The organism is Streptomyces sp. WMMC940, assembly GCF_027460265.1.
Taxonomy (GTDB): Bacteria; Actinomycetota; Actinomycetes; order Streptomycetales; family Streptomycetaceae; genus Streptomyces.
On record NZ_JAPZBC010000001.1, the window covers coordinates 6,370,472 to 6,427,560 of the forward strand.

The following is a 57,089-nucleotide window of genomic DNA, read 5'->3' on the forward strand; positions in this document are numbered from 1 at the left end:
CTGACCGCGGCCGCCAGGTCCGCCCTGTCCGCGGCCACGCTCGTCGCCGGGGCCGCCCACCACCTGGCGCTTCCCGAGGTACCGCCGGGCGCCGAACGCGTCCGCCTCGGCAGCGTCGACCTCGCCGCCCGCAGGATCGCGGGGCACCGCGGCAGCCCCGTCGTCCTCGCCGACGGCGACCCGGGCTTCTTCGGCGTCGTACGCACCCTGCGCGCGCCGCAGCACGGCCTCGAGGTGGAGGTCGTCCCCGCCGTCTCCTCCGTCGCCGCCGCCTTCGCCCGGGCGGGGATGCCCTGGGACGACGCCCGGATCGTCGTCGCCCACAGCCGCACGCTGCGGCGCGCGGTCAACGTCTGCCGGGCCCGTCCCAAGGTGGCCGTCCTCACCTCACCGGGCGCCGGACCCGCCGAACTCGCACTGCTCCTCGACGGCGTCCACCGCACCTTCGTGATCTGCGAGGAGCTCGGCACCGAGCGCGAGCAGGTCACCGTGCTGACCTCCGACAAGGTCGCCGACCACAGCTGGCGCGACCCCAACGTGGTCATCGTCATCGGCGGCGCCGCCGGCGCCCAGGGCGGTGCCGGCTGGGTCGCCGGTGGGGAGCCCGGCCATTCCGCGCAGGTACGCGGCTGGGCCCTGCCGGGCGGCGAGAGCCGGCCGGCCGCCGAGAGCGAGTCGCTGCAGCTTCGCGCCGCCCAACTCGCCCGGCTCGGACCGCGCCTGGGCGACCTCGTGTGGGACATCGGCTGCGGCAGCGGGGAGCTGGCCGCCGACGCGGCCCGCTTCGGTGCCGCGGTGATCGCCGTCGACGACGACCCCGCCGCCTGCATCCGGGCCGACGCCGCCGCCCGCCGCCACGGCGTCCTCCTGCAGACCGTCCGCGGCCGGGCGCCGCACGTCCTGGAACGGCTCCCCGAACCGGACGTCGTACGGATCGGCGGGGGCGGCGTCCCCGTCGTCACCGCCTGTGCCGACCGCAGGCCCGAGCGCATCGTCACCCACGCCTCCACCCGGGACGAGGCCGAGGCGATCGGCGCGGCGCTCACGGAGGGCGGCTACGACGTCGAGTGCGCCCTCCTCCAGTCCGTCGAGCTCGATACCGGCGACTGGTCGGAACGCGAGCGGTCGGTCGTCTTCCTGCTCGCCGGCCGGCGTGGGGATCACGTTTCCTGACCGCTCGGCCGCCGTCCCCCGGCCGCCCCTGGACCGGGCGCGGAACCGTGGCGCGGTAGGCTGGCCGATCGTTGTACCGCAGCCGGTCGTTGGTCGATTCGCTCGCCAATATCCGGAAAAGGGGACGATTTTGGCCCCGGTTGTGGTACGGCGCGACCGGGGGACGCGCAACGTGGCGCAGTCCACACCGAACCGTGGCCGATCCTGCTGCCGCGGACGCGAACGCCCACGACAATGCTTGTGTCCGCGGGCTTTCGTGCCGCGTGGGGCACACGCTCGTTCTTGTAGTGACGGGCACGGGTGTGTGCCGCGATCGGGCGTCCCGGGCGAAGGTCTGAAGGAGCACAACCGATGGGCGAGGGGTACGCATGACTGACACCGGCCAGGTCCCGGGCCAGGGACTGCCGGAGAACGCAGGCATGGTGGAGCAGCCGGGCGTCCCCGCTCCCGGCGCGTACACCTACCTCGACCACTCCGGCGGTGCCCCAGAAGCCGTCACCGAGGACGACGACCTGCTCCTGATGCCGGGTGCGCAGGGAGCGTGGAGCGACCCGGCCGCGGCCCCGCCCACGGCGCCCGAGCCGGCCCCGGCGGCGGCTCACGGCACGGGCCACGTCCAGCCGGTACCGGTCGCCCAGGACACCGTGGCGGCCCTGCATCCGCAGGTTCCCGGCGCGCAGGCCGCGCCGGGGTACGCCGGGGCCGGGACGGCCGCCGTGCCCGAGCAGACGCACGCGCACACGGCGCAGGAGCAGCAGTACACGGTTCACGAACAGCGGCTCCGAACGGCCGAGCAGCAGACCACCCCCGCTCAGGGCGTGCCGCAGCAGGCCGCCGGCGCACAGGCCGCTGCCGGGCCGGTGACGGCCGAGCAGCCGGTGGCCGGGCAGGTTGTGACCGCCGGGGCCGCCACCGTCCACGGACAGCCCGCCGTCCAGGAGCAGCCGCCCGCTCCGGCGCAGCCGGCGGCCCACGACCGGCAGTCCGTGCACGGTCAGGCCGTTCCGCACGGTCAGCCCGCCCAGGACCCGCAGACCGCGGCGGAGCAGCCTTTGCACGAGGCCGGGGCCCACGAGGCCGGCGGCCGGGACTCCGGATCCCTCGATCTCGGCGGTGTGCGGATGCCGCCGCCCGCCGCGTCCGCGCAGACGCCGCCCCAGGCCCGCCGCCCCCTCCACATGGGCCCGCCGGTCCCCGAGGCGAACAGCGGTGTGGTCCGCTCACTCGCCGACCGCGGCCCCGCCGCCCATCGCGCCGGCGGCGCATCCTCCCAGCAGGGAGCCGTGACGGCACCCGTCGCGGGTCCGCCGGCCGGCGGACCGGAGTACCTTGACGTGCCGCGTGACGAGGCGGACCTGCTGCCCGGTCCGCAGCTGGGCGTGATCCCTCCGCAGGGCGCGTCCCCTTGGGCCGCCCGGCATGCGCAGCCCGGGGCCGCCGTGACCGTCCCCGCGGAGACCGCATCCGAGGCGGTCGCCCCGGTCTCCGCCGAAACGGTCCCCCCGCGGGCCGTGCCCACCTCCGCCGCCGAACCGGCGGCGCCCGAGCCGTATCCGGCGGGAGTGCCCGCCGAGGTGGCACCGGAGTCCATGGCCACCGGGCAGTTCCCGGCGGTGGAGGGTTCCCTGCCGACGGGTCCCCGACCCGCGACCTCGCCGGTGGCCGTGATCGTGCCGGCCGAGGAGGGGCAGCGGGGCGCCGAGGTACCCGTGCCTTCCCCCGAGCCCCCCTCGCCCGCCGCCGACTCCGCCACGACTCCCCCCGAGGCCGTCGTGGTCTCCGAGCCGGAGCCCGAGTCGGTGGAGGCGCCCCAGCCCGTCGCCGCGTCCGGGTCCGTACCGGCGCCCGGGGCCGGCGCGGCGGAGCCGGTCGCTGCTCCGGAACACGTCGCCGCAGCCGGTACCGGTGCGGCTCCGGAGCCGGAGTCCGTCGCCGTCGTGCCCGCGCCCCGCGAGGGGGAGGACGAGGACGAGACCGCCGCGGCCGACCGGGCGGCGCGGACCGGGCGGAGCGCCGAGGTCCTCGACGCCACGCAGCCGGCCGGGACCCCCGTACCGGCTCCCGAGGGCCGCTCCACGGGCGAGCCCGGGGGAGTCGGGCCCGTGCCCGCCGCCGAGCGGACGCCCGGGGCCGAGACCGCCGCGGACGCCGAACGGCCCGGAGTGCCGGAGGACGCCGGGAGCGCGGCCGCCGGGTCAGTACCGGCCCTGGCGGGGGAAACCGCCCCCGAAGCCGAGTCGCCGGCCGAGACGCGGGCGGAGGTCGGGCCCGAGTCGCCCGCCGAGCCCGAGCCGGGCCGGGAGCCCGGGACACAGCCCGTCGCCGACGGGGTGCGGGGTGCCGGTGAGGACGTCGAGGCGGAGGCCGAGGAGATCCAGGGCGCGGCGGCGCCCGGATACGCCGACGCCGAACGCGAAGCCGTACTCCGCGTGATGCGCGAGCGCCGGGACATCCGCAACGGCTTCCGCAGCGATCCCGTCCCGCACGACGTCCTGCTCCGGGTCCTCGAGGCCGCGCACACCGCGCCCTCCGTGGGCCACTCCCAGCCCTGGGACTTCGTCGTCATCCGTTCCGCCGAGACCCGGCGCTCGATGCACGAACTCGCCCAGCGCCAGCGCGAGGCGTACGCCAAGTCGCTGCCCAAGGGCCGGGCCAAGCAGTTCAAGGAACTGAAGATCGAGGCCATCCTCGACACACCCGTCAACATCGTCGTCACCGCCGACCCGACACGCGGCGGCCGTCACACCCTCGGCCGGCACACCCAGCCGCAGATGGCTCCGTACTCCTCCGCCCTGGCCGTCGAGAACCTCTGGCTCGCCGCCCGCGCCGAGGGACTCGGCGTCGGCTGGGTCAGCTTCTTCGACGAGCGCGAGATGGTCCGCGCGCTCGGCCTGCCCGAGCACCTGGAGGTCGTGGCCTACCTCTGCGTGGGCTACGTCGACGAGTTCCCCGAGGAGCCCGAACTGATGCAGGCGGGCTGGTCCAAGCGCCGGCCGCTGTCCTGGGTCGTCCACGAGGAGACGTACGGCCGCCGCGCCCTGCCCGGCGAGGAACCCCACGACCTGCTCCAGGAGACCGTTTCCAACATCCGCCCGCTGGACGCCAAGGCGCTCGGCGAGGCGTGGGAGCGGCAGAAGCGGATGACCAAGCCCGCGGGCGCTCTCGGCATGCTCGAGATCATCTCCGCGCAGCTGGCCGGGCTGTCCCGGATGTGCCCGCCCCCGATCCCGGAGCCCGCGGCCGTCGCGATCTTCGCCGGCGACCACGGTGTGCACGCCCAGGGAGTCACTGCCTGGCCTCAGGAAGTGACCGGACAGATGGTCGCGAACTTCCTCGGTGGGGGAGCGGTCTGCAACGCCTTCGCCAACCAGGTCGGTGCGGAGGTCTGCGTCATCGACGTCGGTGTCGCCTCCGACCTCCCGGCCACCCCCGGGCTGCTGCCGCGGAAGGTGCGCCCCGGAACGGCCGACTTCACGACCGGACCCGCACTCGGCCGCGAGGAGGTCCTCGCCGCGATCGAAGTGGGCATCGAGACCGCCCGCGACCTGGTCTCCGCGGGCAACAAGGCGCTGCTCACCGGTGAGATGGGCATCGCCAACACGACGGCGTCGGCCGCGCTGATCTCCGTCTACACCGGGGTGGACCCGGCGGAGGTCACCGGGCGCGGCACCGGCATCAACGACGAGATGCACGCCCGGAAGGTGGATGTCGTCCGCCGTGCGCTGGAACTCCACCAGCCGGACGTGGCCGATCCCGTCGGCGTCCTCGCGGCGGTCGGCGGCCTGGAGCACGCGGCCCTGGTCGGCTTCATCCTGGGCGGTGCGTCGCTGCGTACGCCGGTCGTCCTGGACGGCGTCTCCGCGGGCGCCGCGGCGCTGGTCGCCCGGGCGGTGGCGCCCGAGGCCCTCGCGGCATGCATCGCCGGACACCGCAGCGCCGAGCCCGGCCACGTAGCCGCCCTGAACAAGCTGGGCCTGCGTCCGCTGGTCGACCTGGACCTCCGCCTCGGCGAGGGTACGGGCGCACTGCTCGCGCTCCCGCTCGTCCAGAGCGCGGCCCGCGCGATGCACGAGGTGGCGACGTTCGACTCGGCCGGCGTCACGGAGAAGTAGCACGGCGACAGGGCGCGCGCCATCCGTCACGGGTGGCGCGCCCCTGCCGATGCCGCACCTGTGCGCGGGCGTTCCGCGTCCGCGCCGGCGTTGCGCCCGTGCGCCGGGCGCCGCGCGTCCGCACGGCGACCGGTGCGCGGACGCCGCGATGTGCGGGAGCGGCATGGTGCTCACCCGGGGCGCGAGCCGTCCTCCCGGCGCTCGCATTGTCGCGCCCCCCACCCCGTATCGTGTTCGCCAGGACCGTCTCACCCGTCCCCACCAGCCGCTTCACCGTCGCAGCGGCCCCGCCCCGCCGCACCGAGGAGCCGCACCGCCATGGCCGAGCCCGCCGAGCAAGCCAAGAGCCCCGCGCACCCGCAGCCCGACTCCCGCGAGGAGCACCCCGCCTACCCCGTCGGACTCCGCCTCGCGGGCCGGCGCGTCGTCGTCCTCGGCGGTGGCCAGGTCGCCCAGCGCCGTCTCCCGGCCCTCATCGCCGCCGGTGCCGACATCACCCTGGTCTCACCGTCCGCGACCCCGTCCGTCGAGGCCATGGCGCAGGCGGGGGAGATCACCTGGGCCCGCCGCCGCTACCAGGACGGGGACATCGCCGACGCCTGGTACGCGCTCGTCGCCACCAGTGATCCCGTCGCCAACGAGTCCGCCTCGGCCGAGGCGGAAAGGACCAGGACCTGGTGCGTGCGGTCCGACGACGCCGAAGCGGCGACGGCGTGGACACCGGCCACCGGACGCAGCGAGGGTGTGACGGTCGCGGTGCTCACGGGCCGGGACCCGCGCCGGTCGGCCGCCGTGCGGGACGCCATCGTCGAGGGTCTGCGCGACGGTTCCCTCGCCGCACCGCGCCGTCGTGACCGTACGCCGTTCGTCGCCCTCGTCGGCGGCGGCCCGGGCGATCCCGACCTGATCACCGTGCGCGGCCGCCGGCTGCTCGCCGAGGCCGACGTCGTCATCGCCGACCGTCTCGGCCCGCGCGACCTGCTCGACGAACTCCCGCCGCACGTCGAGGTGATCGACGCCGCGAAGATCCCGTACGGGCGTTTCATGGCGCAGGAGGCGATCAACAACGCCCTCGTCGAGCACGCCAAGGCGGGCAGGTCGGTCGTGCGGCTCAAGGGGGGCGACCCGTTCGTCTTCGGCCGCGGCATGGAGGAGGCGCAGGCCCTGGCCGAGGCCGGTATCGCCTGCACGGTCGTGCCGGGCATCTCCAGTTCGATCTCCGTTCCGGGCGCAGCCGGCATCCCGGTCACCCATCGCGGTGTGGCCCACGAGTTCACGGTGGTCAGCGGCCATGTCGCGCCGGACGATCCCCGTTCGCTCGTCGACTGGGAGTCGCTCGCCAAGCTGACCGGCACGCTGGTGATCCTCATGGGCGTCGACAAGATCGGTGCCATCGCCGAGGCCCTCGTCGCCCACGGCAAGGCGCCGGACACCCCGCTCGCGCTGGTGCAGGAGGGCACCACGGCCGCCCAGCGACGGGTGGACGCGACGCTCGCGACGGTCGCGGAGACCGTCAGGACGCAGGACGTCCGGCCACCCGCGGTCATCGTCATCGGCGATGTCGTCGCCGAGGCCCTCACAAGTAACCATCGGTAACGGAACTCCGTCCCGCCCGTTGGCACCTCTCCCCGGACAAGGCAGTATCACCCTGTGGCAGATCTCATCACCATCGACGACCCCGAGGACCCGCGCCTGCGTGACTACACGGGCCTGACCGACGTCGAACTGCGGCGCAAGCGCGAACCGGCGGAGGGCCTGTTCATCGCCGAGGGGGAGAAGGTCATCCGCCGCGCCCGGCACGCCGGTTACGAGATGCGATCGATGCTGCTGTCCGCCAAGTGGGTCGACGTCATGCGCGACGTGATCGACGAGGTCCCGGCGCCGGTGTACGCGGTCAGCCCGGACCTCGCCGAACGCGTCACCGGCTACCACGTCCACCGGGGCGCCCTCGCGTCCATGCAGCGCAGGCCCCTGCCGACGGCCGGCGAGCTCCTGCGGGACGCCCGCCGTGTCGTGATCATGGAATCGGTCAACGACCACACCAACATCGGCGCGATCTTCCGGAGTGCCGCCGCCCTCGGGATGGACGCGGTGCTGCTCTCGCCCGACTGCGCCGACCCGCTCTACCGGCGCTCGGTGAAGGTCTCGATGGGCGCGGTGTTCTCCGTTCCGTACGCCCGCCTCGACTCCTGGCCCAAAGGACTGGAGACCGTACGGGAGCCGGGCTTCAAGCTGCTCGCGCTCACCCCGGACGAGAAGGCGTCGCCGATCGACGAGGCCGCTCCGCACCGGCTGGACCGGGTCGCGCTGATGCTGGGCGCCGAGGGCGACGGGCTGTCCACGCAGGCCCTGGTGGCGGCCGACGAGTGGGTGCGCATCCCGATGGCCCACGGCGTGGACTCGCTGAACGTCGGCGCGGCCGCGGCGGTGGCGTTCTACGCGGTGGCCACGAGCCGCCCCGGGAACTGACCGGACCGGTTTCCGCGGGGCCCGCCACGCCCTACGGCGTGTCTCGAACGTCCCGTCCGACCGGGGGCTCGCCCCGCGGGCGGACGGAGCTGCCTTCGCACTAGCCCCGCAGGCTCTGCGCCACCGTGATGCCCAGCGCCACGACGAGCGTCACCACGACGAACACGAAGATCCGCTGGCGCAGCAGGCGGGGATTGGCCGGCCTGCGCCCGGTGGACGTCGCCCTGGCACCGGGCCGGGACGCGGGCCGGCCGCCCGTCTTCGCGCCGCCGCGCGACTGCGGCGGCCGCGAGCCGCCCGTACGGGGTGCCTGCCGTCGCGGCATCCGTTCCCGGGACGCGGCCGGCCCCGGGCTCCCCCCGGTGGCCGGCGGCCTGCCGTGGGTCGTCCGCTCCGTGTACCGCGCGGTCCCGCGCCCCGGCGTCAGCTCCTGCTCGGCCCGTTCCCGCTGGGCCGGGGGACGCACCTCCGACAGACCCTGCGCCTCACGAGCGGCGATCTCCTTCAGCCGCATGGACAACTGCAGGGTGCTGGGCCGTTCCTCGGGGTCCTTCGCCAGGCATGCGCGCAGCAGCGGGGCCAGCGCGTCCGGCACGCCGTGCAGTTGCGGCTCCTCGTGCACCACGCGGTACAGCATCACTTCGGAACTGCCGTGCCCGAAGGGGGAGTCGCCCGTCGCGGCGTACGCCAGCGTGGCCCCCAGCGAGAAGACGTCCGTGGCGGGGGTGACCACGGCGCCGCGCACCTGCTCGGGAGCGAGGAAGCCGGGGGAGCCGACGGCGGTGCCCACATGGGTCAGCGTGCTCGCGCCGGTGGCCCAGGCGATGCCGAAGTCGATGATCCTGGGGCCCTTGGGGGAGAGGAGGATGTTCGACGGCTTGAGGTCCCGATGGACCACCCCGGCCTCGTGGACGGCCACGAGCCCCTCGGACAGCGCCGCCCCGACGGCGGCCGTCTCGGCGGCGGACAGCAGGCCCTCCCCGGCCACCCGGTCGTGCAGGGACGGCCCGGGTACGTACTGCGTGGCGAACCAGGGACGGTCCGCCTCGAGGTCCGCGGCGACGAGCCGGGCCGTGCAGCCGCCCCGGATCCGCCGGGCGGCCGACACCTCACGGGCGAAGCGGGACCGGAACTCCTGGTCCTCGGCGAGGTCCGGGCGGATCACCTTCAGCGCGACGCGCTGACCGCGCCGGTCGGAGCCGAGGTACACGACCCCCATGCCGCCGGCGCCGAGTCGCCGGTGCAGCCTGAACGAGCCGACGACACGCGGATCCTCGCGCCGGAGCCGCATCATCGCCATGTTCATCCCCGCCGGCCGGTGGTCCTTCTGACGTGGCACAGCTTACGTACCCGTGGGCCGGTGTGCTCATAGGCCGCGCCCTCGCGGGCCGATCGATTGTCAGTGCCCGGTGGGAGAATTGAGGAGTGGTCAGGAGTCCTGGGGAAGCAGGCCGGCTGACCCTTGCGCGATCCCAATGAGGCGCGGCAGAAGGGGGATTGGATCGATGAAGGGCGACCGCGTGGAGATGGTCGTGGACGCGGGGGACACGACGAGGACGTACGAAGTGGTGGCAAGCCGGGTAGGACGGCGGGTCGAGACGGCGGTCCGGCGGGGGGTGGTCGAGGTGAGCGAAGTCACGCGTTCCGGTTTCATCGTGCGAACGGCCCGCTTCAATGGCCAACCGGGTGGCGCTGGTCGAGCAGCCCGTGCCCGCCGAAGGGCCCGGAGACCGCCGTCCCCTCCGGGAAGACCCCCAGACCTAGGTCCACTTCTCCACCCAGGGGAGTACATCGGGACGGGCGGACTCATCCTCCTGGAGGCCCGCCAATCGGTACGCGGGCATGACGTGGCGGACCTCCGGGCTCCCTAGTCTTGAGGTCAAGCGGCGGGGGCGGCACTCGTCCCCCGAGGTCACGCACCCGCCGCGCCGACTCGACGGGAGAGGAACCATGGCGGACACGGCATCGCGGACCATGATCCGCACGCAGGGGCGCAAGGCCTTCGCCGCGTTCGACGGCCGTCCCGGCGGCCGTCGCCACCCGCTGGTGGCCACGGCCATGGTCCTCCCCCTCGCGACACTGCTCGTCGTCGTCTTCGGCGGCTGGGAGGCAGTGGTCACACAGGCGTCGTCCGTGGGCGTGATGCTGGGGCGCTGAGCGGCGCCCCGGGCCCGGGAGAGCGGCCCGGGCCGGGGACATCCCACCCATAACCCCGTGGGGACGGGGGTGCGGCGGACGACAGCGCTCGGCCGGCCGGCTGGGGAGCCGGCCGGCCGAGCGCTATTGCTCGGTCCGGGACTGTGCCGCTCCGGGGCCGGGAGTCGGTCGGCGACCCCGTCGCTGTCCGGTCCGCCCGGCCCGCGGCCTCCCGAGGTCCCGTCCGTGCGTCCCGTCGTCGCCTGCCCGGCCCTTCGGCCACGACCACTCCCAGGGCTGCCGCAGGCCCGGGCGCACCTGCCCGTACCCTCGGCGCGTGGAGCAGAGCGATCGCGCGCTGGTGCGCGCCCTTGCGGAGGTCGCGCGGAAGGCGGCGCACGTGCCCGGGCCGCGGGCCGCGTGCCGGGCCTGCGGGCAGGAGGCGGACGTGCTGGCCGAACGGGCCGACGCCGTCGTCGTACGGCACGGCCCTGCGGTCGCCAAGGCCCACGCGCCGTGGACGGACCCCGACGCGCACCGCGTACGGATCGCCGTCGCCGCGCATCCGCGGCTCGCCGGGATACTCCTGCCGCCCGTCCGGGGCACCGCGCACCTCGGCGAGCGTCCCGTCACCACCTGGCCCTACGGCAGTCCGGTGGACCCCGCGGACCCGGACGCGGCCCCCTGGGAGGAGGCCGCGGCGCTGCTCGCCCGGCTCCACTCGGTGCCGCTCCACGCTCTGCCCGGCCCGCTGCCCGCGATGCGGGGCCCCGCCAAGGCCGCCGCGGCGGTGGCCCGGATGCACTCGGCAGCGCCCGCGCATCCCGCCGTGTGCGCCGTGCTGGGCGCCTGGAGCCGGCTCCCCGCCTGGGCCCGCGACGAGGCTCCCGCGCCCGTGCCTGCCCGTCTGTGCCACGGCGACCTCCATCTGGGCCAACTGGTCCGCCATCCCGCGGACGAGGGCCCCTGGCAGCTCATCGACGTCGACGACCTCGGCCTCGGCGACGCCGCCTGGGACCTCGCCCGCCCGGCGGCGTGGTTTGCGGCGGGCCTACTCGCCCCTGACGTATGGGCGCGCTTCCTGGGCGCCTACCGGGCCGCCGGCGGCCCGGCCGCCGGGCCCGACGGAGCCGATCCGTGGCCACCGCTCGACGTGCCGGCCCGCGCCCTGACCGTCCAGGCCGCGGCCCTCGCCGTGGCGAGGAGCACCGCCGAAGGGCGCGATCTCGACGACGTGGAGCGGGCGATGACCGACGCATGCGCCCGAATTGCCTTCCTCCCGCCCGAGTTGGACGACATGATCCCGTCGTAGATTGGGCACGGGATCACCCGATGAGACCGAGCGGCGAGGAGCTGACCGAACGATGCAGTGTCCCAAGTGCCATGCACCGATGCACACGTACAACCGCAACGGCGTCCAGATCGAGCAGTGCAGCGGCTGCCGGGGGATATTCCTGGACTACGGCGAACTGGAGGCGCTGACCCGTCTGGAGAGCCAGTGGGTGCAGCAGGCTCCGCCGCCCGCCCCGCAGGGCTATCCGGCGCCCGCGCAGCCGGCCTGGGGCGCCCCGCACCACGGCGGTCACCACCGTCAGCGGGGCTTCGGGCGGATGCTCTTCTCGTCCTGACGACGGCCGGCCGCTCCCGGGACCGGCTCCTCCGGGTGACCGGGACCCGGCCCCCGGCGGCGACGGTGCCGGGAACACGACGGAGCCCCCGTCCGCGCACTGCGGCCGGGGGCTCCGGGCGGTGGACGATACTGGGATTGAACCAGTGACCTCTTCCGTGTCAGGGAAGCGCTCTCCCGCTGAGCTAATCGTCCTCGGGGCCACGGCCCGGAGGCCGTGGGTAGTGCGTGTGCTGCGTGGACGATACTGGGATTGAACCAGTGACCTCTTCCGTGTCAGGGAAGCGCTCTCCCGCTGAGCTAATCGTCCTCGGGATCACGGCCCGGAGGCCGTGGGTAGTGCGTGTGCTGCGTGGACGATACTGGGATTGAACCAGTGACCTCTTCCGTGTCAGGGAAGCGCTCTCCCGCTGAGCTAATCGTCCTTGGAGGTGGAGACGGGATTTGAACCCGTGTAGACGGCTTTGCAGGCCGTTGCCTCGCCTCTCGGCCACTCCACCCCGGAGTGCGGGGGTCGGGAAGATCCCCCTCATTCGAGCGGACGACGAGATTCGAACTCGCGACCCTCACCTTGGCAAGGTGATGCTCTACCAACTGAGCCACGTCCGCCTGTCGTTTCCGGCCCGCTTCCGCGTCCCGGCGACGTGTTGAACTTTAGCGGATTCCTGGGCCAGCACAAAAACGCGTTTCCGCAGCGTGCTGAGCCGTGCTCACGCCGGGTTCGTCTCCGGGTGCGCGCCGGAGCGACCGCCGGGGGCCCGCCATAGACTCACAGCCGTGCACGACCTCGCTCCCATGGCCCGCTTCGGCGGCCTCGTCGCCACCGACCTCAGGGACGTCACCAGCGACCCCGAGGCGCTCGACTCGTCCGGCTTCTGGGCCGTCTCCGCCGATTTCGAAGGGCGTCTGACCTGCGCCCGCTTCGGTGACGTCCGCCCCGAGCCGGTGCCCGCGCCGGACCCGGCGCGCTGGTGCGGACCCGCCGCCGGGGACTGGACCTCGTCCCTGGACCGGGCCGCGTACACCGCTGGAGTGCGCCGCATCCGGGAGCACATCGCGGCCGGCGAGGTCTACCAGGCGAACCTCTGCCGGGTGCTGTCCGCGCCGCTGCGCGATCCCGCCGCCGCCGACGTCGACGCCCTGACCGCGCTCCTCGCGCGCGGCAACCCGGCCCCCTACGCCGGAACGATCAGGCTGCCCGCGCACGGTGTGGAGATCGCCACCGCCTCTCCCGAGCTCTATCTGCGCCGGGAGGGGAGCACGGTGGAGTCAGGTCCGATCAAGGGCACCGGCCGCACGGCGGCCGATCTCCTGGAGAAGGACCACGCCGAGAACGTGATGATCGTGGACCTGGTCCGCAACGACCTCGGGCGGGTGAGCGCCTCGGGGTCCGTGACCGTCCCGGCCCTGTGCGCCGTCGAGGCCCATCCCGGCCTGGTCCACCTCGTGTCCACCGTTCGCGGCGAGCTCGTGCCCGGCGCCGGATGGCGCGAGCTGCTGGACGCCACCTTCCCGCCCGGCTCGGTCACCGGAGCGCCGAAGTCCAGCGCCCTGCGGATCCTGGCCGGGCTGGAGACGGCACCGCGCGGCCCGTACTGCGGCGGCATCGGCTGGGTCGACGCGGACCGAGGGGCCGGCGAGCTGGCCGTGGGCATACGCACCTTCTGGATCGACCGTTCCCAGGGAGTCCTCCGCTTCGGAACCGGCGCCGGGATCACCTGGGGCTCCGACCCGGAGCGGGAGTGGGACGAGACCGAGCTGAAGGCGTCCCGGCTGCTCGCGGTAGCGTCGGGAACGTACGCGCAGAGTGGAAGGACGGTGTGATGAGGATCTGGGTCAACGGCGGACTGCGGGACGCCGACGACGCCCTGGTTTCCGTGTTCGACCACGGGCTGACCGTGGGCGACGGCATCTTCGAGACCGTGAAGTCGACCGACGGCCGCCCCTTCGCCCTCACCCGGCACCTCGACCGGCTCACCCGCTCGGCCCGCGGTCTCGGCCTGCCCGACCCGGACCACGACGAGGTCCGCCGCGCCTGCACGGCCGTGCTCGAGGCGAACCCCGTGCCGCTGGGCCGGCTGCGGATCACCTACACCGGCGGGCTCTCCCCGCTCGGCTCCGACCGCGGCGACAAGGGTCCCTCCCTCGTCGTCGCCCTCGCCGCGACCACGCGCAGGCCCGACACCACCGCGGTGATCACGGTGCCGTGGACGCGCAACGAGCGCGGTGCGCTGGCGGGGCTGAAGACCACCTCGTACGCCGAGAACGTCGTCGCCCTGGCCCGGGCCCACGAGCAGGGCGCGTCCGAGGCGCTGTTCGCCAACACCGTCGGGCGGCTCTGCGAGGGCACCGGCTCGAACGTCTTCGTCGTCGTCGACGGCCGGCTGATCACCCCGCCCGTCTCCTCGGGCTGCCTCGCCGGGATCACCCGCGCGCTGACCGTGGACTGGACCGGAGCGCAGGAGGCGGACCTGCCGATGGACGTGCTGGAGCACGCCGAGGAGATCTTCCTGACCTCCTCGACCCGTGACGTCCAGGCCGTCCACCGCGTCGACGGCCGCGAGCTGCCCGGCGCCCCCGGCCCCCTGACGGCCAAGGCCATGCGGATCTTCGAGGAGCACGCCGCCGCGGACCCGGATCCGCTGCCCTGAGGGACGAGTCCGTACGGGCATGGTGACGGGTGCCCTCCGGGCAGGTAGAACACCCCTGATGACCACCACCCTGCGGCCGACCGGGCCGCTCCAGCGGGGCGCGGACGGCGCCTTGGCACGCGGCTACGACGTCTGCGTCAACGGCAGGCCCGTGGGCACCGTCGAACTCGCCCGCGACCCGGACGCCGGTCCGTCGGCCGGTGTCGTGCGGGCCCTGCGCATCGACGAGGGGGACCGTGGCCGTGGCCGGGGCGCGGTCGCGGCGCTCGCGGCCGAGGAGGTGCTGCGCGGCTGGGGCTGCAACCGCGTCGTGGCCGTCGTCCCCGCGGACGCCACCGCCGCCCTGCGTCTGGCCACCGCGCTCTGGTACACGGGGACCGGCCGCACCCTGCGCAAGGAACTGCCGCCCGAACCGCCCGCGCTGCCCGACGGAATGGCGAGCCGCCCTCTCACGGACGCGGAGTTCCCGTCGTGGCGGTCGGCGGCCGTCGAGCGGTACGCGCGCACCTGGACGGAACGGGGCCTGCCCCCGGACCGCGCCCGCGCCCGGTCCGAGACCGACCACCGCGAGAAGCTCCCCGACGGGCCCGCGACCCGAGGCGCATGGCTGCGCGCGCTGGTCGTGGACGGCGCAGCCGTGGGGCACGTCTGGGTCGCGGAACACGCGCCGCGTCCGGGGGAACCGGGCGCCTACGTGTACGACGTGCACGTGGACGAGGAGCACCGCGGCCGGGGCTGCGGACGCGCTCTGATGCTGGTCGCCGAGCGGATCGCCCACGAGGCCGGCGCGCCCGGGCTCGGACTGCACGTCGCCGCCGGGAACGCGCGGGCCGCCGGCCTCTACGCGTCACTCGGCTACCGGACGGCCTTCCACCACCTGGCCAAGCCGCTGGTCTAGTGCCCGGGCGGGGTGTCCCGTCGAGGACCGGCGTCCGGTGCACGGGTTCTCCCCGGCCCTCCGGGCCGAGGGACCGCGAGGTGCCGCCCCCGGTTGTGCCGCGCGTACTGCCGGGGGCCGCGCGTCACTCCGCGAGGAGCCGGTCCGCGATCCCCTCGATGCGCTCGCGCAGCCCCTCCTGGCTCTTGCCGCCGTCGAGCCTCTCGTCGCCGATGACGTACGTCGGGGTGCCGGTGACTCCGATCGCCTTGCCCTCGGCCTGGTCGGCGTCGACGATCAGGATGTGCCGTCCGTCGACCAGGGCGGTGTCGAACTCCTCGGCGTCCAGGCCGAGTTCACGGGCGATCCGAACGAGGAAGCGCTCGCCCTCGCCGTCCAGCTCCTCGACCCGGGCGAGCACGGCCTCCACGTACTCCCAGCCCTTGCCCTGTTCGACGGCCTCCTCCGCGGCCTGCGCGGCGGCGAAGGCGTGCTTGTGCTTCTCCAGCGGGAAGTGGCGCAGGCGGAGCTCCAGCCGGTCGCCGTAGCGCGCGCGCAGGGCCCGCAGGTCGCAGAGGGCGGTACGGCAGTCGGGGCACTGCAGCTCGCACCAGACGTCCAGGACGACGGGGGCGGGGGAGGGGTCGCTCATGAGGCCAGTCTTCCAGCCGTGCCGTCCGGGTCCGGACCCGGACCTGCCCGGCACCTGAGGAGGAGGCCGCCCCGGAGATCTCCCTGAGGTGGGCCGGGGCCGTGGCCCCGCCCCCGCCACCCGGTGCAGGATGGAGGTGACCGCTTTCTCCCGGGCGACCCCGGGAGTGCCGTCCCGCTCGCCTGGAGGACCGGATGATTGCCGAGACGATTTGTGCCGCGGTGTCCGCGGCCGGACTGGGCATCGCCGCGGTCGCGGCGTACCGGAAGCGCTTCCTCACGGCTGCCCGCATCGCGGCGTACGCGCTCGTCCCCCTGGGCCTCGTCCTGACGGGCGTCGTGGAGTGGGCGGCGGGCACGGTCTTCAGCCCCACGGCCTGGGTCGGCGTGGGTGTGCTCGGCGCGGCGTTTGGGCTGTTCATGACCACGCGCGCCGTGGAGCGGCGCAGACTGGCCAGGGCGTCCGCGGAGGACGGCGCCGGACCGCGCCCGGTCGCGCCCTCGGCCTCGGCACCCGCGGTCGGCAGGGCCGGCCGCCCGACCGCCGGGTCCGGGGGAGCGGCCAAGGCCAAGGGGAAGCCGTCCGCCGCCGGGACGGACGACGACTTCAGCGACATCGAGGCCATTCTGAAGAAGCACGGCATCTGAGCCGCGAGGAGCCGGCCGGTCCCCGCGGTGCGCGGCCCCGCGTCGAACACCACCACGGGATCCGGTGAACTGCCCCGGCGTTCACGCGTGTTGGACGTTCGTCGGGGCACGTCCTGCGTCATCATCACCCCGAGATGCTGGATACTTCCCGGGGCCAGGCCCCCGCCCCCTCCGACGAGCCGCGTGGCTGTCTCTTCGCGCTCTCCCAGCCGCCCCTGATGATCTTCCTCGGGGTGATCGGCTGTCTTCTGCTCATGGCCGCGGTCCACGACCTCTTCCTGCTGTGAGCCGACGTGACCCGACTGGAACTCAGCCGGCCGCTTCCCTGCGGCGTGCCCGGTAGGCGGCGACGTGCAGGCGATTGCCGCAGGTGCGGCTGTCGCAGTAGCGGCGCGAGCGATTGCGTGACAGATCGACGAAGGCGCGGCCGCAGCCCGGCGCCTCGCAGCGCCGCAGCCGCTCCTGCTCGCCCGCCACGATCATGAACGCCAGGGCCATGCCGCAGTCGGCCGCGAGGTGCTCGGCGACCGAGGCGCCCGGCGCGAAGTAGTGGACGTGCCAGTCGTAGCCGTCGTGATCCGTCAGCTGCGGTGTGGTCCCCGCGGAGGCCACGAGCCGGTTGATGAGCTCGGCGGCGGCTCGGGCGTCCGGCGCGGCGAAGACGTCCTCGAACCTGCTCCGTACCTCGCGCACGGCCTTGAGGTCCGGTGCGCGGAGCTCGCCCACGTCACTGATGTTGTACTTCTGCACGAACGTGTAGAGCGACGGGACGTCCCCGAGCTCGTCGCCATCGGGGCTCTCGTCGCGTTCGGGCGCGGTGTTCAGCAGATCGACGACGATGTCGAGGGCGATGCGGGTGTCGTGAGGGATCAGCACGATTCGCTCCCTGGCCTGCTGCGGGCTGGGCGCCCGCCGAATTGCGCTGACTCTAGCCGGTCCGCGGAGAACGCGACGGCGCCGTCGTCGCGGTGGATTCCGCGGCGACGGCGCCGGAGCTGCCCTTATGCGGTTGTCCGTGCGGTGCCGTCTCCCCGAGTCGGACGGCGCCTGCTGCCCTCGCCCTGGATCAGCTTTCCGCCAGGATGTGCGAGAGCTCGGTATCGAGATCGAAATGGCGATGCTCCGTGCCGGGCGGGACCGCGGCGTCCGTCCGCTTGAGGAACGACTCCAGGGCCCGCGCCGGCGCCTCCAGCAGGGCCTCGCCCTCCGGAGAGCTCAGTGCGATGCAGACGACGCCCTGGCCGTGACTGCGCGACGGCCAGACTCTGACGTCGCCGGTGCCGGTGGGCCGGTGAAGCCCCTCGGCGAGAAGGTCGCGGGCGAACACCCATTCGACCGTCTCCTCGGCTCCGGTATGGAAGGTGGCGTGCACGGCATACGGATCGGCCGTGTCATACCGCAGGCCCGCGGGTACAGGCAGTGAGGACTCGCTCGATACAACGAGGCGCAGGTGCAGCTCGCAGCTGACCGTGGTGTTCATAAGCGCCAGGGCCTTTCGCTCAGTGTGCGCTCGGGGATTCGCACGTCGGCGAAATCGACATGCCACCTACGGTGCCGTTGTAAACCCCTCTGTCTGTTTTGTGATCCTTGGGGTACCCCGTTCGGAGGAGTCCCACGTACGACCGTGCGGTCATGCCGACCGGCTGATTCGTCGGGTACGTTGGGATTATGAATGCGGAGAGTGACGAGCGGACCGGGGCTGCCGCTACTGCGGCCCCAGGCTCCGCCACGGGGGATGTGACCGCGCCCGGCGAGCTCGTTCTCGGCTCGAGGGCGCCCGAGTTCGTGAAGAGACGGCGGACGCTTCATCTGAGCTGGCAGGTCGGCGTCTTCATCGTCGGCCTCGCGGTCGTCGTGGCCGGCGTGATCATGCTTCCGCTGCCCGGGCCGGGCTGGTTGGTGATCTTCGCGGGCATGGCGATCTGGGCCACGGAGTTCGTCTGGGCGCAGCTCGTCCTGCACTGGACGAAACGGAAAGTGACCGAGGCGGCACAGCGGGCGCTGGACCCCAAGGTCCGCCGGCGCAACCTCGTCCTGACCACCGTCGGCCTGGTGATCATCGGCGTGCTGTGCGCGATCTACCTCTCGGAATTCGGGTTGGCGATGCCCTGGAGGATCGAACAGTGACCGAGGCCTGACGGCGACCGCCCGGAGGCCGCTTCCGGGCCGGGGTCAGGTGGTCATGGGGCACCGCTGACATGGGGTAATCTTTGCGGTGCGCCCGGGCGATTAGCTCAGTGGGAGAGCGCTTCGTTCACACCGAAGAGGTCACTGGTTCGAACCCAGTATCGCCCACCACCCGGACCGAAGGCCCCGGAGACCGAGAGAGTCTCCGGGGCCTTCGGCGTGCCCGGCCGCGCGCCCGGCGGGATCACCCGTTCAGCGCATCCGGCCGAGGGTCTCCCGGATCCGGCGAGCGTCGCGCAGCCGCTGCTCGTACGTCGCCCCCACGGCCAGCAGCAGCAGTCCGGCCAGCGCCGGCGGCAGCCACCGCGGCAGGGCGTCCACGACCTGGACGACGTACGGCGCGAGTTCGTGCAGCGCGTCCAGGGCGAGCGTCAGCCCGCCGAGGACCAGCGGGGCCCGGAGCCGCAACCGGGCGCCGGCGAGCGTCACCCCGAGGGCGGCGAGACCCAGCAGAAGCGGTCGCGGCCAGTCGGTGTCGCCCCAGGCCGCCAGCAGGCTCGGCACCAGCGTCGCGGCGAGCCCGGGACCGTACGCGGCCCACGACGAGGCGGACGGGTCCCTGCGCCGCCGCAGTAGGCCGACGGCCAGCGCCGGGACGGTCACGGGCAGGGTGTACGCCTCGGGCACCTCCACCCCGGAGACGGCGAGGCGCACCCACGTCGCGGCGACGAACAGCACCGCGGCGACGTACCCGGCCAGGGGCCGGCGCTCGGCCCGTACCGCCGTGCCCGCGGCCACGACGCCCGCGAGCGCGAGCACCAGCGCCAGGGTCGGCGGGTGCGGCACCGCCAGTGCCACGGCGACGAGTCCGGCCGCGGCGGACGTCGTCTCCGCCGGCAGGACGACCGGGTGCCGGCCGAGCCCGGCGCCGAGCAGCGCGGCCGCCGCCGGTACGGCGAGGAGCGCGAGGCCGATGCGGTGACCGGGAAGCTCCGCCGCGGCCGCCGCCGCGGCCACGAGCCCCGTGGCGCCCACCACGGCCGCACAGGTGGCGGCGGTCCGGACGAGCCCGCGGGCCGCCGCCGCTGCGCCGCCGCCGAGTGCCACCAGCACACCCAGCGCGATGAACGTGGCGGGCCGGGTCGCCAGGCCGAGCAGCGCGGCACTCGTCGCCGACCCCAGCGCGCACACGAGCGCCGTCCCGGCGAGGGCGCGGGCGGGGTCGAGGGCGCCCGACGGGGGCTCCGGCCGTGCGGTGACGGGTTCGCCACGGGGGGTGCCGTCGGGCCGGACCGGTACCGCCTCGGGGCCCGCGGCGCCGGCCGTCTCGCCGGTGGTGCGGCCTCCGCCGCCCGCTCCGGCGACGGGGCGGGCCGGGTGCGGCATCGGTCCGGCCTCCTGCGTCGTCGGGAGGAAGGCGGCCGCGAGCGAGGGGCGGGCCGCCAGGGTGAGCGCCGCGGCCGTCACCGTCAGCTGGACGGCGAGCGTGGGTCCGAGCGGGAGGGACAGGGCGACGGGGGCGGCGACAGCGGCCGACCACGTCAGCACGAGCGCCGCGCACTCGGCGGCGGGGCGGGGCGGCGGCACGGCGGGCAGTAGCCGTGGCGCCGCCCACAGGGTCGCCGCCACCGCCGCCAGGGCCACCGGAGCGGTCCCCGCGCCCGGCAGGGCGACGTCGTGGACCGGCGGTCCGCCCCAGACGTCCTCGAGGGCGGCGGCCGGTCCCGTCAGGGCGAGCAGGGCGGCCGGCGCGGCCCACAGCGCCGAGGCGAGATGGACCAGACCGGAGGCGGCTGCGAGCCCGGTGAGCACCCCCCGCGGCAGCGGGGCGCGTACGGCCGCGAGCAGTATCCCGGCGCACAGCAGGTACGTGGGCACGGCCCAGTCGGCCGGCACCGTCGCCCGCAGCACGCCGCCGGCCGCGGCGACCGCCGCGAGACCGCCGACGGCCGCGGTCACCGCCGCTGCCGCCGGTGCGCGCCACGCGGCCACCAGCGCCAGGGCCGCGGCGGCGAGGAGCAGCATGGCCGGTTCCGCCGAGGCGGCCGGGGACCCCGCGGACAGGGACAGCCAGAGGCCGGTCAGCAGGGACCAGCCGCCCGTCGTCACGGCGCCGGTGACGGCGAGCGCCCGGACGGCCTTCCGCCGGGTGGCGAGCGCGATCACGATGTCGGTACCGGCCGTCGCCAGCGTCGCCCACGCGGTGACCCCGATGCCGCCGCCGGCGGACAGCGCCCAGAGCGGCAGTGGGAGCTGGCCCGCCACCACCGCACCCGGCAGCGGCAGGCGCAGCCGGCCGACGGCGCTCCCGTACGCGGCCCACACCGCAGCGAGCACACCGGCTGCCAGGGCCGTGTAGGCGACCGCGTCGGTCCCGGGAAGCGCGGCGCGCCGCAGCGCGTACGCGTCGAGGACGGTCAGGACGAGTCCGAGCGCCGCCACCGACTCCGCGGTCGAGACGAGCTTCCGTCGCAGCAGCAGGAGCGGCGTCCCGAGGGCCGTGACGGTCACCGCGCCCAGCACGAGCGCGCGGCCGCCGATGCCCATGTGGCCCCAGCTGACCAGGGTGAAGGCGACGGCGGCGATCGTCAGCAGGACCCCGCCCAGGGTGAGCAGGACGTTCTGCGCACTGGGCGGCGACGTCTCGGCCGCCGTCCCCGGGGAGCGGGCCGGGGCCGGTGCGGCGCCGGCGGCCCGGAGAGCCGTCAGCAGCCAGGCTCTGCGGGACAGCAACTGGGCCCTGCGGGCGTCGAGTTGGACCAGCTCACGGTCGATGAGCCGGAGCTCTTCGGCGGGCGGCGGTGCGTTCTCCATGGCGGCGAGTGTGGCGCGGGACACAGGGTGCCGGAATGGGCGTGGATACTCAGATCGCGGGTGAGTACGTGCGCACCCGGTGCCGAGCCCCGGCGGGGGCGGTCGAGGGCCGGAAAGGGAGTTTGAAGGAAACCCGCCGGTACCTGTATGGTTCAGTGCGTTCCCGGGCGATTAGCTCAGCGGGAGAGCGCTTCGTTCACACCGAAGAGGTCACTGGTTCGAACCCAGTATCGCCCACAGGCAGAGGCCGGTCCGTCATCAGGCGGACCGGCCTTGTGCGTTCCCGGGTCAGCGTGCCTGATGGATCATCACCAAAGCCATGTGAAAGGGAGTCGGGACCGTCTTCCGCCTCCCTCTTGACTCGTTCCCGACCGTTGGCTTGAATGCGCATGAAGAGGTCCAGACCAATCGGCCCCGTGGAGGGGGCCGGTCTCCGGTCCTTCCCCCGGCCGGCGCCGGAGCGGGGGAGAGCGGCTGGGGTCCGGGCGGCGGCCGGTGCCCGGCCCCACGGAACGTACGGGTGTCCCGAAGCGGCGGGGCACCCGTACCCGTGTCCGGCCCTCCGCGGCAGGAACGCCGGTCATGCCGCCCGGGCCGGAAGCTCGGGCCGCAGCGGCCACGCCGGATCCACCGACTCCTCCGAGCCGTTCCGGGCGAACCAGGCCTGCAGTCCTCGCGCCTGCGCCGCGTGCCACACCGCCTGCAGCGTGTGCAGCTCCGCCGCCGACAGCCGCTCCAGACGTGCGGCGAAACGGCGCCCGACCGCCCGGACGACGTCCAGCGCGGCGGTCGCGTCCGCCGCCGCGTCATGGGCCCCGGCCAGTTCGACGCCGTACTGCTCGCACAGATCGGTGAGCGTGCGGCGGCCCTTGCGGTAGCGGTCCAGATGCTTGTCCAGCACCCGGGGGTCCAGCACGCACATCGGGACGTTCTCGAGGTAGCGCGCCAGCGACGAGGCGCGGTGGCGGCGCAGTTCACGGTCGAGCAGGGTCAGATCGAACGGCGCGTTCATCACCACGAGGGGGCGGCCCGCCGCACACTGCTCGGCCAGCGACCGGCCTATCTCCTCCATCACCGGCGCCGGCCAGCGGCCGTTGTGCTGCAGATGCTCCTCCGTGAGGCCGTGCACCGCGGTCGCCTCGTCCGGTACCGGCACGCCCGGGTTGACCAGCCAGCCGGTGACGCGCGTGCGTCCTCCCGGCGAATCCTGGACCACGAGCGCGGCCGACACGATGCGGTCGTGCTCCACGTCCACTCCGGTTGTCTCGGTGTCAAATGCGGCCAGGGGCCCTTCGTACCAGTGCGTCATCCCCGAACTCCTCGCCCATGCCTGGCAGATGGTGATATCCCCTGCCCGAATCGGTGATACCCGGACCGTTTGCGCACTACGCGGCCGGGTGACAACACAGATGACGGGGCGCGCTGCTGACGGCCCGTCGCAAGGACAAACCAATGGCACAGCCCGGAAGGCAGACGGAGCCATGGCGCTCGCGCAGCCCGAACCGGGTGCGCTGCCCGAGCGGACCGCACCGCTGCGCGGAGCACTCGCCACCACCGCCTGCATGGAGACCCTCCAGGTGGGGTACCTCCACGCGGTCGCGGCCGCCGCCGGCTGCTCGCTGTCCCAGCCGTTCCCCGACAACGGGATCGACTGGCACGTCAGCCACAGCGCTCCCGGCCACACCGTCGACGACGAGGTCACCATCAAGGTGCAGTTGAAGGCCACGTACCAGCTCGCACCCCACCCGCGCGGACCCGCCTTCTCCTTCGCGCTCGACAACGAGCACCTGGTGAAGCTGGCCCGTACGCCCGTGTCGGTGCACAAGATCCTCGTCGTCATGATCGTGCCGCGGACCCGGGACGAGTGGCTGCGGGCCGGTCACGACCGGCTCGATCTCCGGCACTGCTGCTACTGGGCCAATCTGGCCGGCCACCCGGTGACGGGCCGGCGGCGGACCACCGTGCGGATCCCGACCTCGCGCATCTTCGACGACCGGGCGCTCTGCGAGATCATGACGCGGGTCGGGACGGGAGGGAGACCCTGATGCACCGCCCGATCGACGAATCCGCACCGCGGCCGGGCCGCTCCCCCGCGGTGCCGCACGCCCGTCCCGTGCCCCTGCCGTTCCCCGACGGCGTGCCCGCGCCCTGGTACGGCAGCGGAACCCCCGACCCCGCCCTGGTCGACCCCCTGGTACTCGGCGCGCTGCTGCACCGGCACGGATGGCGCAGACGCGGAGGGGCGGCCGGCCGGTACGCCCGCTGGACACCGCCGGGGCCCGGGGCCGGGGGCACGAGCCTGCTCGTGCCCGAGAGCCGGGAGTTCCCCGACTGCGAGGACCTGCTGGGCGAGGCGCTCACCGCGCTCGCCCGGTCCGCCGCGCCCTCGGCCCGCGAGGTGCTGGTCGGGCTGGCCGTGCCGAGCGACGAGATCCGCTGGTGGCGCGACGTGCCCCAGGGCCCGTCCGGCGCGGCGTCCTGGGCCGTGCAGGAGCAGTTGAGGTCCGCCGCCCGGCAACTGCTGCTCGCGGGGGCGCTCGCCGTGCGCGGGCGCGCCGGCTATTACGGGGCGCGCCACCGGCGGCAGGCGCAGGCGGTGCTGGAGGGCGTCCTGGTGGGCCCGGCGCCGGGCGGGCGCGGACTGACCGCGTTCGTGCCCGTGGACACCGGCAGGTCCGTCGCCGTCCGGCTGCACCACGCGCTGCACGCGGCACGCGAGGCGATCGACTACCGGCGTGCAGCCGGCGGTATGGACGCCTTCGACGCGGCGGTCGCGGCGGGGGTCAGCCGCGAGCTGACCGAGGCGCTGGTGGCGCTGGTGCGGGGGTCCGAGGGCGCGCGGATCGCGGTGGCGTGGTCCCCTTCGGCCGGAGTGCCGGAGGGCTGCGCGGCCCGGCCCGAACCGGTGGAGTTCTCGCCCGGCGACCTGCCCGCCCTGCGCGCGGCCGGCGCGCGCTATCTGCGGGACGAGCCGTCCGTTCCGGTCCGCGTCACCGGCACGGTGGTCCGGATGCGGCGCTCGGGCACGCGCGGCGAGGGGACGGTGCGGTTGCGCGTCCTCGCCGGGGCGGAGGTGCCGCATGTGCGCGCGGTTCTGGACGAGGACTCTTACCGGACCGCGGGTCACGCCCATCTCGTGGGGCTCCCGATCCGCGTCGTCGGCCGCCTCGAGAGCCGCGGCGGCTTCCGTCGCCTCAGCGACGCGACCGACGTCGTGCCGGTGCAGGTGGACGAGGCGGAGCGGGACAGGCTGATGAAGGCGCTGCACGAGAACCTGGACTTCTTCGAGGAGGCGTGCGGAGGGGACGACTGACGGGCCCGCCGCGGTGCGCCCGCGGGACTGCGGGGCGATGCCGCGCCGGCTCATGGGCGGCGGGCGGAAGGACCGCCGGTGGATCGGCGGGCCCCGGGTCCGCCCGGGCTCGCTCGCGGGACGACCTCCGGCTCCCGGGCGCGGGGGAGTCCTCGGTGAAGCCGGGCGGCGCCCGAAGACGGAGGCGGCGGCGGGCGCCCGGCCGGGAACGCCGCACACGGCGGCGCGACGCCTGCGCGTCCGGCGGCGCTGCGCGGCGGCCTGCGCGTCGGATGGTGCTGCGCGTCCGGCGGCCTGGGCGTCGAACGGCGCTGTACGTCCAGTGCCTGCGCGTCTAGCGGCGCTGCGCGTCCGGCGGCGCTGTCCGGCGGCCTGCGCGTCGAAGGGCCCGTACGTGCGACGGCAGCGCACCGCGACGGCCCGCGCGGGCGGCGCGAGCCGTTCGGGGCGTCCCGCCCATCGCACGCGCGCAGCGCGTTTCGCGGGGCCGATCCGACGCTCGGTAGCATGACGTAGTGCACGCGCGATACCTCGGCGCGTGCTCCCCCTTCAGACAGGAGAGACCGGTGTCAGACGTCCGTGTGATCATCCAACGCGATTCCGAGCGGGAAGAGCGCGTGGTGACCACGGGCACCACGGCGGCCGATCTCCTCGGCGGCGAGCGCACCGTGATCGCCGCGAGGGTCGGCGGGGAGCTGAAGGACCTCGCGTACCAGGTGAGGGACGGCGAGATCGTCGAGCCCGTCGGGATCTCTTCCGAGGACGGCCTGAACATCCTGCGCCACTCCACCGCGCACGTCATGGCGCAGGCCGTGCAGGAGCTGTTCCCCGAGGCCAAGCTCGGCATCGGCCCGCCGGTCCGGGACGGCTTCTACTACGACTTCGACGTGGAGAAGCCCTTCACCCCCGAGGATCTCAAGGCCATCGAGAAGAAGATGCAGGAGATCCAGAAGCGCGGGCAGCGCTTCTCGCGCCGCGTCGTCACCGACGAGGCCGCGCGTGAGGAGCTCGCGGACGAGCCGTACAAGCTGGAGCTCATCGGGATCAAGGGTTCCGCCTCGCACGACGACGGCGCCGACGTGGAGGTGGGCGGCGGCGAGCTGACCATCTACGACAACCTGGACGCCAAGACCGGCGAGCTGTGCTGGAAGGACCTCTGCCGGGGTCCCCACCTGCCCACCACCCGCAACATCCCGGCGTTCAAGCTGATGCGCAACGCGGCCGCGTACTGGCGCGGCAGCGAGAAGAACCCGATGCTGCAGCGCATCTACGGCACCGCCTGGCCGTCCAAGGAAGAGCTGAAGGCGCATCTGGACTTCCTCGCCGAGGCCGAGAAGCGGGACCACCGCAAGCTGGGCAACGAGCTGGACCTCTTCTCCTTCCCGGACGAGGTCGGCTCCGGGCTCGCGGTCTTCCACCCCAGGGGTGGCGTGATCCGCCGGGTCATGGAGGACTACTCGCGCAAGCGCCACGAGGAGCACGGCTACGAGTTCGTGTACTCGCCGCACGCGACCAAGGGCAAGCTGTTCGAGAAGTCGGGCCATCTGGACTGGTACGCCGAGGGCATGTACCCGCCCATGCAGCTCGACGAGGGCGTGGACTACTACCTCAAGCCCATGAACTGCCCGATGCACAACCTGATCTTCGACGCGCGCGGTCGCTCGTACCGTGAACTGCCACTGCGCCTCTTCGAGTTCGGCACCGTGTACCGCTACGAGAAGTCGGGCGTCGTGCACGGTCTGACCCGTGCCCGCGGCTTCACCCAGGACGACGCGCACATCTACTGCACCCGCGAGCAGATGGCGGAGGAGCTGGACAAGACCCTCACCTTCGTCCTGGACCTGCTGCGCGACTACGGTCTGACCGACTTCTACCTGGAGCTGTCCACCAAGGACCCGAACAAGTTCGTCGGCTCCGACGAGGTCTGGGACGAGGCCACCGAGGTGCTGCGGCAGGTGGCCGAGAAGCAGGGCCTTCCGCTCACCCCCGACCCCGGCGGCGCGGCCTTCTACGGCCCGAAGATCTCCGTCCAGGCGAAGGACGCGATCGGCCGTACCTGGCAGATGTCGACGGTCCAGCTCGACTTCAACCTGCCGGAGCGCTTCAACCTGGAGTACACCGGCCCGGACGGCACCAAGCAGCGCCCCGTCATGATCCACCGGGCGCTGTTCGGCTCCATCGAGCGCTTCTTCGCGGTGCTGCTGGAGCACTACGCCGGTGCCTTCCCGGCCTGGCTGGCGCCCGTCCAGGCACTGGGCATCCCGATCGGCGACGCCCACGTCCCGTACCTGCAGGAGTTCGCCGCGAAGGCGAGGAAGCAGGGGCTGCGCGTGGAGGTGGACGCCTCCTCTGACCGGATGCAGAAGAAGATCCGCAACGCCCAGAAGCAGAAGGTCCCCTTCATGGTCATCGCGGGTGACGAGGACATGGAGCACGGCGCGGTGTCCTTCCGCTACCGCGACGGCTCCCAGGAGAACGGCATCCCCGTCGACGAGGCCATCGCCAAGATCGCCAAGGTCGTCGAGGAGCGCGCCCAGGTCTGAGCCGGCCACGGTTCCCGGGGCCCTGCCGGCCGCGGGAGGCCGGGCCCGCGGCCGCCCCGCACCGTCAGGAGGAGGCCCCCGGAGGACGTCGGTCCTCCGGGGGCCTCCTCTCGTCCTCGCGGGTGAAGACCTGGATCAGCCAGGACGAGAACGAGCCGGTCACCGCGCCCAGCAGCGCCAGCCCGCAGATCATCAGCCCGACCGCGATGACCCTGCCCCACGCGGTCACGGGCGTGACGTCCCCGTACCCGACGGTGGTCAGCGTCTCGCACACCCACCACACCGCGTCGCCGAAGGTGAGGATCGTCGCCCCGGGAGCGGTCCGCTCCGCGTGGTAGACGGCGAGCGCCCCGGCCCAGCCCAGCAGCACCGCGCCCAGGCCGGCGTAGACGATCACCCGTGCGTAGAGGCTGAGGACCGGCTGGTCACGCCGCCGCTGGAGCGTCGTGTACAGCTTCACCAGCCGCAGCGGGCGCAGCAGCGGCAGGAGGAGCACCAGGGCGTCCAGCCAGTGCGTCCGCAGGAAGCGGTGGAGCCGCCGCCTGCTGAGCCGCAGGCGCACCACGAAGTCGGTCAGGAAGACCAGCCACATCAGCAGCATCATGGCGAGGGCGATCTCCCTCCACACCACGTCCGCGCCGTGGGCGAGGATCCGCACCGAGTACGCGGCCAGGAAGACCAGCGAGGCGTAGAACAGCGGGAGCTCGGCCCGCTGCTCCCAGCGGTCCAGTGGGGTGTCTGCCCGTTCGGCGTCCATCCGGCCAGCATCGCCGGGAGCTGCCCGGGTCCGCCCCCGGCGACACGCTCCGGACGGGCGAAGTCATATGCTGCACCACATGACGAGTGAGCCGGAGCAGCAGATCGGGGTCGGCGTCCAGGACGCCTTCCAGCGGCTGTGGACGCCGCACCGCATGGCCTACATCCAGGGCGAGAACAAGCCGACCGGCCCCGGGGCCGCCGACGGCTGCCCCTTCTGCTCCATCCCCGCCAAGTCCGACGAGGACGGGCTCGTCATCGCGCGCGGCGAGAGCGTGTACGCCGTGCTCAATCTGTACCCGTACAACGGCGGCCACCTGATGGTGGTGCCGTACCGGCACGTGGCCGACTACACGGACCTCGACGGGGCCGAGACCACCGAACTCGCCGAGTTCACCAAGCGGGCGATGACGGCGCTGCGGACGGCCTCCGGGGCGCACGGCTTCAACATCGGCATGAACCAGGGCACGGTGGCCGGCGCCGGCATCGCCGCGCATCTGCACCAGCACGTGGTGCCGCGCTGGGGCGGTGACACCAACTTCATGCCGGTCATCGGCCACACGAAGGTGCTGCCCCAACTCCTCGCCGACACCCGCAAGATGCTCGCGGACACCTGGCCCGCCGCGTAGTACCCGCTCCTCCCGATCCCGGGGACGCTCCGGGGCCGCCAGGTCACGCGTCGTACGCGTCCGCCTTGCGCGGCATCGGGTCCTGCACGCCCGCGCTCAGGAACGACGATCGGGTGCTGAAACGCTCCGTGTCCACGCCGTTCTCCTCGAGCACCCGCATCGCGGCGGCGTGGGCGACCCGCAGCACCGGCGTCGCCGCCCGCATCGCGTCGTCGGCCATGAAGCGGTGCCGCCAGGGCTGCTCGGCCCACGCGTGCCGCAGACCGAACGGCTCGGGAAGGATCAGCTTCCCCCCGAGGAAGTCCAGCATCGGCGGGTACCACGTGAACGGTGCCCGGACCATCTGCCGCACCACCTCCGGGGTTTCCACCAGCGGCAGCCGGCGCTCGACGGTCTCCCAGAACCGGACGGTCTTGGCGACCTCCACGGTCTTGGGCGCGGGCTTGCCGGTGAACAGGGAGTGCACCGGGCCGAGCGCGTGCCCGGTCACCTCGATGCGCAGCGTTTCGAACAGCACCGTCACCGTGATCATCATGGTGATGACCAACTGGCCGTCCCACAGGGTGAACTGGACGCCCAGATAGTGCCGGTTGCCGCTGCCGAACTGCTGGTGGTCGCAGATCCGCTGTATCTCGTGGCGCTTCACCTGGAAGGTGTCCACGTCCTGGCCCTCCGGACGCGCCACCTCGGCCGCGCCCTCCCCGACCGGTACGACGATCCAGTGCTTCACCGACGGCTTGGGGAAGCCGCCCGTGTTCAGCGGGCCGCGCTGGAGCAGGGTCAGCCGGTCGTGGATGACCTTGACGACGTCCCAGCTGCGGAACTGGTGGAACTCCTTGCCCGGTTCCCTGGCCACCAGCTCCTCGGCGAGCTGCCAGCTGCCCCAGCGGGTGCCCATGCCGAGTATCCCCTTGGGACCGGCGTAGAAGACCGTGTTGGACTGCTGCTCGGCGGTGAGCTTCTCCAGGCCCTGACGCAACTCCTCGGCCGCGGTCTCGTTCGGGTTGCCCGGCACGGCCTCCGGAACCTTCGCCCCGATGCCGCCGCCGGAGAGGAGGGCGTCCCAGCGGGCCCGCAGGTCCTTCGCCGTGGACTCGCAGATGCGCTTGGCGAACAGCCAGCCGATCACGGGGGCGACCACCATGGCCCGCAGGTAATACCCCCAGAAGCCGCTGAAGGGCAGCGCGATCAGGAAGACCACCGCGAGCACGCCCACCGCCATCAGCAGCGCCGACCCGATCGCGCCGGCCTTCCTGTCCTTCGAACCCGCGAGGGTACGGCGCAGCTGGAACACACCGATCCACAGCAGCGCGCCGGGCAGGAAAAGCAGTCCGAACAGCGCCATGACCGCGGTCAGCCGGGCGTCCCGCTGCTTGCGGATCCGGCTCGCCGCCAGCGCGTGCTCCACCACGGCCTGCGGCTCGGCCCCGAACGACTGGATCAGCGGTTTGCGTGCCCCGCCGAGCATCCGCACCTGGACCGCCCGCGAGAAGGCCTCGCCCAGATTCGGCTCGAAGAGCGAGAACTTGCCCTTCTTCACCTTGGACTGGTGCCACTCGTTGTTGGCCTTGAGTATCTCCTCGAGGGGGCTGTCGCGGTAGGCGGCCGAGGCGAGGGCATGTGTCGCCGCCGTCCGGCCGGCCGCCCCATGCACCGGGATCTGGGCCCCGGGAGAGAAATCGAATGCCTGGTCCGCCACTACCGCCCCCATCGCCGCCTCATCCGCACTGCGGCCTTCCCGACTACCGTGCCCCGCACACCTTCTGAGCGGCGCAACACAGCGTATCGGGGTGGTGGCCCACGCGTCAGCACCGCCTTTCCGCCCTCCGGGGCGGCGGACCGGGCGCGCGAGTGCCGCCCGCCGAAGGGGGGTTCGGCGGGCGGCACTCCCCACCGGGGCCCGCTGTCCGCGTCCTGCCGCGGCAGGACGGCCGGCCGGGCCACGGAAGGCCGGCTTCCGGGCGTCGGGTCCCTACGCGGCGGCCGTGGTCTCCTCCCGGACCTTGGCCGCCATCTGCGGCGGCATCGCCTCGTGCCGGGCGTACGTCCGGTCGAAGCGGCCCGTGCCGTGCGAGACGGACCGCAGGTCCACCGCGTAACGGCCGATCTCGATCTCCGGCACCTCGGCGCGTACGACCGTCCTGCCGGTGCCCGCCTGCTCGGTGCCGACCACCCGGCCGCGCCGGCCCGACAGATCGCTCATGACCGCGCCGACGTACTCGTCCGGCACCATCACCTGCACCTCGGCCACCGGCTCCAGCAGCTCGATCCGGGCCTGCGCCGCCGCCTCGCGCAGGGCCAGCGCGCCCGCGGTCTGGAAGGCGGCGTCGGAGGAGTCCACCGAGTGCGCCTTGCCGTCCAGCAGCGTCACCCGCACGTCGACCAGCGGATGACCGGCCGAGAGGCCCTTGGCCGCCTGTGCCCGGACGCCCTTCTCCACCGAGGGGATGAACTGGCGGGGGACGGCGCCGCCCACGACCTTGTCGACGAACTCGATGCCCGAGCCGGGCGGCAGCGGTTCGACCTCGATCTCGCAGATCGCGTACTGGCCGTGCCCGCCGGACTGCTTCACATGGCGGCCCCGCCCCGCCGCCGGCCCGCCGAAGGTCTCCCGCAGCGGCACCTTGTGCGGCACCACGTCGACCTGGACCCCGTACCGGCTGCGCAACCGCTCCAGCGCCACGTCCATATGGGCCTCGCCCAGACACCACAGCACCACCTGGTGGGTGTCCTGGTTCTGCTCCAGGCGCATCGTGGGGTCCTCCGCGACCAGCCGGGCCAGCCCCTGGGAGAGCCGGTCCTCGTCGGCCTTGCTGTGGGCCCGGATGGCCAGGGGGAGCAGCGGGTCGGGCATCGCCCAGGGTTCCATCAGCAGCGGGTCCGTCGTCGAGGAGATGGTGTCGCCGGTCTCGGCCCGTCCCAGTTTGGCGACGCAGGCGAGATCGCCCGCGATGCACCGGCCGACGGTGCGCTGCTGTTTGCCGAACGGGGAGGAGAGGGCGCCGATGCGCTCGTCGACGTCGTGGTCCTCGTGCCCGCGGTCGGCCAGCCCGTGTCCCGACACGTGCACGGTCTCGTCCGGGCGGAGCGTCCCGGAGAAGACCCGGACCAGGGACAGTCGGCCGACGTACGGGTCGGAGGCGGTCCTGACGACCTCGGCGACCAGCGGCCCGTCCGGGTCGCAGCTGACCGCGGGCCTGGGCCGGCCCTCCGGGGTGGTGACCGCCGGAGCCTCGCGCTCCAGCGGGGTCGGGAACCCGCCGGTTATCAGCTCCAGCAGCTCGACCGTGCCGAGTCCGTGCTTCGCCCCGTTCGTGGCCGGTGCCGCGGCCAGTACCGGATGGAAGGCGCCCCGCGCGACTGCCTTCTCCAGGTCGTCGATCAGCGTCTTGAGGTCGACCTCCTCGCCGCCCAGGTAGCGCTCCATGAGCGTCTCGTCCTCGCTCTCGGCGATGATCCCCTCGATCAGGCGGTTCCTGGCCGCGGACAGCAGCGCCTCCTCCTCGGGTCCTGGGGCCTTCTCGACGCGCTCACCGCCCGAGTAGTCGAAGAGCTTCCGCGACAGCAGCCCGACCAGTCCCGTGACCGGTGCGTGGCCGTCGGCCGCCTCCGGTCCGTACCGCGGGAGGTAGAGCGGCAGCACGGCGTCCGGGTCGTCACCGCCGAACAGCTGCCCGCACACCTCGATCAGTTCGTCGAACCCGGTGCGGGCCGTCTCCAGGTGGGTCACCACGATGGCCCTGGGCATCCCGACCGCCGCGCACTCCTCCCACACCATCCGGGTCGAGGCGGGCACGGCGTCGGCCTCCTGCGCGGCCGAGACGACGAAGAGGGCCGCGTCCGCAGCTCGCAGACCGGCCCTGAGTTCCCCCACGAAGTCGGCGTACCCGGGGGTGTCCAACAAGTTGATCTTGTACCCACCCCATTCGACCGGGACGAGACTCAACTGCACGGAGCGCTGCTGGCGGTGCTCGATCTCGTCGTAGTCCGAGACCGTCCCGCCGTCCTCGACGCGTCCCGCCCGGTTGACCGCCCCGGCCGTCAGGGCCAGGGCCTCCACCAGGGTCGTCTTCCCCGATCCGCTGTGGCCGACCAGCACCACATTCCGTACGGATGTCGGCCGGTCGGCCGTCGTAGCCCTGCCGGCGGCTCCGGATTGTGCATTCGCCTTGTCGCCCATGATTCGTTCCTCCCGACTCATTGCACGGTGAGGTGAGGGCGCGGACCCGGGGGCGCGCGATGGGGGACACCCCCGGCCTGAGCCTGGGGGACGCGCCGGCGAAGCCCGCGGTTGTCTTTCGAGCTTTCCACTCCCGCCAGGGTGCGTCCATACGTCGTAGGCGACCGGGGCAGGCGGCTGGCCCGCCGCCTGCGTGGCTACGATGGGCCCGCCGGTGGCCGAAGGGGCCGCCCGGCCCACCGACCCCTCGGGAAGGCCATGCTGAACAAGTACGCGCGTGCGTTCTTCACGCGTGTCCTCACACCGTTCGCCGCGTTTCTGCTACGCCGCGGAGTGAGCCCCGACGCGGTGACCCTCGTCGGCACGGCAGGAGTGGTCGCGGGCGCGCTGGTCTTCTTCCCCCGCGGAGAGTTCTTCTGGGGGACGATCGTCATCACCCTGTTCGTCTTCTCCGATCTCGTCGACGGCAACATGGCCCGGCAGGCCGGGGTCTCCAGCCGCTGGGGCGCCTTCCTGGACTCCACGCTCGACCGGGTCGCGGACAGCGCCATCTTCGGCGGCTTCGCCCTCTGGTACGCCGGCAAGGGCGACGACAACGTGCTGTGCGCAGTGGCCATCTTCTGCCTCGCCAGCGGCCAGGTCGTCTCGTACACCAAGGCGCGGGGCGAGTCGATCGGGCTGCCGGTCGCCGTGAACGGGCTGGTGGAGCGGGCCGAGCGGCTGGTGATCTCGCTGGTCGCGGCCGGGCTCGCCGGACTCCACGCCTTCGGGGTCCCCGGTGTCGACGTGCTGCTCCCCGTCGCGCTGTGGATCGTGGCCGCGGGCTCGGTGGTGACGCTGGCGCAGCGTGTGGTCACGGTGCGCCGCGAGGCGGCCGAGGCGGACGCCGCGACGCCCGGCGACGGTCCCCCGCAGGGGCCCTCGCACGGGACCACCCAGGGCACCTCGCAGGGGAGTGAGGCATGAGCGGCATGCAGGACCGGCTGACGGACGCGCTGTACGGGCTGGGCTGGGGGACGGTCAAGAAGCTCCCCGAGCCCGTCGCCGCCGCGCTCGGAGGCTCCATCGCCGATACCGCGTGGAAGCGGCGCGGCAAGGGCGTGCTGCGGCTGGAGGCCAACCTGGCCCGGGTGGTGCCCGACGCCGGACCGGAGCGGCTCGCCGAACTCTCCAGGGCCGGGATGCGCTCGTACATGCGCTACTGGATGGAGTCCTTCCGGCTCCCGGCCTGGGACGAGGAGCGCGTGCGCCGGAGCGTGGCCATCGAGGGCATCCAGCGCCTGCACGACGGCATGGCCGAGGGCAGGGGCGTCGTCCTGGCGCTGCCGCACCTGGCGAACTGGGACCTGGCGGGGGTCTGGGCGACCCGCGCGCTCGGCATACCGTTCACCACCGTCGCGGAGCGGCTGAAGCCGGAGACGCTGTACGACCGGTTCGTCGCCTACCGCGAGTCCCTCGGCATGGAGGTGCTGCCGCACACCGGCGGCTCCGCCTTCGGGACCCTGGCCCGGCGGCTGCGCGCCGGCGGACTGGTCTGCCTGGTCGCCGACCGCGACCTCTCCGCCTCGGGCATCGAGGTGAAGTTCTTCGGCGAGACGGCCAGGATGCCCGCGGGACCCGCGCTGCTCGCCCAGCAGACCGGCGCGCTGCTGCTGCCGGTGACCCTCTGGTACGACGGGACGTCCGTCATGAAGGGGCGGGTCCATCCGTCCGTCGACGTACCCGAGACGGGCACCCGGGCCGAGCGGACGTCCGTGATGACACAGGCGCTGGCCGACGCCTTCGCCACCGGAATCGCCGACCACCCGGAGGACTGGCACATGCTGCAGCGGTTGTGGCTCTCGGACCTGGAGGACCGGGGCGACACGGGGGAGCCCCGGACGTGAGGATCGGGATCGTCTGCCCCTACTCGTGGGACGTCCCCGGCGGCGTCCAGTTCCACATCCGCGACCTCGCGGAGCATCTGATCGGCCTGGGCCACGAGGTGTCCGTCCTCGCCCCCGCCGACGACGACACCCCGCTGCCGCCGTACGTCGTGTCGGCGGGCCGGGCCGTGCCGGTGCCGTACAACGGCTCGGTCGCCCGGCTCAACTTCGGCTTCCTCTCCGCGGCCCGGGTGCGGCGCTGGCTGCACGACGGCACCTTCGACGTGATCCACATCCACGAGCCGGCCTCGCCGTCCCTGGGCCTGCTGTCCTGCTGGGCGGCCCAGGGACCGATCGTGGCGACCTTCCACACCTCCAACCCTCGCTCGCGGGCGATGATCGCCGCGTACCCGATCCTCCAGCCCGCCCTGGAGAAGATCAACGCTCGGATCGCGGTCAGCGAGTACGCCCGGCGCACGCTCGTGGAGCACCTCGGCGGCGACGCCGTGGTCATCCCCAACGGCGTCGACGTCGACTTCTTCGCGAAGGCCGAGCCGAAGGCGGAGTGGCAGGGCGGGGGGGCCACCGGCGAAGCCAGGGGGGGGACGCTGGGGTTCATCGGGCGCATCGACGAACCCCGCAAGGGCCTGCCCGTCCTGATGAAGGCCCTGCCGAGGATCCTTCAGGCCCGTCCCGACACCCGGCTGCTCGTCGCGGGGCGCGGCGACGAGGAGGAGGCCGTCGAGTCGCTCCCGGCGGCGATGCGCGAACGCGTCGAGTTCCTGGGGATGGTCAGCGACGAGGACAAGGCCCGGCTGCTGCGCAGCGTCGACGTGTACGTCGCGCCCAACACCGGTGGTGAGAGTTTCGGCATCATCCTGGTGGAGGCCCTGTCGGCGGGTGCGCCGGTACTGGCCTCGGACCTCGACGCGTTCGCCCAGGTACTGGACCAGGGGGCCGCGGGCGAACTCTTCGCCAACGAGGACGCCGGCGCGCTGGCCGACGCCGCGATCCGGCTGCTGGGCTCGCCGTCCCGGCGCGCCGAGCTCAGCGCCCGCGGGAGCGCCCATGTGCGGCGCTTCGACTGGTCCACGGTCGGCGCGGACATCCTCGCCGTGTACGAGACCGTGACGGACGGCGCGGCCTCGGTGGCCGCGGACGAACGCCCGGGCGGTCTGATGGCGCGCCTCGGTCTGGCACGCGACTGAGGCGCCGGGGAACGTCGGGGCGCGGCCGGAGCAGGCCCGGGGCCCGGGCGCGAAGGCGCTCCAGGACCCACCGGTAGATTGACCCGGCGTGACCGCAACCCTGATCTGGATCCTCGTCGCGCTCGTCGCCATCGGCCTGTACCTCAGCTGGACCGCCGGCCGGCTCGACCGCCTGCACGCCCGGATCGACGCCGCGCGGGCGGCACTCGACGCCCAGCTCCTGCGCCGCGCCTCTGTCACCCAGGAGCTCGCCACCTCCGGAGTGCTGGACCCCGCCGCCTCGATCGTGCTCTACGAGGCCGCGCACGCGGCCCGTCAGGCGGACGAGGAGCACCGCGAGGTCGCCGAGAGCGAGCTGAGCCAGGCGCTGCGCGTCGTGTTCGGCGAGGCGCAACAGGTGGCGGCGGTGCGGCAGGCTCCCGGGGGGGACGACGCCGCGGACGAACTGGCCGCGGCCGTACGGCGCGTCCCGATGGCGCGGCGGTTCCACAACGACGCCGTACGGGCGGCGCGGGCGCTGCGCCGGCACCGCAAGGTCCGCTGGTTCCGGCTCGCCGGACACGCCCCCTTCCCGCTCGCCTTCGAGATGGACGACGAGCCCCCGGTGGCACTCGCGGACCGGCCGTAGGGCCCGCCCCACGGCCCGGAACCGGAGGCGCCCCTCCGGCCGGTACACCCCCGAGCCCGTCACCGCCCGTGCCGGGCCGCCACCCGGGTTGCGGGGGCAGGGCCCGTGCCGGGCCTGGGCCCGGTTCCTCCGTGCCGGGCCCCCGCCAGGGCCGGGCCGGAGCCCGTCCCGCCGGTGCCGGGCCGCTTGCCAGAGCCGGGCCTGGGCCCGGTTCCTCAGTGCCGGGTCCATCGTCCGTGCCGGGCCGGAACCGGCGGCCCCTCCGCGCCGGGCCGCCGCCCGTGCTCCACCATGTCCGGACGGGCATGTGCCCCGCGTCACCCCCGGAGGCCCCCACGCCGCCCCGAGGCCGACATCAAAAACGATCCACAGGGTCCCCATTGGCCCTTGCCGTGGCCTGGCACCGGACTGTTTCCTCTTCGGAGCACCATTTGTCGTCACCGAATGAGGTCGATCGTGTCCAGCACGTTCTCCAACTCCCCGCAGGCTCCCGAGACCGGCACCGCGCGCGTGAAGCGAGGCATGGCCGAGCAGCTCAAGGGCGGCGTGATCATGGACGTCGTCACGCCTGAGCAGGCGAAGATCGCCGAGGACGCGGGCGCCGTGGCCGTCATGGCCCTGGAGCGCGTCCCCGCCGACATCCGCAAGGACGGCGGCGTGGCCCGGATGTCCGACCCGGACATGATCGAGGGCATCATCGACGCCGTCTCGATCCCGGTGATGGCCAAGTCCCGCATCGGCCACTTCGTCGAGGCCCAGGTCCTGCAGTCGCTCGGCGTGGACTACATCGACGAGTCCGAGGTGCTCACCCCGGCCGACGAGGTCAACCACTCCGACAAGTGGGCCTTCACCACCCCCTTCGTCTGCGGCGCCACCAACCTGGGCGAGGCCCTGCGCCGGATCGCCGAGGGCGCGGCCATGATCCGCTCCAAGGGCGAGGCCGGCACCGGCAACGTCGTCGAGGCCGTCCGCCACCTGCGCCAGATCAAGAACGAGATCGCCCGCCTGCGCGGTTTCGACAACAACGAGCTGTACGCAGCCGCCAAGGAGCTGCGCGCCCCGTACGAGCTCGTCGCCGAGGTCGCCCAGCTCGGCAAGCTGCCGGTCGTGCTCTTCTCCGCCGGTGGTGTCGCCACCCCCGCCGACGCCGCGCTGATGCGCCAGCTCGGCGCCGAGGGCGTCTTCGTCGGCTCCGGCATCTTCAAGTCCGGCGACCCGGCCAAGCGTGCCGCGGCCATCGTGAAGGCCACCACCTTCTACGACGACCCCAAGATCATCGCGGACGCCTCCCGCAACCTCGGCGAGGCCATGGTCGGCATCAACTGCGACACCCTGCCCGAGGCCGAGCGCTACGCGAACCGCGGCTGGTAGTCACCCATGAGCACACCCGGCACCCCTGTCATCGGAGTACTGGCTCTGCAGGGCGACGTACGGGAGCACCTGATCGCCCTGGCCGCGGCCGATGCCGTGGCCAGGCCGGTCCGGCGCCCCGAGGAACTCGCCGAGGTCGACGGCCTCGTCATCCCGGGCGGTGAGTCCACCACCATCTCCAAGCTGGCGCATCTCTTCGGGGTGATGGAGCCGCTGCGTGAGCGCGTGCGCGCGGGGATGCCGGTCTACGGCACCTGCGCGGGCCTGATCATGCTCGCCGAGAAGATCCTCGACCCGCGGTCGGGCCAGGAGACCATAGGTGGCATCGACATGATCGTGCGCCGCAACGCCTTCGGTCGCCAGAACGAGTCCTTCGAGTCCGCGGTCGCGGTCACGGGGGTCGAGGGCGGTCCCGTGGAGGGCGTCTTCATCCGCGCCCCGTGGGTCGAGTCCGTCGGCGCCGAGGTCGAGGTGCTCGCCGAGCACGACGGCCATATCGTCGCCGTCCGCCAGGGCACCGCGCTGGCCACGTCGTTCCACCCCGAGCTCACCGGGGACCACCGTGTGCACGCCCTGTTCGTCGACATGGTGCGCGCCGCGCGTCAGAAGGTGTGCGCGTGAGCGCTCCGTGAGGGGCGGTGGTCGGGCGACGGGTGGGGGGTGTGCGCGTGAGCGCTCCGTGAGGGGCGGTGGTCGGGCGACGGGTGGGGGGTGTGCGCGTGAGCGCTCCGTGAGGGGCGGTGGTCGGGCGACGGGTGGGGGGTGTGCGCGTGAGCGCTCCGTGAGGGGCGGTGGTCGGGCGACGGGTGGGGGGTGTGCGCGTGAGCGCTCCGTGAGGGGCGGTGGTCGGGCGACGGGTGGGGGGTGTGCGCGTGAGCGCTCCGTGAGGGGCGGTGGTCGGGCGACGGGTGGGCCGGTCCCGGTAGGATCACAGGCGAACGCAGCAGAGATCGGTTACGCGAAGGAGACAGGCAGATGTCCGGCCACTCTAAATGGGCCACGACGAAGCACAAGAAGGCCGTGATCGACGCCAAGCGCGGCAAGCTCTTCGCGAAGCTGATCAAGAACATCGAGGTCGCGGCCCGTACCGGTGGAGCCGACGTCGACGGCAACCCGACCCTCTTCGACGCCATCCAGAAGGCGAAGAAGCAGTCGGTCCCCAACAAGAACATCGACTCCGCGGTCAAGCGCGGCGCGGGCCTCGAGGCCGGCGGCGCCGACTACGAGACGATCATGTACGAGGGCTACGGTCCGAACGGTGTCGCGGTGCTCATCGAGTGCCTCACCGACAACCGCAACCGAGCCGCCTCCGACGTGCGTGTCGCGATGACCCGCAACGGCGGCTCGATGGCCGACCCCGGCTCGGTCTCCTACCTGTTCAACCGCAAGGGCGTCGTCGTGCTCCCGAAGGGCGAGCTGACCGAGGACGACGTGCTCGGCGCGGTGCTGGACGCCGGTGCCGAGGAGGTCAACGACCTGGGTGGGAACTTCGAGGTCATCAGCGAGGCCACGGACTTGGTCGCGGTGCGCACCGCGCTCCAGGACGCAGGTATCGACTACGACTCGGCCGAGGCCAACTTCGTCCCGACCATGCAGGTGGAGCTGGACGAGGAAGGCGCGCGCAAGATCTTCAAGCTGATCGACGCGCTGGAGGACAGCGACGACGTGCAGAACGTCTTCGCCAACTTCGACGTCTCGGACGACGTCATGGAGAAGGTCGACGCCTGATCCCGCTCCGTACGACGGGCCGACGGGGACACCCCCGTCGGCCCGTCGCGTTTCGGCCGTCGCGTTGTCGGTGGTTGTCAGCGGGAGCCGATAGCCTGCACAAATGCCGGGAACACCTTCCGGTGGTGGCCGGGGGACGGCGAAGAGGGGGTGGGCGTGTGCGTGTGCTGGGGGTGGACCCGGGGCTGACCCGGTGCGGCATCGGCGTCGTCGAGGGCGTCGCGGGCCGTCCGCTGACGATGCTCGGCGTCGGCGTGGTCCGCACCGCCGCGGATGCGGAGATCGGCGACCGGCTCGTCGCCGTCGAACGCGGGATCGAGCAGTGGCTGGACACGCACCGGCCCGAACTGGTCGCGGTCGAGCGGGTGTTCAGCCAGCACAATGTGCGCACGGTCATGGGCACGGCCCAGGCCAGCGCCGTCGCCATGCTGTGCGCGGCCCGCCGCGGACTGCCCGTCGCCCTGCACACCCCGAGCGAGGTCAAGGCGGCCGTCACCGGCAGCGGCCGCGCCGACAAGGCGCAGGTGGGCACGATGGTGACGCGGCTGCTGCGGCTGGACGCGCCGCCGAAGCCGGCCGACGCCGCCGATGCCCTCGCACTCGCCATCTGCCACATCTGGCGGGCGCCCGCGCAGAACCGCCTGCAGCGGGCGGTCGCCGCCCACCACGCGACGAAAGGCCGTAACGCATGATCGCCTTTGTGAGCGGCCCGGTCGCCGCCCTCGCCCCGACCACCGCCGTGATCGAGGTCGGCGGCGTCGGCATGGCCGTCCAGTGCACGCCCGACACCCTCTCCGGGCTGAGAGTGGGTCAGGAGACCCGGCTCGCCACGTCGTTGGTGGTCCGCGAGGACTCCCTGACGTTGTACGGCTTCGCCGACGACGACGAGCGGCAGGTCTTCGAGCTGCTCCAGACCGCGAGCGGCGTCGGACCCCGGCTGGCGCAGGCGATGCTCGCGGTGCACAGCCCGGACGCGCTGCGGCGTGCGGTGGCCACGGGTGACGAGAAGGCGCTCACGGCCGTCCCCGGCATCGGGAAGAAGGGCGCCCAGAAGCTGCTGCTGGAGCTCAAGGACCGCCTCGGCGAGCCGATCGGGGCCCCGGGCCGTGCCGTCGGCGCCCCCGTCACCCAGTCCTGGCGCGACCAGTTGCACGCCGCGCTGATCGGACTCGGCTACGCCACCCGCGAGGCCGACGAGGCGGTCGCCGCCGTGACCCCGCAGGCGGAGGCGGCGGCGGGCGAGCCCCAGGTCGGCCCCCTGCTCAAGTCCGCCCTCCAGACGCTGAACCGCACCCGCTGACCCGAACCGCACCCGTCCACCCACGCGAGGCAATCCACTGTGAACTGGGACGACACCGCACCGCCGACCGACGAGGCCGCCGACGGCAGGCTCGTCGGGGCTTCCGCCGACGGCGAGGACCAGGCCGTGGAGGCCGCCCTGCGGCCGAAGTCGCTGGACGAGTTCGTCGGTCAGGAGCGCGTACGCGAACAGCTCGACCTCGTACTGAAGGCGGCGCTCGCGCGCGGTGCCACCGCCGACCACGTCCTGCTCTCCGGAGCCCCCGGGCTCGGCAAGACCACGCTTTCCATGATCATCGCGGCCGAGATGGGCGCCCCGATCAGGATCACCAGCGGTCCGGCCATCCAGCACGCGGGAGACCTCGCCGCCATCCTCTCCTCCCTCCAGGAGGGCGAGGTCCTGTTCCTCGACGAGATCCACCGGATGTCCCGGCCCGCCGAGGAGATGCTCTACATGGCCATGGAGGACTTCCGCGTCGACGTGATCGTCGGCAAGGGCCCCGGCGCCACCGCCATCCCGCTGGAACTTCCTCCGTTCACCCTGGTCGGCGCCACCACCCGGGCCGGACTGCTGCCCCCGCCGCTGCGCGACCGCTTCGGCTTCACCGCACACATGGAGTTCTACGAGCCCGCCGAGCTCGAGCGCGTCGTCCACCGCTCCGCCCGGCTCCTGGACGTGGCGGTCGACACGGACGGGGCGGCGGAGATCGCCGGGCGCTCCCGGGGCACGCCGCGCATCGCCAACCGGCTGCTGCGCCGCGTGCGCGACTACGCCCAGGTCAAGGAGGACGGCCGGGTCACCCGTGAGATCGCGGCGGCCGCCCTGGCGGTGTACGAGGTGGACGCCCGCGGCCTCGACCGGCTCGACCGCGCGGTGCTCCAGGCGCTCCTCAAGCTGTTCGGCGGCGGCCCGGTCGGCCTGTCGACCCTGGCCGTGGCGGTGGGGGAGGAGCGGGAGACCGTCGAGGAGGTCGCGGAGCCCTTCCTGGTCCGGGAGGGCCTGCTGGCCCGCACCCCTCGGGGCCGCGTGGCGACGCCGGCGGCATGGGCGCACCTCGGCCTGGTGCCGCCCGGGCAGGGCTCCGGCGCAAGCGGACAACAGGGTCTGTTCGGGACGTGACGGCGCGGAGGGTCGCCCGGTCGGGAACCGGGGTGCGATGCTGGGCGTTGTTCCATCGATGCGGACTCGCTTAGACTCCGCCGATGCCGCCCGTGAAGGTCGGCGTACCCACCCCCGTATACCAGGCCGCTTCCTACCGCGGTCGTGCGAAGGAATTCCGTCCCGTGGATATCGTGACCCTCCTCCCCTTCATCGTGCTCATCGGGGCCATGTTCCTGATGACCCGCTCCGCCAAGAAGAAGCAGCAGGCGGCGGTGAACATGCGGAACCAGATGCAGCCCGGCACCGGCGTCCGGACCATCGGCGGCCTCTACGCCACGGTCAAGGAGGTCAACGACGACACCGTCCTCCTCGAGGCCGCGCCCGGTGTGCACCTCGTGTTCGCCAAGAACGCCATCGGGGCCGTTCTGGAGGACGCCGAGTACAACCGGATCGTGCACGGCGACGGGGACGACGACCTCAAGAGCGACACGCCGATCGTGCCGGACGACGCATCCTCGCTGACCGACGCGGGTGCTGCCGACGCCGCCCAGGATGCCAAGATCGACCTCGGCAAGAAGGACGAGGCGGACGACGCCGAGTCGGCGCCGGAGGCCAAGGGCGCCAAGGGCGACGACAAGAGCGCCGGCGAGACCGACGCGAAGTAGCCGCGACCGGGGACCGCGGCGCGCCCACCGGCGCGCGCGGTCCCCGGTGCGTGCCCACTTCTTCCGCGGGGGCAGGTCCCCACAACACATCGTGGCCGACCCGTCGCATACCCGGCGCGGGACGGTTGGACAGGGAGAAACGACAAGGTGGCAGCACCGAAGAAGGGCCGAAAGGCGCCGGGGGGTCAGGGGAAGCCGGGGCGCACCCTCGCGCTGATGCTGGTCGTCATGGCCGGTCTCGTCGGCGGGATGTTCTGGTCCGGGGAGACCACGCCGCGACTCGGTATCGACCTCGCGGGCGGTACGACGATCACGCTCGAGGCCGAGGCGGAGCCCGGCAAGGAGAGCGCGGTCAACGAGACCAACATGAACACGGCGGTCGGCATCATCGAGCGTCGTGTCAACGGTCTGGGTGTCTCCGAGGCCGAGGTCCAGACCCAGGGCAAAGAGAACATCATCGTCAACATCCCCAAGGGGACGAACTCGGAGCAGGCCCAGAAGCAGGTCGGCACGACCGCGCGGTTGTACTTCCGTCCCGTGCTCAATGTGCTGCCCGCCGGTCCGGCGAATCCCGAGCCCACCGGAAGCCCGAGCGCCTCGCCGTCCGGCAAGCCCGGTGACAAGGCCACCGACGGCAAGGACAAGGCCACCACGCCGAGCAGCAGCCCGACCACGCAGGGTCGTGCCGTCACCGACGCGCTGAAGGCGCCCTCGCCCACGCCGAGCGGTGCCGCCCCGGACCAGCCGAAGGCCCCGGAGAGCCCGAACCCGGCGCCCACGCCCAGCGGGGGCCGCCGCCGATCCGGAGCTGGAGAAGCAGTTCGCCACCCTGAACTGCCTCGACCCGAAGGCACGCTCCAACGCCGGCAAGGATGCCAAGCCCGAGCAGGCCACCGTCGCCTGCGGCAAGAACAGCGTCGGTGGCTGGGAGAAGTACCTGCTCGGTCCGGCCGAGGTCGACGGCAAGGACGTCGACGACGCCAAGGGCGTGCTGGACCCGCAGCGCGGCATCTGGATCGTGCAGATGGACTTCACGGGCGCCGGCTCGAAGAAGTTCGCGAAGATCACCGGCAAGCTCTCGCAGCAGCCGTCGCCGATGAACCAGTTCGCGATCGTGCTCGACGGCGAGGTCGTCTCTGCGCCCCAGGTCAACCAGACCCTCAGCGCCAGCGCCGAGATCTCGGGCAACTTCAACCAGGAGTCGGCACAGGACCTCGGCAACATCCTGTCCTACGGTGCGCTCCCGTTGAGCTTCAACGTGGAGACCGTCACCACGGTGACGCCCGCGCTCGGTGGCGAGCAGCTCAAGGCCGGTCTGATCGCGGGCGCCATCGGCCTAGCGCTCGTCGTGATCTACCTGGTGGTCTACTACCGGGGCCTGTCGCTCGTCGCCCTGCTCAGCCTGCTGGCCTCGGCGATCCTGACCTACGCCCTGATGTCGCTGCTCGGCCCGGCCATCGGCTTCGCGCTGAACCTGCCCGCCGTCTGCGGCGCCATCGTCGCCATCGGAATCACCGCCGACTCGTTCATCGTGTACTTCGAGCGCATCCGGGACGAGATCCGCGAGGGCCGCACGCTGCGCCCCGCCGTCGAGCGCGCCTGGCCTCGCGCCCGGCGCACGATCCTGGTCTCCGACTTCGTCTCGTTCCTCGCCGCCGCGGTGCTCTTCATCGTGACCGTCGGCAAGGTCCAGGGCTTCGCGTTCACCCTCGGTCTGACCACCCTGCTCGACGTGGTCGTGGTGTTCTTCTTCACCAAGCCGCTGATGACGATCCTCGCCCGCACGAAGTTCTTCGCGAGCGGACACCCCTGGTCCGGTCTGGACCCGAAGCGACTCGGCGCCAAGCCGCCGCTGCGCCGCTCGCGCCGTGTCTCCGCCCCCGTCCACCCGAAGGAGGCGTGAGATGTCGCGTCTCGGCACCCTTGGCGCCAGGCTCTACCGCGGTGAGGTCGGCTACGACTTCGTCGGCAAGCGGAAGATCTGGTACGGAATCTCGATCCTGATCACCATCACGGCCATCGTCGGCCTGGCGGTGCGGGGTCTGAACATGGGCATCGAGTTCAAGGGCGGTGCCGTCTTCACCACCCCGAAGACGAGCGTGTCCGTCACCCAGGCCCAGGAGTACGCGCAGGAGGCCTCCGGCCATCCGGCGATCGTCCAGAAGCTCGGCAACGGCACCCTGCGCATCCAGGTCAGCGAGCTGGACACCGAAGAGGCCAACCAGGTCGGCAAGGAGCTCTCCGAGGACCTGAAGATCCCGGCGGGCCAGATCAACGCAGAACTGGTCGGTCCGAGCTGGGGCGAGCAGATCGCCAGCAAGGCGTGGACCGGCCTCGGCGTGTTCATGATTCTCGTGGTGATCTACCTGGCGATCGCCTTCGAGTGGCGCATGGCGCTCGCCGCGCTCGTGGCGCTGATCCACGACATCACGATCACGGTGGGCATCTACGCGCTCGTCGGGTTCGAGGTCACGCCGGGCACGGTGATCGGTCTGCTCACGATCCTCGGTTACTCGCTGTACGACACGGTGGTGGTCTTCGACAGTCTCAAGGAAGGCACGAAGGACATCACCAAGCAGACCCGCTGGACGTACGGCGAGATCGCCAACCGGTCGATCAACAGCACCCTGGTCCGTTCCATCAACACCACGGTCGTGGCGCTGCTGCCGGTCGCCGGCCTGCTGTTCATCGGCGGCGGCTTCCTCGGCGCGGGCATGCTGAACGACATCTCGCTGTCGCTCTTCGTCGGTCTCGCCGCCGGTGCCTACTCGTCGATCTTCATCGCCACTCCGCTGGTCGCCGACCTCAAGGAGCGCGAGCCCGCGATGAAGGCCCTGAAGAAGCGGGTCCTCGCCAAGCGCGCGGCGGCCGCCGCCAAGGGCGAGTCGGGCGAGGACGGCGACGCGGAGTCCCACGGCGAGTCCCAGGACGCCCTGCCCGGCGAGGCGGCCACGGCCGGAGCGGTCGTCGGCCAGCGCGGCCGCGGCCGGGGCCGTCCCTCGGGAAGGCGCCGATGATCGCGGACATGCGGGAGCTGTTGCTCAGCCGTATCCGGGACGTCTCCGACTACCCGCAGCCGGGCGTGATGTTCAAGGACATCACCCCGTTGCTCGCGGATCCGGCGGCCTTCACCGCGCTCACCGACGCCCTCGCCGGCGTGTGCGCCCGGCACGGCGCGACGAAGGTCGTCGGCCTGGAGGCCCGGGGATTCATCCTCGCCGCCCCGGTCGCGGTCCGCGCCGGCCTCGGCTTCATCCCCGTGCGCAAGGCGGGCAAGCTCCCCGGGGCGACGCTGTCGCAGGCGTACGAGCTGGAGTACGGCACGGCCGAGATCGAGATCCACGCCGAGGACCTGGGCGGCGACGACCGGGTCATGGTGATCGACGACGTCCTCGCCACCGGCGGCACCGCCGAGGCCTCGCTGGAGCTGATCCGCCGGGCCGGAGCCGAGGTCGCGGGCGTCGCGATCCTCATGGAGCTGGGTTTCCTCGGCGGGCGTGCCCGCCTGGAGCCCGCGCTGCAGGGCGCTCCGCTGGAGGCGCTGCTCACGGTCTGACCTGCTCGGCACCTCCGTGACGGCACGGGAACGGGCATACGGGAACACCGGGTGCCCGTTCCGCGTTGTGGACAGTCCCCGTCCCGGGGCGAGGTGAACGCCCGGGGTCGATACCATGGCCTTCCGGGCCTGACCGGGGGACCCGGACCCGCACGAGGAGCGCTCTTGCCAGACGAGGCCCGTCCCGCCACCGCGCAGCCCGAGCAGCAGGCCGACAAGGCTGTCGCGGCCCCTGCCACGCCCGAGAAGAAGCACGCGGAACGGACCGCGGGCGCTCAGGGGAGTGCCAGCGGCCCGGCCTCCGTTCCCGTGACCGCCCCGAAGCCCGCCCCGCCCGCCCCGGCGCCCGCGCGCTCCGGCGGCTCCTCCAACCGGGTCCGCGCCCGGTTGGCCCGATTGGGCGTCCAGCGCTCCAGCCCGTACAACCCGGTGCTCGAGCCGCTGCTGCGGATCGTCCGCGGCAACGACCCGAAGATCGAGACCGCCACGCTGCGCCAGATCGAGCGCGCCTACCAGGTCGCCGAGCGCTGGCACCGTGGCCAGAAGCGCAAGAGCGGCGATCCTTACATCACGCATCCGCTCGCCGTCACCACGATCCTCGCCGAGCTCGGCATGGATCCCGCCACGCTGATGGCAGGGCTGCTGCACGACACCGTCGAGGACACCGAGTACGGGCTGGACACCCTGCGCCGGGACTTCGGCGACCAGGTGGCCCTGCTCGTCGACGGCGTCACCAAGCTGGACAAGGTCAAGTTCGGCGAGGCCGCCCAGGCGGAGACGGTCCGCAAGATGGTCGTCGCCATGGCCAAGGATCCGCGCGTCCTGGTCATCAAGCTCGCGGACCGCCTGCACAACATGCGCACGATGCGCTACCTCAAGCGGGAGAAGCAGGAGAAGAAGGCCCGCGAGACCCTCGAGATCTACGCTCCACTGGCCCACCGGCTGGGCATGAACACCATCAAGTGGGAGCTCGAGGACCTCGCCTTCGCGATCCTCTACCCCAAGATGTACGACGAGATCGTCCGTCTCGTCGCCGAGCGCGCCCCCAAGCGCGACGAGTACCTGGCGATAGTGACGGACGAGGTGCAGTCCGATCTGCGCGCCGCCCGGATCAAGGCCACCGTCACCGGCCGGCCGAAGCACTACTACAGCGTCTACCAGAAGATGATCGTCCGCGGCCGTGACTTCGCGGAGATCTACGACCTGGTCGGCATCCGCGTCCTCGTCGACACCGTCCGCGACTGCTACGCCGCGCTCGGCACGGTCCACGCCCGCTGGAACCCCGTTCCGGGGCGGTTCAAGGACTACATCGCGATGCCGAAGTTCAACATGTACCAGTCGCTGCACACGACGGTCATCGGGCCCAGCGGCAAGCCGGTCGAGCTGCAGATCCGCACGTTCGACATGCACCGCAGGGCCGAGTACGGCATCGCCGCGCACTGGAAGTACAAGCAGGAGGCCGTCGCCGGCGCTTCCAAGATCCGTACCGACGTCCCCAAGGGCTCGGGCAAGGACAAGGACGCCATCAACGACATGGCGTGGTTGCGGCAGTTGCTGGACTGGCAGAAGGAGACCGAGGACCCGGGCGAGTTCCTGGAGTCCCTGCGCTTCGACCTCTCCCGCAACGAGGTCTTCGTGTTCACGCCGAAGGGCGACGTCATAGCGCTCCCCGCGGGCGCCACGCCCGTCGACTTCGCGTACGCCGTCCACACCGAGGTCGGCCACCGCACGATAGGCGCCCGCGTCAACGGCCGGCTCGTCCCCCTCGAGTCGACGCTGGACAACGGCGACCTGGTCGAGGTCTTCACGTCCAAGGCGACCGGTGCGGGCCCCTCGCGCGACTGGCTGGGCTTCGTCAAGTCGCCCCGGGCCAGGAACAAGATCCGGGCCTGGTTCTCCAAGGAGCGCCGTGACGAGGCGATCGAGCAGGGCAAGGACGCCATCGTGCGGGCGATGCGCAAGCAGAACCTGCCGATCCAGCGCATTCTCACCGGGGACTCGCTGGTCACGCTCGCGCACGAGATGCGCTACCCCGACATCTCGTCGCTGTACGCGGCGATCGGCGAGGGCCATGTCGCCGCGCAGGGCGTCGTCCAGAAGCTCGTGCAGGCACTCGGCGGCGAGGAGGCGGCCAGCGAGGACATCGCCGAGTCGACGCCGCCGTCCCGCAGCCGTGGCCGCAAGCGCCGAGCCAACGCCGATCCGGGCGTGGTCGTCAAGGGTGTCGACGACGTCTGGGTGAAGCTCGCCCGCTGCTGCACGCCCGTCCCCGGAGACCCGATCATCGGGTTCGTCACCCGCGGCAGCGGCGTCTCCGTGCACCGGGCGGACTGTGTCAACGTGGACTCGCTGTCGCAACAGCCCGAGCGCATGCTCGACGTCGAGTGGGCGCCGACGCAGTCCTCGGTCTTCCTCGTCGCCATCCAGGTCGAGGCGCTGGACCGTTCCCGGCTGCTGTCGGACGTCACCCGCGTGCTGTCCGACCAGCACGTCAACATCCTCTCCGCGGCCGTCCAGACCTCCCGCGACCGTGTCGCCACCTCGCGCTTCACCTTCGAGATGGGCGACCCGAAACACCTGGGTCACGTCCTGAAGGCGGTCCGCGGGGTCGAGGGCGTCTACGACGTCTACCGCGTGACGTCGGCGCGGCGCCCGTAGCGGCCGCCGACCCGGGCGCCGGTGAGGCCGGCCGGTGGACCGTCCCGGGCTCTCCGGCGCAGGCGCGCGCCGGGACGACGCAGCCCGCGGTGTACGGGACGGGCCCGGCGGCAGATGCAGATGCCGCCGGGCCCGTCCCGTATCCGTGTGCGGTGTCAGCCGCCGAACTCCTCCAGGCCCTTCAGCGCCTGGTCGAGCAGCGCCTGACGTCCCTCGAGCTCACGCGAGAGCTTGTCGGCCTTCGCGTTGTTGCCGGCCGCACGGGCCGCGTCGATCTGCGTGCGCAGCTTGTCGACCGCGGCCTGCAGCTGACCCGTCAGGCCCTCGGCACGCGCCCGCGCCTCGGGGTTGGTGCGGCGCCACTCGGCCTCCTCGGCCTCCTGGATCGCCCGCTCCACGGCGTGCATCCGGCCCTCGACCTTCGGGCGGGCATCACGCGGGACGTGACCGATGGCCTCCCAGCGCTCGTTGATGGAGCGGAAGGCGGCTCGCGCGGCCTTCAGATCCGTCACCGGCACCAGCCTCTCCGCCTCGACCGCCAGCTCTTCCTTGAGCTTCAGGTTCTCGGACTGCTCGGCGTCCCGCTCCGCGAACACCCCGCTGCGCGCGGCGAAGAAGATGTCCTGGGCCCCGCGGAAGCGGTTCCACAGGTCCTCCTCGTGCTCGCGCTGCGCGCGGCCCGCGGCCTTCCACTCCGCCATCAGCTCGCGGTAGCGCGCGGCCGTGGGACCCCAGTCGGTCGATCCGGACAGTGCCTCGGCCTCGGCGACCAGCCGCTCCTTCGTCTGCCGGGCCACCTCGCGCTGCGCGTCCAGCGCGGCGAAGTGCGCCTTGCGGCGCTTGGAGAACGCCGACCGCGCGTGGGAGAAGCGGTGCCACAGCTCGTCGTCGGACTTCCGGTCGAGCCTCGGCAGGCCCTTCCAGGTGTCCACGAGAGCCCGCAGTCGCTCGCCGGCCGCCCGCCACTGCTCGCTCTGCGCCAGCTCCTCGGCCTCGGCGACCAGGGCCTCCTTGGCGTGCCGGGCCTCGTCGGTCTGCTTCGCCTTCTGGGCCTTGCGCTCCTCGCGCCGGGACTCGACCGAGGTCACCAGCGCGTCCAGCCGCTTGCTCAGCGCCTCGAGGTCGCCGACCGCGTGGTGCTCGTCGATCTGCCCGCGAATGTGGTCGATCGCGGTCATCGCGTCTTTCGGCGACAGATCGGTGGTCTTCACCCGCTTCTCGAGGAGGCCGATCTCGACAACCAAGCCCTCGTACTTGCGCTCGAAGTAGGCCAGTGCCTCCTCGGGAGAGCCGGCCTGCCACGATCCGACGACCTTCTCACCGTCGGAAGTCCGCACGTACACGGTGCCCGTCTCGTCGACGCGGCCCCACGGGTCGCTGCTCACAGCGCCTCCTCCACATGATGCCCCGAGGGGCTCGGGCCCCCGGGCATCGTCCACAGTTTCCTGGACGGGCATCGCCCGCCCTCCCGCAACGCGGACCCAGCCCGCGCTGCACAACGCCAATCTAGGCGACCGGCCGCCCGGCTGTCCGCACTCGGCGCCGCCGAATTCGCCGGGGTCACCCCTTGCTGACCGCCGCCTTCTCCACCGTGACGGCCTTCGCGGGGGCGCCGTCCGTGGCCCCGCCGACGGCGCCCGCCGCCCCGACGGCCTTGACCACGGACAGTCCGGCCCCGTCGATCGTGCCGAACGGCGTGTACGACGGCGGCAGTTTGCTGTCCTTGTAGACGAGGAAGAACTGGCTGCCGCCGCTGTTCGGCTGCCCCGTGTTCGCCATGGCCACGGTGCCCGCCGGGTACGTGACCTTGCCGTCCGCGGCCGGCTTGCCGAGCGCCGTCAGGTTCTCGTCCGGGATCGTGTAGCCCGGTCCGCCGGTGCCGTCGCCCTTCGGGTCTCCGCACTGCAGCACGAAGATGCCCTCCGTGGTCAGTCGGTGGCACGTGGTTCCGTCGAAGAAGCCCTTGTCCGCGAGGTGCTTGAACGAGTTCACCGTGCGGGGCGTCTTCGCGGCATCCATCGTGAACGCCACGGCGCCCTGGCTTGTGTCCAGCGACATCCGGTACGTCCCCTTCGCGTCGACGGCCATCTTCGGCTCGGGCGCGGCGCTCTCGCTCTCGGTGGGCGTCGGCGTCGGGGCGGCCTGCTGCGAGGCGTCGTCCCCCGAGTCGCCGTCCGCCAGACCGACCGAGAGGTACGCGGCGCCGCCCGCCGCCACCGCGACGGCGAGACCCGCCGCGATGACCGCGTTGCGGCGCTTGGCCTTCCTGCGGGCCTCCTCACGGCGCCGCTGCTGCCGCTCGAACTTCTCCCTGGCGAGCTGGCGCCGCCGCTGATCGCTGCTGACCACCGGGTCTTCTCCTTGGTGATGGTGTGATCCGTGGGGCACGGGTGTGCCCGTACCGTATACGGGTTGGCTGTGAAATGAGCAGCGCCGGTAGGCTCTGACCTGTTGCAATCCGTGACGCAATATCCCCGTCGGACGACACACTGAGGACGATCGTGCTTATTGCCGGGTTCCCCGCAGGGGCCTGGGGGACCAACTGCTACCTGGTCGCCCCGGCCGCAGGCGAGGAGTGCGTGATCATCGACCCGGGCCACCAGGCCGCCGAGGGAGTCGAGGAGACGCTCAGGAAGCATCGGCTCAAGCCCGTCGCCGTGGTGCTCACCCACGGCCACATCGACCACGTCGCCTCGGTCGTCCCGGTGTGCGGGGCCCATGGCGTACCCGCGTGGATCCACCCCGCCGACCGGTACATGATGAGCGACCCGGAGAAGGCCCTCGGCCGCTCCTTCGGGATGCCGCTCCTGGGCGAGCTGACCGTGGGGGAGCCCGACGACGTACACGAGCTCCACGACGGCGCCGCGCTGAAGCTGGCGGGTCTGGAGATGACCGTGCGGCACGCGCCCGGCCATACCAAGGGGTCGGTGACGTTCGGTCTGCCCGAGGCCGCGGCCAACTCACACGATGAGGGGCGGCCGCCGGTCTTCTTCTCGGGCGACCTGCTGTTCGCCGGCTCCATCGGACGCACCGACCTGCCCGGCGGTGACATGGCCGAGATGCTCGACTCGCTGGCCCGCGTGTGCCTGCCGCTCGACGACTCGACCGTGGTGCTGTCCGGCCACGGCCCCCAGACGACCATCGGCCGCGAGCGCGTCGCCAACCCGTATCTGCGGGAGGTGGCCGCCGGCCAGGGAGACGGCGGCACCGCCGCTCCCCGACGAGGAATGTGACGAGACCTTCCGTGACGACCTTCCAGGCCCCCAAGGGCACGTACGACCTGATCCCGCCCGACTCCGCGAAGTACCTGGCGGTGCGCGAGGCGATCGCCGCGCCGCTCCGCAACTCCGGTTACGGCTACATCGAGACGCCCGGCTTCGAGAACGTGGAGCTGTTCGCGCGCGGCGTCGGCGAGTCCACCGACATCGTGACCAAGGAGATGTACGCCTTCGAGACCAAGGGCGGCGACAGGCTGGCCCTGCGCCCCGAGGGCACCGCGTCCGTGCTGCGCGCCGCGCTGGAGGCCAACCTCCACAAGTCCGGCAACCTGCCGGTGAAGCTCTGGTACTCGGGCTCGTACTACCGCTACGAGCGGCCCCAGAAGGGCCGCTACAGGCACTTCTCCCAGGTCGGCGCCGAGGCCATCGGTGCCGAGGACCCGGCGCTCGACGCCGAGCTGATCATCCTCGCCGACCAGGCGTACCGCTCGCTGGGCCTGAGCGACTTCCGGATCCTGCTGAACTCGCTCGGCGACAAGGAGTGCCGCCCCGTCTACCGGGACGCGCTCCAGGGCTTCCTGCGCGGGCTCGACCTGGACGAGGACACCCGCCGCCGCGTCGACATCAACCCGCTGCGGGTGCTGGACGACAAGCGCGACTCGGTCCAGAAGCAGCTCGTGGGCGCGCCACTGCTGCGCGACTACCTGTGCGACGCGTGCAAGACCTACCACGAGGAGGTGCGCGAGCTGCTGACGGCGGCCGGCGTGGCCTTCGAGGACGACGAGAAGCTGGTGCGCGGACTGGACTACTACACGCGCACGACGTTCGAGTTCGTCCACGACGGACTCGGCTCGCAGTCCGCGGTGGGCGGCGGAGGGCGCTACGACGGGCTGTCCGAGATGATCGGCGGCCCGGCGCTGCCGTCGGTCGGCTGGGCGCTCGGCGTGGACCGCACGGTCCTGGCGCTGGAGGCCGAGGGCATCGAGCTCGAACTGCCCGCGTCCACCAGCGTGTTCGCGGTCCCACTCGGCGAGGAGGCGCGCCGCGCGCTCTTCGGCGTCGTCACCGGGCTGCGCAGGGCAGGGGTCGCCGCCGACTTCGCGTACGGCGGCAAGGGTCTCAAGGGGGCCATGAAGAACGCCAACCGCAGCGGCGCCCGGTACGCGATCGTCGCCGGCGAGCGGGACCTCGCGGACGGTGTGGTGCAGCTCAAGGACATGGAGTCCGGCGAGCAGGCGCCTGTCGCCCTCGACTCGGTGGTGGAGGAGATCCGGGCGAGGCTCACCTGAGCGGGACGCGTGCGTCCGAAGGCCCGGCCCGCCGGGGCCGGGCCTTCGCGTTCCCGTCCCGGGGGCGGAGCCGGATCCTTACGTCCACCGAACGGTGGACAGGGGCGTGAGTGCGGCAGAATGACCGTGCCAGAGCAGTGACCGAGCGATGGAAACGGCGATATGACGACTGCAGCGGTTGACGGCGTGTCCTCCGGCCGGGAAGCGGAGCGGGTGCGCGGCGCCGTCGGCGGCAGCCGTGCGTTCGCATGGCTGCTGGTGATCACCGGAGCGGCCGGGCTGCTGGCCGCGTGGATCATCACGATCGACAAGTTCAAGATCCTCGAGGCCAAGATCGCCGGGACGACCTTCACCCCCGGCTGCAGCCTGAACCCGATCGTCTCCTGCGGCAACGTGATGGAGAGCGAGCAGGCCTCGGCGTTCGGTTTCCCCAACCCGATGCTCGGCCTCGTCACCTACGCCGTCGTGATCGGCGTCGGCATGAGCCTCCTCGCGGGTGCCCGCTTCCGCCGCTGGTACTGGCTGACGTTCAACGCGGGCACGCTCTTCGGCGTCGCGTTCTGCACCTGGCTCCAGTACCAGTCGCTGTACAGCATCAACGCCCTGTGCCTCTGGTGCTGCCTGGCCTGGGTCGCCACGATCTTCATGTTCTGGTACGTCACCTCGCACAACATCCGCAACGGACTGCTGCCGGCCCCGGCCTGGGCGAAGGGCTTCCTTGCCGAGTTCACCTGGGTCCTGCCGGTGCTGCACACCGGCGTCATCGGCATGCTGATCCTGACGCGCTGGTGGGACTTCTGGCTCGGCTGAGCCGAAGGGCGCACGACGGCCGGTGCCCTGGCGGGGCCCGGCCCGGAGGCACCCCGACGGAGGCTGTCAGTCCCCTCACTTAGGCTTCATCACGTGGAGCCCGATCTTTTCACCGCCGCCGCCGAGGAACGCCAGGAGAAGGACCCGTCGGCGAGCCCGCTGGCCGTCCGCATGCGTCCCCGCACCCTCGACGAGGTCGTCGGCCAGCAGCACCTGCTCAAGCCGGGGTCCCCGCTGCGCCGGCTCGTCGGCGAGGGCTCCGGCGGGCCGGCGGGAGCCTCCTCGGTGATCCTCTGGGGTCCGCCCGGCACGGGCAAGACGACCCTGGCGTACGTCGTCTCCAAGGCGACCAACAAGCGCTTCGTCGAGCTCTCCGCGATCACCGCCGGCGTCAAGGAGGTCCGGACGGTCATCGACGGGGCCCGCCGCGCCGCGGGCGGATTCGGCAAGGAGACCGTCCTCTTCCTCGACGAGATCCACCGCTTCAGCAAGGCCCAGCAGGACTCCCTGCTCCCCGCCGTCGAGAACCGCTGGGTGACGCTGATCGCCGCCACGACCGAGAACCCGTACTTCTCGGTGATCTCCCCGCTGCTGTCCCGCTCCCTGCTGCTCACGCTGGAGCCGCTGACCGACGACGACGTGTGCGCTCTGCTGCGCCGGGCCCTGACCGAGGAGCGCGGTCTCGACGGGGCCGTGACCCTGCCCGACGACTCCGAGGAGCATCTGCTGCGGATCGCCGGGGGAGACGCGAGACGCGCCCTGACCGCGCTGGAGGCCGCGGCGGGTGCCGCGCTCGCCAAGGGCGAGGCGGAGATCTTCCTCCGGACCGTCGAGGAGACGGTCGACCGGGCGGCGGTGAAGTACGACCGGGACGGCGACCAGCACTACGACGTGGCGAGCGCGCTCATCAAGTCCATCCGGGGCTCGGACGTGGACGCCGCGCTGCACTACCTGGCGCGGATGATCGAGGCCGGGGAGGATCCGCGCTTCATCGCCCGGCGGCTGATGATCTCGGCCAGCGAGGACATCGGGCTCGCCGATCCGACGGCGCTGCCGACCGCCGTCGCGGCCGCGCAGGCCGTGGCCATGATCGGTTTCCCGGAGGCGGCGCTCACCCTGAGCCACGCCACCATCGCGCTGGCCCTGGCGCCGAAGTCCAACGCCGCCACGACGGCGATAGGCGCCGCCCTGGCGGACGTGCGAAACGGACTGGCGGGACCCGTTCCGCGCCATCTGCGCGACGGCCACTACAAGGGCGCGGCGAAGCTCGGCCACGCCCAGGGCTATGTGTATCCGCACGACGTCCCGGGCGCGATCGCCCCGCAGCAGTACGCGCCGGACGCCGTCCACGGCAGGCGCTACTACGAGCCGACACGGTACGGCGCCGAGGCGCGCTACGCGGACGTGGTCGAGAAGGTCCGCGAGCGACTGCGCGGCGGGACCCCGCCGGGTGCCTGACCCGGCCGCCCGGTGCGGCGTCCGGTCACCCCATGGCAGCGGCGAAGAGGGTGTGCATCGAGTGCCGCAGCCCCCCGGTGTCCTTCACGGGCTCGGGGAAGTCGAAGCGCGCGTCGAAGGTACGGCCGTCCGCGGTGGTGCAGCGCAGCCGCAGCCCGAACCGGTCGAGTGCCAGCGGCACCACGTCCCGTACCGCGTCGCCCGCCTCGCCGGCGCGCTCCCCGAGCAGACCGGCCAGTCCGCGTACCTGTTCGCCGTGTGCCGAGTGCAGATGCTGCAGCAGCTCCGCCTCGTGCCGTGCGACGGGGTCGGGCTCGGCCGTCCCGAGGTCCGCGGGCTCGGCGCTGCCCGCACCCCACAGGTCGTCCACCGAGATCTCACCGGTCTCCAGTCGGACGAGCATCCAGGCGGGTCGATCCGCCTCGGTGCACGCGGAGGAGTGCTCGGGGTGCCGCTCGGCGAGCAGCCGCCCGTACCGCGCACGGTCGTCGTTGCGCACGGCGGTGAGCCAGCCGGCCAGCCGGGCCCGGCCGCGGATCCGCTGCCGCACCGCGACGGGGGCGACATCGGTGATCTCCATCACGCAGGTCAGGTCGTCGTCCTGGGCGTAGGCGGCAGCCCGGGCCGTGGGAGAATCCCATGGCACAAGGAGAACAACGTCCCCCTCGGGCGTCACGGTGCGTGCGGCGGGTTCCCAGTGGCCGGGACCGTGGTCGCGAGCACCCGGCAGCGTGAGGGATACTGAGGCGTTGTTCTCAACGAGGGTTCGTACGCGCTCGGCTTCGGTGGGCTGCCGGGCGCCTTCCCTGGGACGCGGCTGACCTTGTTCATCGTCGTCGCAAGCGGACATCGATTCCGTCGAGTCGTCCGAACTGCGATGCGCACTGGGCAGGGGGATCCCATGCGGTCGAGACATTACGTCCTCCTCGAATAAGGTAAGGCTCACCTAACTTACATGGAGGTAGGTTCCCCGTGAACCAGTCGCGACCCAAGGTCAAGAAGTCGCGTGCTCTCGGCATCGCCCTGACGCCGAAGGCCGTCAAGTACTTCGAGGCTCGCCCCTACCCGCCGGGTGAGCACGGCCGCGGCCGCAAGCAGAACTCGGACTACAAGGTCCGTCTGCTCGAGAAGCAGCGCCTTCGTGCGCAGTACGACGTCTCCGAGCGTCAGCTGGTCCGCGCCTACGAGCGCGCCAGCAAGGTGCAGGGCAAGACCGGTGAGGCCCTGATCATCGAGCTCGAGCGCCGTCTCGACGCCCTGGTGCTCCGCTCCGGCATCGCCCGGACGATCTACCAGGCCCGTCAGATGGTCGTCCACGGCCACATCGAGGTCAACGGCGGCAAGGTCGACAAGCCGTCGTTCCGTGTCCGCCCGGACGACGTCATCACGGTCCGCGAGCGCTCGCGCGACAAGCACCCGTTCCAGGTCGCCCGTGAGGGTGGCTACGCGCCCGACGGTGAGACCCCGCGTTACCTGCAGGTCAACCTCAAGGCGCTCGCCTTCCGCCTGGACCGGGAGCCGAACCGCA

General features: G+C 72.6%; 48 protein-coding genes, 7 tRNA genes and 2 pseudogenes (2 of these 57 running past the window's edge). 40 read left to right on the top strand and 17 right to left on the bottom strand.

Features of this window, described 5'->3' with window-relative positions:
• The 4 genes from cbiE to O7595_RS28115 all read left to right on the top strand — a co-directional run.
• Window positions 1-1,173, top strand: partial view of a precorrin-6y C5,15-methyltransferase (decarboxylating) subunit CbiE gene (gene cbiE / locus O7595_RS28100; protein ID WP_269731384.1) — the 3' portion only. The gene continues 42 nt to the left of window position 1, outside the view; only the last 1,173 of its 1,215 coding nucleotides appear in the window; its start codon lies beyond the left edge, outside the window; its stop codon occupies window positions 1,171-1,173.
• Window positions 1,174-1,541: 368 nt separating this feature from the next.
• A complete protein-coding gene (cobT, locus tag O7595_RS28105; protein ID WP_269731385.1) occupies window positions 1,542-5,285 on the top strand; it encodes a nicotinate-nucleotide--dimethylbenzimidazole phosphoribosyltransferase in 3,744 nt (1,247 codons plus the stop codon).
• A gap of 318 nt (window positions 5,286-5,603) precedes the next feature.
• Window positions 5,604-6,881: a uroporphyrinogen-III C-methyltransferase gene (gene cobA, locus O7595_RS28110; protein WP_269731386.1), complete on the top strand. Its 1,278-nt coding sequence runs from the start codon at window positions 5,604-5,606 to the stop codon at window positions 6,879-6,881.
• Window positions 6,882-6,935: 54 nt separating this feature from the next.
• A complete protein-coding gene (locus O7595_RS28115; protein ID WP_269731387.1) occupies window positions 6,936-7,754 on the top strand; it encodes a TrmH family RNA methyltransferase in 819 nt (272 codons plus the stop codon).
• Window positions 7,755-7,854: 100 nt separating this feature from the next.
• On the opposite strand, the gene O7595_RS28120 is transcribed toward O7595_RS28115, so the two are convergent.
• A complete protein-coding gene (locus O7595_RS28120) occupies window positions 7,855-9,060 on the bottom strand; it encodes a serine/threonine-protein kinase (protein WP_269732660.1) in 1,206 nt (401 codons plus the stop codon).
• Window positions 9,061-9,259: 199 nt separating this feature from the next.
• On the opposite strand from O7595_RS28120, the pseudogene O7595_RS28125 reads away from it, so the two are divergent.
• The 4 genes and pseudogenes from O7595_RS28125 (at window position 9,260) to O7595_RS28140 (ending at window position 11,518) form a co-directional block, all read left to right on the top strand.
• A pseudogene (locus O7595_RS28125) lies at window positions 9,260-9,518 on the top strand (hypothetical protein).
• Between the two features lie 186 nt (window positions 9,519-9,704).
• The gene (locus O7595_RS28130; protein WP_093656992.1) at window positions 9,705-9,911 is read left to right on the top strand and encodes a hypothetical protein; all 207 of its coding nucleotides are present in this window, start codon (window positions 9,705-9,707) and stop codon (window positions 9,909-9,911) included.
• Window positions 9,912-10,251: 340 nt separating this feature from the next.
• Window positions 10,252-11,202 carry a phosphotransferase family protein gene (locus tag O7595_RS28135; RefSeq protein WP_269732661.1) on the top strand — a complete coding sequence of 317 codons (951 nt, stop codon included), beginning with the start codon at window positions 10,252-10,254 and terminating at the stop codon, window positions 11,200-11,202.
• Between the two features lie 52 nt (window positions 11,203-11,254).
• The gene (locus tag O7595_RS28140; protein ID WP_269731388.1) at window positions 11,255-11,518 is read left to right on the top strand and encodes a TFIIB-type zinc ribbon-containing protein; all 264 of its coding nucleotides are present in this window, start codon (window positions 11,255-11,257) and stop codon (window positions 11,516-11,518) included.
• Window positions 11,519-11,640: 122 nt separating this feature from the next.
• Here O7595_RS28140 and O7595_RS28145 read toward each other — a convergent pair.
• The 5 genes from O7595_RS28145 to O7595_RS28165 all read right to left on the bottom strand — a co-directional run bounded on the left by O7595_RS28145 (window position 11,641) and on the right by O7595_RS28165 (window position 12,126).
• Window positions 11,641-11,712, bottom strand: a tRNA-Val gene (locus O7595_RS28145).
• Between the two features lie 43 nt (window positions 11,713-11,755).
• A tRNA-Val gene (locus O7595_RS28150) sits at window positions 11,756-11,827 on the bottom strand.
• Window positions 11,828-11,870: 43 nt separating this feature from the next.
• Window positions 11,871-11,942: transfer RNA gene (locus O7595_RS28155), tRNA-Val, on the bottom strand.
• 1 nt (window position 11,943) lies between these two features.
• Window positions 11,944-12,017: transfer RNA gene (locus tag O7595_RS28160), tRNA-Cys, on the bottom strand.
• A gap of 36 nt (window positions 12,018-12,053) precedes the next feature.
• A tRNA-Gly gene (locus tag O7595_RS28165) sits at window positions 12,054-12,126 on the bottom strand.
• A gap of 168 nt (window positions 12,127-12,294) precedes the next feature.
• Between O7595_RS28165 and O7595_RS28170 the strand changes: the two genes are divergently transcribed.
• From O7595_RS28170 to O7595_RS28180, 3 genes are read left to right on the top strand one after another with little or no spacing between them, the layout of a single operon-like run.
• Window positions 12,295-13,341, top strand: a complete 1,047-nt coding sequence (locus tag O7595_RS28170; RefSeq protein ID WP_269731389.1) for a chorismate-binding protein — start codon at window positions 12,295-12,297, stop codon at window positions 13,339-13,341.
• The gene (locus tag O7595_RS28175) at window positions 13,341-14,168 is read left to right on the top strand and encodes an aminotransferase class IV (protein WP_269731390.1); all 828 of its coding nucleotides are present in this window, start codon (window positions 13,341-13,343) and stop codon (window positions 14,166-14,168) included. The genes O7595_RS28170 and O7595_RS28175 overlap by 1 nt, the downstream gene beginning before the upstream one ends.
• Window positions 14,169-14,226: 58 nt before the next feature.
• Window positions 14,227-15,066 carry a GNAT family N-acetyltransferase gene (locus O7595_RS28180; protein ID WP_269731391.1) on the top strand — a complete coding sequence of 280 codons (840 nt, stop codon included), beginning with the start codon at window positions 14,227-14,229 and terminating at the stop codon, window positions 15,064-15,066.
• A 124-nt stretch (window positions 15,067-15,190) separates the two neighbouring features.
• Here the strand turns inward: O7595_RS28180 and O7595_RS28185 are convergent, their stop codons facing one another.
• Window positions 15,191-15,697, bottom strand: a complete 507-nt coding sequence (locus O7595_RS28185) for a DsbA family protein (RefSeq protein WP_269731392.1) — start codon at window positions 15,695-15,697, stop codon at window positions 15,191-15,193.
• Between the two features lie 194 nt (window positions 15,698-15,891).
• Here O7595_RS28185 and O7595_RS28190 point away from each other — a divergent pair, with 194 nt between their 5' ends.
• Together O7595_RS28190 and O7595_RS28195 are read left to right on the top strand one after the other, a co-directional pair.
• Window positions 15,892-16,344: a hypothetical protein gene (locus tag O7595_RS28190; protein WP_269731393.1), complete on the top strand. Its 453-nt coding sequence runs from the start codon at window positions 15,892-15,894 to the stop codon at window positions 16,342-16,344.
• Window positions 16,345-16,478: 134 nt separating this feature from the next.
• Window positions 16,479-16,631 (top strand): hypothetical protein, encoded by a 153-nt coding sequence (locus O7595_RS28195; RefSeq protein ID WP_017945528.1) that lies wholly within the window; start codon window positions 16,479-16,481, stop codon window positions 16,629-16,631.
• A gap of 22 nt (window positions 16,632-16,653) precedes the next feature.
• Here O7595_RS28195 and O7595_RS28200 read toward each other — a convergent pair whose 3' ends face one another.
• Together O7595_RS28200 and O7595_RS28205 are read right to left on the bottom strand one after the other, a co-directional pair.
• On the bottom strand, window positions 16,654-17,220 hold the full coding sequence (locus O7595_RS28200; RefSeq protein ID WP_269731394.1) for a CGNR zinc finger domain-containing protein: 567 nt from the start codon (window positions 17,218-17,220) through the stop codon (window positions 16,654-16,656).
• A 190-nt stretch (window positions 17,221-17,410) separates the two neighbouring features.
• The gene (locus O7595_RS28205; protein WP_003959770.1) at window positions 17,411-17,824 is read right to left on the bottom strand and encodes an SsgA family sporulation/cell division regulator; all 414 of its coding nucleotides are present in this window, start codon (window positions 17,822-17,824) and stop codon (window positions 17,411-17,413) included.
• 188 nt (window positions 17,825-18,012) lie between these two features.
• On the opposite strand from O7595_RS28205, the gene O7595_RS28210 reads away from it, so the two are divergent.
• Window positions 18,013-18,471: a TIGR02611 family protein gene (locus O7595_RS28210; RefSeq protein WP_269731395.1), complete on the top strand. Its 459-nt coding sequence runs from the start codon at window positions 18,013-18,015 to the stop codon at window positions 18,469-18,471.
• Window positions 18,472-18,567: 96 nt separating this feature from the next.
• Window positions 18,568-18,642, top strand: a tRNA-Val gene (locus O7595_RS28215).
• A gap of 81 nt (window positions 18,643-18,723) precedes the next feature.
• Here O7595_RS28215 and O7595_RS28220 read toward each other — a convergent pair.
• Window positions 18,724-21,285, bottom strand: a complete 2,562-nt coding sequence (locus O7595_RS28220; RefSeq protein WP_269731396.1) for an SCO7613 C-terminal domain-containing membrane protein — start codon at window positions 21,283-21,285, stop codon at window positions 18,724-18,726.
• 165 nt (window positions 21,286-21,450) lie between these two features.
• Here O7595_RS28220 and O7595_RS28225 point away from each other — a divergent pair.
• Window positions 21,451-21,522 (top strand) — tRNA-Val (locus tag O7595_RS28225).
• Window positions 21,523-21,865: 343 nt separating this feature from the next.
• Here O7595_RS28225 and O7595_RS28230 read toward each other — a convergent pair.
• Window positions 21,866-22,594, bottom strand: a complete 729-nt coding sequence (locus O7595_RS28230; protein WP_269731397.1) for a 3'-5' exonuclease — start codon at window positions 22,592-22,594, stop codon at window positions 21,866-21,868.
• Window positions 22,595-22,766: 172 nt separating this feature from the next.
• Between O7595_RS28230 and O7595_RS28235 the strand changes: the two genes are divergently transcribed.
• From O7595_RS28235 to thrS, 3 genes are all read left to right on the top strand, one after another.
• Window positions 22,767-23,330 (top strand): DUF4365 domain-containing protein, encoded by a 564-nt coding sequence (locus O7595_RS28235; protein WP_269731398.1) that lies wholly within the window; start codon window positions 22,767-22,769, stop codon window positions 23,328-23,330.
• Entirely contained in the window at window positions 23,330-24,598 is a 1,269-nt protein-coding gene (locus tag O7595_RS28240) for a hypothetical protein (RefSeq protein WP_269731399.1), read from the top strand. Before O7595_RS28235 ends, O7595_RS28240 begins: the two co-directional genes overlap by 1 nt.
• Before the next feature lie 566 nt (window positions 24,599-25,164).
• Window positions 25,165-27,141 carry a threonine--tRNA ligase gene (thrS, locus tag O7595_RS28245; protein ID WP_269731400.1) on the top strand — a complete coding sequence of 659 codons (1,977 nt, stop codon included), beginning with the start codon at window positions 25,165-25,167 and terminating at the stop codon, window positions 27,139-27,141.
• A gap of 64 nt (window positions 27,142-27,205) precedes the next feature.
• Here thrS and O7595_RS28250 read toward each other — a convergent pair whose 3' ends face one another.
• Window positions 27,206-27,898, bottom strand: coding sequence for a potassium channel family protein (locus O7595_RS28250; RefSeq protein ID WP_269731401.1), 693 nt, complete (start codon window positions 27,896-27,898; stop codon window positions 27,206-27,208).
• Window positions 27,899-27,965: 67 nt separating this feature from the next.
• On the opposite strand from O7595_RS28250, the gene O7595_RS28255 reads away from it, so the two are divergent.
• Window positions 27,966-28,526, top strand: coding sequence for an HIT family protein (locus O7595_RS28255; RefSeq protein ID WP_269731402.1), 561 nt, complete (start codon window positions 27,966-27,968; stop codon window positions 28,524-28,526).
• A 43-nt stretch (window positions 28,527-28,569) separates the two neighbouring features.
• Here the strand turns inward: O7595_RS28255 and O7595_RS28260 are convergent, their stop codons facing one another.
• Entirely contained in the window at window positions 28,570-30,225 is a 1,656-nt protein-coding gene (locus tag O7595_RS28260; RefSeq protein WP_269732662.1) for a hypothetical protein, read from the bottom strand.
• 273 nt (window positions 30,226-30,498) lie between these two features.
• Complete coding sequence (locus O7595_RS28265) at window positions 30,499-32,706, bottom strand: elongation factor G-like protein EF-G2 (RefSeq protein ID WP_269731403.1); 2,208 nt, start codon at window positions 32,704-32,706, stop codon at window positions 30,499-30,501.
• A 258-nt stretch (window positions 32,707-32,964) separates the two neighbouring features.
• On the opposite strand from O7595_RS28265, the gene pgsA reads away from it, so the two are divergent.
• From pgsA to O7595_RS28340, 15 genes and pseudogenes are all read left to right on the top strand, one after another.
• Window positions 32,965-33,672 (top strand): phosphatidylinositol phosphate synthase, encoded by a 708-nt coding sequence (gene pgsA, locus O7595_RS28270; protein ID WP_269731404.1) that lies wholly within the window; start codon window positions 32,965-32,967, stop codon window positions 33,670-33,672.
• On the top strand, window positions 33,669-34,592 hold the full coding sequence (locus O7595_RS28275; RefSeq protein WP_269731405.1) for a phosphatidylinositol mannoside acyltransferase: 924 nt from the start codon (window positions 33,669-33,671) through the stop codon (window positions 34,590-34,592). The genes pgsA and O7595_RS28275 overlap by 4 nt, the downstream gene beginning before the upstream one ends.
• Window positions 34,589-35,779 carry a glycosyltransferase family 4 protein gene (locus tag O7595_RS28280; protein ID WP_269731406.1) on the top strand — a complete coding sequence of 397 codons (1,191 nt, stop codon included), beginning with the start codon at window positions 34,589-34,591 and terminating at the stop codon, window positions 35,777-35,779. The genes O7595_RS28275 and O7595_RS28280 overlap by 4 nt, the downstream gene beginning before the upstream one ends.
• 88 nt (window positions 35,780-35,867) lie before the next feature.
• Window positions 35,868-36,407 (top strand): hypothetical protein, encoded by a 540-nt coding sequence (locus tag O7595_RS28285; protein WP_269731407.1) that lies wholly within the window; start codon window positions 35,868-35,870, stop codon window positions 36,405-36,407.
• A gap of 444 nt (window positions 36,408-36,851) precedes the next feature.
• On the top strand, window positions 36,852-37,778 hold the full coding sequence (gene pdxS, locus O7595_RS28290) for a pyridoxal 5'-phosphate synthase lyase subunit PdxS (protein ID WP_269731408.1): 927 nt from the start codon (window positions 36,852-36,854) through the stop codon (window positions 37,776-37,778).
• Window positions 37,779-37,784: 6 nt separating this feature from the next.
• On the top strand, window positions 37,785-38,399 hold the full coding sequence (pdxT, locus tag O7595_RS28295) for a pyridoxal 5'-phosphate synthase glutaminase subunit PdxT (RefSeq protein ID WP_269731409.1): 615 nt from the start codon (window positions 37,785-37,787) through the stop codon (window positions 38,397-38,399).
• A gap of 354 nt (window positions 38,400-38,753) precedes the next feature.
• A complete protein-coding gene (locus O7595_RS28300) occupies window positions 38,754-39,506 on the top strand; it encodes a YebC/PmpR family DNA-binding transcriptional regulator (protein WP_269731410.1) in 753 nt (250 codons plus the stop codon).
• A gap of 158 nt (window positions 39,507-39,664) precedes the next feature.
• Window positions 39,665-40,198: a crossover junction endodeoxyribonuclease RuvC gene (ruvC, locus tag O7595_RS28305; protein WP_269731411.1), complete on the top strand. Its 534-nt coding sequence runs from the start codon at window positions 39,665-39,667 to the stop codon at window positions 40,196-40,198.
• Window positions 40,195-40,806, top strand: coding sequence for a Holliday junction branch migration protein RuvA (gene ruvA, locus O7595_RS28310; protein WP_269731412.1), 612 nt, complete (start codon window positions 40,195-40,197; stop codon window positions 40,804-40,806). Before ruvC ends, ruvA begins: the two co-directional genes overlap by 4 nt.
• A gap of 39 nt (window positions 40,807-40,845) precedes the next feature.
• Window positions 40,846-41,925 carry a Holliday junction branch migration DNA helicase RuvB gene (ruvB, locus tag O7595_RS28315; protein WP_269731413.1) on the top strand — a complete coding sequence of 360 codons (1,080 nt, stop codon included), beginning with the start codon at window positions 40,846-40,848 and terminating at the stop codon, window positions 41,923-41,925.
• Window positions 41,926-42,089: 164 nt separating this feature from the next.
• Window positions 42,090-42,572, top strand: a complete 483-nt coding sequence (gene yajC, locus O7595_RS28320; RefSeq protein WP_269731414.1) for a preprotein translocase subunit YajC — start codon at window positions 42,090-42,092, stop codon at window positions 42,570-42,572.
• Window positions 42,573-42,719: 147 nt separating this feature from the next.
• Window positions 42,720-44,475, top strand: a pseudogene (gene secD / locus O7595_RS28325) (protein translocase subunit SecD).
• Window position 44,476: 1 nt separating this feature from the next.
• Window positions 44,477-45,589 carry a protein translocase subunit SecF gene (gene secF, locus O7595_RS28330; RefSeq protein ID WP_269731415.1) on the top strand — a complete coding sequence of 371 codons (1,113 nt, stop codon included), beginning with the start codon at window positions 44,477-44,479 and terminating at the stop codon, window positions 45,587-45,589.
• Entirely contained in the window at window positions 45,586-46,128 is a 543-nt protein-coding gene (locus tag O7595_RS28335) for an adenine phosphoribosyltransferase (RefSeq protein WP_269731416.1), read from the top strand. The genes secF and O7595_RS28335 overlap by 4 nt, the downstream gene beginning before the upstream one ends.
• A 165-nt stretch (window positions 46,129-46,293) precedes the next feature.
• A complete protein-coding gene (locus O7595_RS28340) occupies window positions 46,294-48,786 on the top strand; it encodes a RelA/SpoT family protein (protein ID WP_269731417.1) in 2,493 nt (830 codons plus the stop codon).
• A 155-nt stretch (window positions 48,787-48,941) separates the two neighbouring features.
• Here the strand turns inward: O7595_RS28340 and O7595_RS28345 are convergent, their stop codons facing one another.
• Together O7595_RS28345 and O7595_RS28350 are read right to left on the bottom strand one after the other, a co-directional pair.
• Entirely contained in the window at window positions 48,942-50,171 is a 1,230-nt protein-coding gene (locus O7595_RS28345; RefSeq protein WP_269731418.1) for a DUF349 domain-containing protein, read from the bottom strand.
• 175 nt (window positions 50,172-50,346) lie between these two features.
• Window positions 50,347-51,135: a peptidylprolyl isomerase gene (locus O7595_RS28350; protein WP_269731419.1), complete on the bottom strand. Its 789-nt coding sequence runs from the start codon at window positions 51,133-51,135 to the stop codon at window positions 50,347-50,349.
• Window positions 51,136-51,287: 152 nt separating this feature from the next.
• Here O7595_RS28350 and O7595_RS28355 point away from each other — a divergent pair, with 152 nt between their 5' ends.
• From O7595_RS28355 to O7595_RS28370, 4 genes are all read left to right on the top strand, one after another.
• Window positions 51,288-52,019, top strand: a complete 732-nt coding sequence (locus O7595_RS28355; RefSeq protein WP_269731420.1) for an MBL fold metallo-hydrolase — start codon at window positions 51,288-51,290, stop codon at window positions 52,017-52,019.
• Window positions 52,020-52,030: 11 nt separating this feature from the next.
• Window positions 52,031-53,293 carry a histidine--tRNA ligase gene (hisS, locus tag O7595_RS28360; protein ID WP_269731421.1) on the top strand — a complete coding sequence of 421 codons (1,263 nt, stop codon included), beginning with the start codon at window positions 52,031-52,033 and terminating at the stop codon, window positions 53,291-53,293.
• Window positions 53,294-53,455: 162 nt separating this feature from the next.
• Window positions 53,456-54,103 carry a vitamin K epoxide reductase family protein gene (locus O7595_RS28365; protein ID WP_269731422.1) on the top strand — a complete coding sequence of 216 codons (648 nt, stop codon included), beginning with the start codon at window positions 53,456-53,458 and terminating at the stop codon, window positions 54,101-54,103.
• A gap of 93 nt (window positions 54,104-54,196) precedes the next feature.
• The gene (locus O7595_RS28370) at window positions 54,197-55,561 is read left to right on the top strand and encodes a replication-associated recombination protein A (RefSeq protein ID WP_269731423.1); all 1,365 of its coding nucleotides are present in this window, start codon (window positions 54,197-54,199) and stop codon (window positions 55,559-55,561) included.
• Window positions 55,562-55,586: 25 nt separating this feature from the next.
• On the opposite strand, the gene O7595_RS28375 is transcribed toward O7595_RS28370, so the two are convergent.
• Window positions 55,587-56,207 carry a DUF2470 domain-containing protein gene (locus O7595_RS28375; RefSeq protein WP_443071752.1) on the bottom strand — a complete coding sequence of 207 codons (621 nt, stop codon included), beginning with the start codon at window positions 56,205-56,207 and terminating at the stop codon, window positions 55,587-55,589.
• 326 nt (window positions 56,208-56,533) lie between these two features.
• Between O7595_RS28375 and rpsD the strand changes: the two genes are divergently transcribed.
• Window positions 56,534-57,089, top strand: the 5' portion of a protein-coding gene (gene rpsD / locus O7595_RS28380) for a 30S ribosomal protein S4 (RefSeq protein ID WP_269731425.1). It continues 56 nt past the right edge of the window; only the first 556 of its 612 coding nucleotides appear in the window; its start codon is at window positions 56,534-56,536; the stop codon falls past the right edge of the window.

Bases quoted from the DNA above. Each gene is read 5' to 3' on its own strand.
- cobT (WP_269731385.1), top strand. From the start codon at position 1,542: ATGACTGACACCGGCCAGGTCCCGGGCCAGGGACTGCCGGAGAACGCA.
- cobA (WP_269731386.1), top strand. From the start codon at position 5,604: ATGGCCGAGCCCGCCGAGCAAGCCAAGAGCCCCGCGCACCCGCAGCCC.
- O7595_RS28120 (WP_269732660.1), bottom strand. From the start codon at position 9,060: ATGAACATGGCGATGATGCGGCTCCGGCGCGAGGATCCGCGTGTCGTC.
- O7595_RS28130 (WP_093656992.1), top strand. From the start codon at position 9,705: ATGGCGGACACGGCATCGCGGACCATGATCCGCACGCAGGGGCGCAAG.
- O7595_RS28140 (WP_269731388.1), top strand. From the start codon at position 11,255: ATGCAGTGTCCCAAGTGCCATGCACCGATGCACACGTACAACCGCAAC.
- O7595_RS28175 (WP_269731390.1), top strand. From the start codon at position 13,341: ATGAGGATCTGGGTCAACGGCGGACTGCGGGACGCCGACGACGCCCTG.
- O7595_RS28180 (WP_269731391.1), top strand. From the start codon at position 14,227: ATGACCACCACCCTGCGGCCGACCGGGCCGCTCCAGCGGGGCGCGGAC.
- O7595_RS28185 (WP_269731392.1), bottom strand. From the start codon at position 15,697: ATGAGCGACCCCTCCCCCGCCCCCGTCGTCCTGGACGTCTGGTGCGAG.
- O7595_RS28190 (WP_269731393.1), top strand. From the start codon at position 15,892: ATGATTGCCGAGACGATTTGTGCCGCGGTGTCCGCGGCCGGACTGGGC.
- O7595_RS28195 (WP_017945528.1), top strand. From the start codon at position 16,479: ATGCTGGATACTTCCCGGGGCCAGGCCCCCGCCCCCTCCGACGAGCCG.
- O7595_RS28205 (WP_003959770.1), bottom strand. From the start codon at position 17,824: ATGAACACCACGGTCAGCTGCGAGCTGCACCTGCGCCTCGTTGTATCG.
- O7595_RS28210 (WP_269731395.1), top strand. From the start codon at position 18,013: ATGAATGCGGAGAGTGACGAGCGGACCGGGGCTGCCGCTACTGCGGCC.
- O7595_RS28220 (WP_269731396.1), bottom strand. From the start codon at position 21,285: ATGGAGAACGCACCGCCGCCCGCCGAAGAGCTCCGGCTCATCGACCGT.
- O7595_RS28230 (WP_269731397.1), bottom strand. From the start codon at position 22,594: ATGACGCACTGGTACGAAGGGCCCCTGGCCGCATTTGACACCGAGACA.
- O7595_RS28235 (WP_269731398.1), top strand. From the start codon at position 22,767: ATGGCGCTCGCGCAGCCCGAACCGGGTGCGCTGCCCGAGCGGACCGCA.
- O7595_RS28240 (WP_269731399.1), top strand. From the start codon at position 23,330: ATGCACCGCCCGATCGACGAATCCGCACCGCGGCCGGGCCGCTCCCCC.
- O7595_RS28250 (WP_269731401.1), bottom strand. From the start codon at position 27,898: ATGGACGCCGAACGGGCAGACACCCCACTGGACCGCTGGGAGCAGCGG.
- O7595_RS28255 (WP_269731402.1), top strand. From the start codon at position 27,966: ATGCTGCACCACATGACGAGTGAGCCGGAGCAGCAGATCGGGGTCGGC.
- O7595_RS28265 (WP_269731403.1), bottom strand. From the start codon at position 32,706: ATGGGCGACAAGGCGAATGCACAATCCGGAGCCGCCGGCAGGGCTACG.
- pgsA (WP_269731404.1), top strand. From the start codon at position 32,965: ATGCTGAACAAGTACGCGCGTGCGTTCTTCACGCGTGTCCTCACACCG.
- O7595_RS28275 (WP_269731405.1), top strand. From the start codon at position 33,669: ATGAGCGGCATGCAGGACCGGCTGACGGACGCGCTGTACGGGCTGGGC.
- pdxS (WP_269731408.1), top strand. From the start codon at position 36,852: ATGAGGTCGATCGTGTCCAGCACGTTCTCCAACTCCCCGCAGGCTCCC.
- pdxT (WP_269731409.1), top strand. From the start codon at position 37,785: ATGAGCACACCCGGCACCCCTGTCATCGGAGTACTGGCTCTGCAGGGC.
- O7595_RS28300 (WP_269731410.1), top strand. From the start codon at position 38,754: ATGTCCGGCCACTCTAAATGGGCCACGACGAAGCACAAGAAGGCCGTG.
- ruvA (WP_269731412.1), top strand. From the start codon at position 40,195: ATGATCGCCTTTGTGAGCGGCCCGGTCGCCGCCCTCGCCCCGACCACC.
- secF (WP_269731415.1), top strand. From the start codon at position 44,477: ATGTCGCGTCTCGGCACCCTTGGCGCCAGGCTCTACCGCGGTGAGGTC.
- O7595_RS28335 (WP_269731416.1), top strand. From the start codon at position 45,586: ATGATCGCGGACATGCGGGAGCTGTTGCTCAGCCGTATCCGGGACGTC.
- O7595_RS28365 (WP_269731422.1), top strand. From the start codon at position 53,456: ATGACGACTGCAGCGGTTGACGGCGTGTCCTCCGGCCGGGAAGCGGAG.